79 protein-coding genes and 2 tRNA genes (2 of these 81 running past the window's edge) are annotated in these 53,837 nt (G+C 42.7%); 9 read left to right on the top strand and 72 right to left on the bottom strand.

What is annotated here, in order from left to right; genetic code table 11:
- The 5 genes from OIM59_RS09195 to OIM59_RS09175 all read right to left on the bottom strand — a co-directional run.
- Positions 1–136 carry the 5' end (the start) of a hypothetical protein gene (locus tag OIM59_RS09195; RefSeq protein WP_303896355.1) on the bottom strand. 365 nt of this gene lie to the left of the window's left edge, so 136 of the gene's 501 nt are visible here — the first part of the coding sequence; it begins with the start codon at positions 134–136; the stop codon falls past the left edge of the window.
- The gene (locus OIM59_RS09190) at positions 133–624 is read right to left on the bottom strand and encodes an N-acetylmuramoyl-L-alanine amidase (RefSeq protein ID WP_303896354.1); all 492 of its coding nucleotides are present in this window, start codon (positions 622–624) and stop codon (positions 133–135) included. Before OIM59_RS09190 ends, OIM59_RS09195 begins: the two co-directional genes overlap by 4 nt.
- 87 nt (positions 625–711) lie before the next feature.
- A complete protein-coding gene (locus OIM59_RS09185; RefSeq protein WP_303896353.1) occupies positions 712–1,203 on the bottom strand; it encodes a hypothetical protein in 492 nt (163 codons plus the stop codon).
- Positions 1,200–1,604 (bottom strand): hypothetical protein, encoded by a 405-nt coding sequence (locus OIM59_RS09180; RefSeq protein WP_303896351.1) that lies wholly within the window; start codon positions 1,602–1,604, stop codon positions 1,200–1,202. Before OIM59_RS09180 ends, OIM59_RS09185 begins: the two co-directional genes overlap by 4 nt.
- Positions 1,605–1,815: 211 nt before the next feature.
- The gene (locus tag OIM59_RS09175; protein ID WP_303896349.1) at positions 1,816–3,021 is read right to left on the bottom strand and encodes a site-specific integrase; all 1,206 of its coding nucleotides are present in this window, start codon (positions 3,019–3,021) and stop codon (positions 1,816–1,818) included.
- Between the two features lie 50 nt (positions 3,022–3,071).
- On the opposite strand from OIM59_RS09175, the gene OIM59_RS09170 reads away from it, so the two are divergent.
- Positions 3,072–3,497, top strand: coding sequence for a hypothetical protein (locus tag OIM59_RS09170; RefSeq protein WP_303896347.1), 426 nt, complete (start codon positions 3,072–3,074; stop codon positions 3,495–3,497).
- Between the two features lie 10 nt (positions 3,498–3,507).
- Here the strand turns inward: OIM59_RS09170 and OIM59_RS09165 are convergent, their stop codons facing one another.
- Together OIM59_RS09165 and OIM59_RS09160 are read right to left on the bottom strand one after the other, a co-directional pair.
- Entirely contained in the window at positions 3,508–3,966 is a 459-nt protein-coding gene (locus OIM59_RS09165; RefSeq protein ID WP_303896345.1) for a hypothetical protein, read from the bottom strand.
- A gap of 379 nt (positions 3,967–4,345) precedes the next feature.
- Positions 4,346–4,675: a pyocin knob domain-containing protein gene (locus OIM59_RS09160; RefSeq protein WP_303896343.1), complete on the bottom strand. Its 330-nt coding sequence runs from the start codon at positions 4,673–4,675 to the stop codon at positions 4,346–4,348.
- Between the two features lie 27 nt (positions 4,676–4,702).
- Here OIM59_RS09160 and OIM59_RS09155 point away from each other — a divergent pair, with 27 nt between their 5' ends.
- Positions 4,703–5,110: a hypothetical protein gene (locus OIM59_RS09155; RefSeq protein ID WP_303896341.1), complete on the top strand. Its 408-nt coding sequence runs from the start codon at positions 4,703–4,705 to the stop codon at positions 5,108–5,110.
- Positions 5,111–5,150: 40 nt separating this feature from the next.
- Here the strand turns inward: OIM59_RS09155 and OIM59_RS09150 are convergent, their stop codons facing one another.
- Positions 5,151–5,384 (bottom strand): hypothetical protein, encoded by a 234-nt coding sequence (locus OIM59_RS09150; RefSeq protein WP_303896339.1) that lies wholly within the window; start codon positions 5,382–5,384, stop codon positions 5,151–5,153.
- 48 nt (positions 5,385–5,432) lie between these two features.
- Here OIM59_RS09150 and OIM59_RS09145 point away from each other — a divergent pair, with 48 nt between their 5' ends.
- Positions 5,433–5,846 carry a hypothetical protein gene (locus OIM59_RS09145; protein ID WP_303896338.1) on the top strand — a complete coding sequence of 138 codons (414 nt, stop codon included), beginning with the start codon at positions 5,433–5,435 and terminating at the stop codon, positions 5,844–5,846.
- 15 nt (positions 5,847–5,861) lie between these two features.
- On the opposite strand, the gene OIM59_RS09140 is transcribed toward OIM59_RS09145, so the two are convergent.
- The 37 genes from OIM59_RS09140 to OIM59_RS08960 all read right to left on the bottom strand — a co-directional run bounded on the left by OIM59_RS09140 (position 5,862) and on the right by OIM59_RS08960 (position 34,158).
- On the bottom strand, positions 5,862–6,239 hold the full coding sequence (locus OIM59_RS09140; RefSeq protein ID WP_303896337.1) for a hypothetical protein: 378 nt from the start codon (positions 6,237–6,239) through the stop codon (positions 5,862–5,864).
- Positions 6,240–6,680: 441 nt separating this feature from the next.
- Positions 6,681–7,124 (bottom strand): hypothetical protein, encoded by a 444-nt coding sequence (locus tag OIM59_RS09135; protein WP_303896336.1) that lies wholly within the window; start codon positions 7,122–7,124, stop codon positions 6,681–6,683.
- Between the two features lie 19 nt (positions 7,125–7,143).
- A complete protein-coding gene (locus OIM59_RS09130) occupies positions 7,144–7,557 on the bottom strand; it encodes a hypothetical protein (RefSeq protein ID WP_303896335.1) in 414 nt (137 codons plus the stop codon).
- A gap of 309 nt (positions 7,558–7,866) precedes the next feature.
- Complete coding sequence (locus OIM59_RS09125) at positions 7,867–8,343, bottom strand: hypothetical protein (RefSeq protein ID WP_303896333.1); 477 nt, start codon at positions 8,341–8,343, stop codon at positions 7,867–7,869.
- Positions 8,344–8,372: 29 nt separating this feature from the next.
- Positions 8,373–9,230: a hypothetical protein gene (locus OIM59_RS09120; RefSeq protein WP_303896331.1), complete on the bottom strand. Its 858-nt coding sequence runs from the start codon at positions 9,228–9,230 to the stop codon at positions 8,373–8,375.
- A gap of 2 nt (positions 9,231–9,232) precedes the next feature.
- Positions 9,233–10,288 carry a hypothetical protein gene (locus OIM59_RS09115; RefSeq protein WP_303896330.1) on the bottom strand — a complete coding sequence of 352 codons (1,056 nt, stop codon included), beginning with the start codon at positions 10,286–10,288 and terminating at the stop codon, positions 9,233–9,235.
- A gap of 2 nt (positions 10,289–10,290) precedes the next feature.
- A complete protein-coding gene (locus OIM59_RS09110) occupies positions 10,291–10,632 on the bottom strand; it encodes a hypothetical protein (RefSeq protein WP_303896329.1) in 342 nt (113 codons plus the stop codon).
- 10 nt (positions 10,633–10,642) lie between these two features.
- Entirely contained in the window at positions 10,643–11,800 is a 1,158-nt protein-coding gene (locus OIM59_RS09105; protein WP_303896327.1) for a hypothetical protein, read from the bottom strand.
- Positions 11,784–11,990 carry a hypothetical protein gene (locus OIM59_RS09100; RefSeq protein ID WP_303896326.1) on the bottom strand — a complete coding sequence of 69 codons (207 nt, stop codon included), beginning with the start codon at positions 11,988–11,990 and terminating at the stop codon, positions 11,784–11,786. Before OIM59_RS09100 ends, OIM59_RS09105 begins: the two co-directional genes overlap by 17 nt.
- Positions 11,991–12,007: 17 nt before the next feature.
- On the bottom strand, positions 12,008–14,923 hold the full coding sequence (locus OIM59_RS09095) for a hypothetical protein (RefSeq protein WP_303896325.1): 2,916 nt from the start codon (positions 14,921–14,923) through the stop codon (positions 12,008–12,010).
- 77 nt (positions 14,924–15,000) lie between these two features.
- On the bottom strand, positions 15,001–15,423 hold the full coding sequence (locus OIM59_RS09090; protein ID WP_303896324.1) for a hypothetical protein: 423 nt from the start codon (positions 15,421–15,423) through the stop codon (positions 15,001–15,003).
- The gene (locus OIM59_RS09085) at positions 15,420–19,970 is read right to left on the bottom strand and encodes a tape measure protein (protein WP_303896323.1); all 4,551 of its coding nucleotides are present in this window, start codon (positions 19,968–19,970) and stop codon (positions 15,420–15,422) included. Before OIM59_RS09085 ends, OIM59_RS09090 begins: the two co-directional genes overlap by 4 nt.
- A 2-nt stretch (positions 19,971–19,972) precedes the next feature.
- Positions 19,973–20,134 carry a hypothetical protein gene (locus OIM59_RS09080; protein WP_181979077.1) on the bottom strand — a complete coding sequence of 54 codons (162 nt, stop codon included), beginning with the start codon at positions 20,132–20,134 and terminating at the stop codon, positions 19,973–19,975.
- 35 nt (positions 20,135–20,169) lie between these two features.
- Complete coding sequence (locus tag OIM59_RS09075; RefSeq protein WP_303896313.1) at positions 20,170–20,553, bottom strand: hypothetical protein; 384 nt, start codon at positions 20,551–20,553, stop codon at positions 20,170–20,172.
- Positions 20,554–20,634: 81 nt separating this feature from the next.
- The gene (locus OIM59_RS09070) at positions 20,635–21,186 is read right to left on the bottom strand and encodes a hypothetical protein (protein ID WP_303896311.1); all 552 of its coding nucleotides are present in this window, start codon (positions 21,184–21,186) and stop codon (positions 20,635–20,637) included.
- A 1-nt stretch (position 21,187) separates the two neighbouring features.
- The gene (locus OIM59_RS09065) at positions 21,188–21,580 is read right to left on the bottom strand and encodes a hypothetical protein (RefSeq protein ID WP_303896309.1); all 393 of its coding nucleotides are present in this window, start codon (positions 21,578–21,580) and stop codon (positions 21,188–21,190) included.
- On the bottom strand, positions 21,577–22,086 hold the full coding sequence (locus tag OIM59_RS09060; RefSeq protein WP_303896307.1) for a DUF2829 domain-containing protein: 510 nt from the start codon (positions 22,084–22,086) through the stop codon (positions 21,577–21,579). Before OIM59_RS09060 ends, OIM59_RS09065 begins: the two co-directional genes overlap by 4 nt.
- Positions 22,083–22,379 (bottom strand): HK97 gp10 family phage protein, encoded by a 297-nt coding sequence (locus OIM59_RS09055; RefSeq protein WP_303896306.1) that lies wholly within the window; start codon positions 22,377–22,379, stop codon positions 22,083–22,085. Before OIM59_RS09055 ends, OIM59_RS09060 begins: the two co-directional genes overlap by 4 nt.
- Positions 22,370–22,693: a hypothetical protein gene (locus OIM59_RS09050; RefSeq protein WP_303896304.1), complete on the bottom strand. Its 324-nt coding sequence runs from the start codon at positions 22,691–22,693 to the stop codon at positions 22,370–22,372. The genes OIM59_RS09055 and OIM59_RS09050 overlap by 10 nt, the downstream gene beginning before the upstream one ends.
- Entirely contained in the window at positions 22,690–23,004 is a 315-nt protein-coding gene (locus tag OIM59_RS09045; RefSeq protein ID WP_303896302.1) for a DUF6706 family protein, read from the bottom strand. Before OIM59_RS09045 ends, OIM59_RS09050 begins: the two co-directional genes overlap by 4 nt.
- Positions 23,001–24,083 carry a major capsid protein gene (locus tag OIM59_RS09040; protein WP_303896300.1) on the bottom strand — a complete coding sequence of 361 codons (1,083 nt, stop codon included), beginning with the start codon at positions 24,081–24,083 and terminating at the stop codon, positions 23,001–23,003. Before OIM59_RS09040 ends, OIM59_RS09045 begins: the two co-directional genes overlap by 4 nt.
- Before the next feature lie 18 nt (positions 24,084–24,101).
- Positions 24,102–24,998 carry a head fiber protein gene (locus OIM59_RS09035; RefSeq protein ID WP_303896298.1) on the bottom strand — a complete coding sequence of 299 codons (897 nt, stop codon included), beginning with the start codon at positions 24,996–24,998 and terminating at the stop codon, positions 24,102–24,104.
- 3 nt (positions 24,999–25,001) lie between these two features.
- On the bottom strand, positions 25,002–25,658 hold the full coding sequence (locus OIM59_RS09030; protein WP_303896296.1) for a hypothetical protein: 657 nt from the start codon (positions 25,656–25,658) through the stop codon (positions 25,002–25,004).
- Between the two features lie 154 nt (positions 25,659–25,812).
- On the bottom strand, positions 25,813–26,217 hold the full coding sequence (locus tag OIM59_RS09025) for a hypothetical protein (protein WP_303896295.1): 405 nt from the start codon (positions 26,215–26,217) through the stop codon (positions 25,813–25,815).
- A 2-nt stretch (positions 26,218–26,219) separates the two neighbouring features.
- On the bottom strand, positions 26,220–26,612 hold the full coding sequence (locus OIM59_RS09020) for an antitoxin HicB (protein WP_303896293.1): 393 nt from the start codon (positions 26,610–26,612) through the stop codon (positions 26,220–26,222).
- A gap of 39 nt (positions 26,613–26,651) precedes the next feature.
- The gene (locus tag OIM59_RS09015; RefSeq protein WP_270711614.1) at positions 26,652–26,840 is read right to left on the bottom strand and encodes a type II toxin-antitoxin system HicA family toxin; all 189 of its coding nucleotides are present in this window, start codon (positions 26,838–26,840) and stop codon (positions 26,652–26,654) included.
- A gap of 189 nt (positions 26,841–27,029) precedes the next feature.
- Entirely contained in the window at positions 27,030–28,541 is a 1,512-nt protein-coding gene (locus OIM59_RS09010; RefSeq protein WP_303896290.1) for a phage portal protein, read from the bottom strand.
- A 10-nt stretch (positions 28,542–28,551) separates the two neighbouring features.
- Positions 28,552–29,820 (bottom strand): PBSX family phage terminase large subunit, encoded by a 1,269-nt coding sequence (locus OIM59_RS09005; RefSeq protein WP_303896288.1) that lies wholly within the window; start codon positions 29,818–29,820, stop codon positions 28,552–28,554.
- Positions 29,817–30,326 carry a hypothetical protein gene (locus OIM59_RS09000; protein WP_303896285.1) on the bottom strand — a complete coding sequence of 170 codons (510 nt, stop codon included), beginning with the start codon at positions 30,324–30,326 and terminating at the stop codon, positions 29,817–29,819. The genes OIM59_RS09005 and OIM59_RS09000 overlap by 4 nt, the downstream gene beginning before the upstream one ends.
- A 268-nt stretch (positions 30,327–30,594) precedes the next feature.
- Positions 30,595–31,335, bottom strand: a complete 741-nt coding sequence (locus tag OIM59_RS08995; RefSeq protein WP_303896283.1) for a ParB/RepB/Spo0J family partition protein — start codon at positions 31,333–31,335, stop codon at positions 30,595–30,597.
- A 2-nt stretch (positions 31,336–31,337) separates the two neighbouring features.
- Complete coding sequence (locus OIM59_RS08990) at positions 31,338–32,009, bottom strand: phosphoadenosine phosphosulfate reductase family protein (RefSeq protein WP_303896282.1); 672 nt, start codon at positions 32,007–32,009, stop codon at positions 31,338–31,340.
- Positions 32,010–32,191: 182 nt separating this feature from the next.
- Complete coding sequence (locus tag OIM59_RS08985) at positions 32,192–32,551, bottom strand: ASCH domain-containing protein (protein ID WP_303896280.1); 360 nt, start codon at positions 32,549–32,551, stop codon at positions 32,192–32,194.
- Between the two features lie 24 nt (positions 32,552–32,575).
- Positions 32,576–32,648 (bottom strand) — tRNA-Val (locus OIM59_RS08980).
- A gap of 68 nt (positions 32,649–32,716) precedes the next feature.
- Complete coding sequence (locus tag OIM59_RS08975; RefSeq protein ID WP_303896279.1) at positions 32,717–32,929, bottom strand: DUF3873 family protein; 213 nt, start codon at positions 32,927–32,929, stop codon at positions 32,717–32,719.
- A 12-nt stretch (positions 32,930–32,941) separates the two neighbouring features.
- Positions 32,942–33,145 (bottom strand): hypothetical protein, encoded by a 204-nt coding sequence (locus OIM59_RS08970; protein ID WP_303896277.1) that lies wholly within the window; start codon positions 33,143–33,145, stop codon positions 32,942–32,944.
- Between the two features lie 38 nt (positions 33,146–33,183).
- Positions 33,184–33,825 carry a DUF3560 domain-containing protein gene (locus OIM59_RS08965; RefSeq protein ID WP_303896274.1) on the bottom strand — a complete coding sequence of 214 codons (642 nt, stop codon included), beginning with the start codon at positions 33,823–33,825 and terminating at the stop codon, positions 33,184–33,186.
- A 45-nt stretch (positions 33,826–33,870) separates the two neighbouring features.
- A complete protein-coding gene (locus OIM59_RS08960; RefSeq protein WP_303896272.1) occupies positions 33,871–34,158 on the bottom strand; it encodes a hypothetical protein in 288 nt (95 codons plus the stop codon).
- 190 nt (positions 34,159–34,348) lie between these two features.
- Between OIM59_RS08960 and OIM59_RS08955 the strand changes: the two genes are divergently transcribed.
- From OIM59_RS08955 to OIM59_RS08940, 4 genes are read left to right on the top strand one after another with little or no spacing between them, the layout of a single operon-like run.
- Complete coding sequence (locus OIM59_RS08955; protein WP_303896270.1) at positions 34,349–34,603, top strand: helix-turn-helix domain-containing protein; 255 nt, start codon at positions 34,349–34,351, stop codon at positions 34,601–34,603.
- 3 nt (positions 34,604–34,606) lie between these two features.
- Entirely contained in the window at positions 34,607–35,440 is an 834-nt protein-coding gene (locus OIM59_RS08950) for an AbiJ-NTD4 domain-containing protein (RefSeq protein WP_303896268.1), read from the top strand.
- Positions 35,437–36,288, top strand: a complete 852-nt coding sequence (locus OIM59_RS08945; RefSeq protein WP_303896266.1) for a putative phage abortive infection protein — start codon at positions 35,437–35,439, stop codon at positions 36,286–36,288. Before OIM59_RS08950 ends, OIM59_RS08945 begins: the two co-directional genes overlap by 4 nt.
- A gap of 5 nt (positions 36,289–36,293) precedes the next feature.
- On the top strand, positions 36,294–36,989 hold the full coding sequence (locus tag OIM59_RS08940) for a hypothetical protein (protein ID WP_303896264.1): 696 nt from the start codon (positions 36,294–36,296) through the stop codon (positions 36,987–36,989).
- 27 nt (positions 36,990–37,016) lie between these two features.
- Here OIM59_RS08940 and OIM59_RS08935 read toward each other — a convergent pair whose 3' ends face one another.
- The 5 genes from OIM59_RS08935 to OIM59_RS08915 form a co-directional block, all read right to left on the bottom strand.
- A complete protein-coding gene (locus OIM59_RS08935) occupies positions 37,017–37,454 on the bottom strand; it encodes a hypothetical protein (protein ID WP_303896262.1) in 438 nt (145 codons plus the stop codon).
- A gap of 311 nt (positions 37,455–37,765) precedes the next feature.
- Entirely contained in the window at positions 37,766–38,488 is a 723-nt protein-coding gene (gene istB / locus OIM59_RS08930; RefSeq protein ID WP_225982541.1) for an IS21-like element helper ATPase IstB, read from the bottom strand.
- A 6-nt stretch (positions 38,489–38,494) separates the two neighbouring features.
- A complete protein-coding gene (gene istA / locus OIM59_RS08925) occupies positions 38,495–40,102 on the bottom strand; it encodes an IS21 family transposase (RefSeq protein WP_299167691.1) in 1,608 nt (535 codons plus the stop codon).
- A 318-nt stretch (positions 40,103–40,420) separates the two neighbouring features.
- Positions 40,421–40,693, bottom strand: a complete 273-nt coding sequence (locus OIM59_RS08920) for a hypothetical protein (protein WP_303896258.1) — start codon at positions 40,691–40,693, stop codon at positions 40,421–40,423.
- A gap of 2 nt (positions 40,694–40,695) precedes the next feature.
- Complete coding sequence (locus OIM59_RS08915; protein ID WP_303896256.1) at positions 40,696–41,286, bottom strand: hypothetical protein; 591 nt, start codon at positions 41,284–41,286, stop codon at positions 40,696–40,698.
- Between the two features lie 79 nt (positions 41,287–41,365).
- On the opposite strand from OIM59_RS08915, the gene OIM59_RS08910 reads away from it, so the two are divergent.
- Together OIM59_RS08910 and OIM59_RS08905 are read left to right on the top strand one after the other, a co-directional pair.
- The gene (locus OIM59_RS08910) at positions 41,366–41,659 is read left to right on the top strand and encodes a hypothetical protein (protein ID WP_303896254.1); all 294 of its coding nucleotides are present in this window, start codon (positions 41,366–41,368) and stop codon (positions 41,657–41,659) included.
- A 99-nt stretch (positions 41,660–41,758) separates the two neighbouring features.
- Entirely contained in the window at positions 41,759–42,226 is a 468-nt protein-coding gene (locus OIM59_RS08905) for a hypothetical protein (RefSeq protein WP_303896252.1), read from the top strand.
- Here OIM59_RS08905 and OIM59_RS08900 read toward each other — a convergent pair.
- The 22 genes from OIM59_RS08900 to OIM59_RS08795 form a co-directional block, all read right to left on the bottom strand.
- On the bottom strand, positions 42,168–42,599 hold the full coding sequence (locus tag OIM59_RS08900; RefSeq protein WP_303896251.1) for an ASCH domain-containing protein: 432 nt from the start codon (positions 42,597–42,599) through the stop codon (positions 42,168–42,170). The genes OIM59_RS08905 and OIM59_RS08900 overlap by 59 nt on opposite strands.
- Entirely contained in the window at positions 42,596–42,952 is a 357-nt protein-coding gene (locus OIM59_RS08895; protein WP_303896248.1) for a hypothetical protein, read from the bottom strand. The genes OIM59_RS08900 and OIM59_RS08895 overlap by 4 nt, the downstream gene beginning before the upstream one ends.
- A gap of 3 nt (positions 42,953–42,955) precedes the next feature.
- Entirely contained in the window at positions 42,956–43,204 is a 249-nt protein-coding gene (locus OIM59_RS08890) for a hypothetical protein (protein ID WP_147350741.1), read from the bottom strand.
- Positions 43,205–43,280: 76 nt separating this feature from the next.
- Positions 43,281–43,688, bottom strand: coding sequence for a hypothetical protein (locus OIM59_RS08885; protein WP_303896246.1), 408 nt, complete (start codon positions 43,686–43,688; stop codon positions 43,281–43,283).
- A gap of 3 nt (positions 43,689–43,691) precedes the next feature.
- Entirely contained in the window at positions 43,692–44,402 is a 711-nt protein-coding gene (locus tag OIM59_RS08880) for a DNA methyltransferase (RefSeq protein WP_303896244.1), read from the bottom strand.
- Between the two features lie 31 nt (positions 44,403–44,433).
- Positions 44,434–46,110, bottom strand: coding sequence for a DNA cytosine methyltransferase (locus tag OIM59_RS08875; protein WP_303896243.1), 1,677 nt, complete (start codon positions 46,108–46,110; stop codon positions 44,434–44,436).
- Position 46,111: 1 nt separating this feature from the next.
- A complete protein-coding gene (locus OIM59_RS08870) occupies positions 46,112–46,345 on the bottom strand; it encodes a hypothetical protein (RefSeq protein WP_303896242.1) in 234 nt (77 codons plus the stop codon).
- Positions 46,342–46,788, bottom strand: coding sequence for a hypothetical protein (locus OIM59_RS08865; protein ID WP_303896240.1), 447 nt, complete (start codon positions 46,786–46,788; stop codon positions 46,342–46,344). Before OIM59_RS08865 ends, OIM59_RS08870 begins: the two co-directional genes overlap by 4 nt.
- Entirely contained in the window at positions 46,785–46,970 is a 186-nt protein-coding gene (locus OIM59_RS08860; RefSeq protein ID WP_072542824.1) for a hypothetical protein, read from the bottom strand. Before OIM59_RS08860 ends, OIM59_RS08865 begins: the two co-directional genes overlap by 4 nt.
- Positions 46,967–47,551, bottom strand: a complete 585-nt coding sequence (locus tag OIM59_RS08855; protein ID WP_303896238.1) for a hypothetical protein — start codon at positions 47,549–47,551, stop codon at positions 46,967–46,969. Before OIM59_RS08855 ends, OIM59_RS08860 begins: the two co-directional genes overlap by 4 nt.
- A gap of 3 nt (positions 47,552–47,554) precedes the next feature.
- Positions 47,555–48,106, bottom strand: coding sequence for a hypothetical protein (locus tag OIM59_RS08850; protein WP_303896236.1), 552 nt, complete (start codon positions 48,104–48,106; stop codon positions 47,555–47,557).
- Between the two features lie 295 nt (positions 48,107–48,401).
- Complete coding sequence (locus OIM59_RS08845; RefSeq protein WP_303896235.1) at positions 48,402–49,574, bottom strand: DEAD/DEAH box helicase; 1,173 nt, start codon at positions 49,572–49,574, stop codon at positions 48,402–48,404.
- Entirely contained in the window at positions 49,571–50,047 is a 477-nt protein-coding gene (locus OIM59_RS08840) for a recombination protein NinG (RefSeq protein ID WP_303896234.1), read from the bottom strand. The genes OIM59_RS08845 and OIM59_RS08840 overlap by 4 nt, the downstream gene beginning before the upstream one ends.
- Positions 50,048–50,066: 19 nt before the next feature.
- Positions 50,067–50,177: transfer RNA gene (locus tag OIM59_RS08835), tRNA-OTHER, on the bottom strand.
- 26 nt (positions 50,178–50,203) lie between these two features.
- Entirely contained in the window at positions 50,204–51,031 is an 828-nt protein-coding gene (locus tag OIM59_RS08830; RefSeq protein ID WP_303896232.1) for an RNA polymerase subunit sigma, read from the bottom strand.
- Entirely contained in the window at positions 51,028–51,465 is a 438-nt protein-coding gene (locus OIM59_RS08825) for a hypothetical protein (RefSeq protein WP_303896230.1), read from the bottom strand. The genes OIM59_RS08830 and OIM59_RS08825 overlap by 4 nt, the downstream gene beginning before the upstream one ends.
- Positions 51,466–51,468: 3 nt before the next feature.
- Positions 51,469–51,633, bottom strand: coding sequence for a hypothetical protein (locus OIM59_RS08820; protein WP_303896228.1), 165 nt, complete (start codon positions 51,631–51,633; stop codon positions 51,469–51,471).
- Between the two features lie 30 nt (positions 51,634–51,663).
- The gene (locus OIM59_RS08815) at positions 51,664–51,906 is read right to left on the bottom strand and encodes a DUF3127 domain-containing protein (protein ID WP_303896226.1); all 243 of its coding nucleotides are present in this window, start codon (positions 51,904–51,906) and stop codon (positions 51,664–51,666) included.
- Positions 51,899–52,669, bottom strand: coding sequence for an HNH endonuclease (locus tag OIM59_RS08810; protein WP_303896224.1), 771 nt, complete (start codon positions 52,667–52,669; stop codon positions 51,899–51,901). The genes OIM59_RS08815 and OIM59_RS08810 overlap by 8 nt, the downstream gene beginning before the upstream one ends.
- The gene (locus OIM59_RS08805; RefSeq protein WP_204477139.1) at positions 52,650–53,585 is read right to left on the bottom strand and encodes an ATP-binding protein; all 936 of its coding nucleotides are present in this window, start codon (positions 53,583–53,585) and stop codon (positions 52,650–52,652) included. The genes OIM59_RS08810 and OIM59_RS08805 overlap by 20 nt, the downstream gene beginning before the upstream one ends.
- Positions 53,586–53,611: 26 nt before the next feature.
- Positions 53,612–53,818, bottom strand: a complete 207-nt coding sequence (locus OIM59_RS08800) for a hypothetical protein (RefSeq protein WP_072543996.1) — start codon at positions 53,816–53,818, stop codon at positions 53,612–53,614.
- Positions 53,819–53,825: 7 nt separating this feature from the next.
- Positions 53,826–53,837: the 3' portion of a hypothetical protein gene (locus OIM59_RS08795; RefSeq protein WP_303896220.1), read on the bottom strand. Its footprint extends 231 nt past the window's final position; 12 of the gene's 243 nt are visible here — the last part of the coding sequence; its start codon lies off the right edge, out of view; its stop codon occupies positions 53,826–53,828.

The raw sequence follows: 53,837 nt of genomic DNA, 5'->3' as shown, positions 1-53,837 counted from the left end.
CCACGACAACGCTGTCGGCCTTACTCTCTACGGGTACGTACTTTGTCCGGCACGAAAAGAAAACAAGCAAGCACATGAAGGGAGCCAGCATGATGAACCGACCCACCTTGTCTATTATGTAATTATAGAGTTTCATGGCTTCACAACAATTTCAGGGATAAAAGGATATTCTGCACGCACATCGAAGCAAGGGCACATCTTCGTCCATTCTTCCGGTTCCACTATTCCGTCGCCGTCCAAGTCTGGCGATGTGTCACGATGGCCAAGAATCTCTACAATCTGGTACTTTGAGCACAACTCTTTAATCAGTTTGGCCAACGCTTTCTTCTGGGCTGGGGTTCGGGTGTCGGCTGCCTTACCGTTTACATCCAACCCTCCCACATAGCAGATACCGATGCTGTGTTTATTGTAGCTTACCCCGCTGAAGCCTTTGCTGTTACAGTGCGCCCCGTCTATTGTCAGACTCCGGCCAACTTCCACCGTGCCATCAAGACGGATGACGTAGTTATACCCAATACATTGGAAACCACGAGCTACATGCATCTGATTAATCTCTTTTTTACCGATATCCTGCACGGCTTTCGTGGCCGAGCAATGAATAACAATCGAATCTATTTTGTTCATATCATTTCAATTTCTATATTTGTGAAAGTCCTACCGTGAGGTAAGATGGTTAATAAACGTGTTATGGAGTGCGGTGGCACTCCTTTTTTATTTCTTCTCCTTAGTCACTTCTTCAATGATTTCTCCTGCTGCCGCGTACTTCTTCTTGATATAGCCGACCAGCAGCCGCTTAATGGAAACCTTGTTCTTGATTCCATGAATTTCACATACATGTTCCATGATTGAGTCAAATTCAAATACAATAGCTATTCCAAGTCCGCACATTGACGATACCGTATAGGAACAAATACCTACAGGCTGGAGAATAGCAACACCAAAACCGAATCCCAGCACCAGATACGAATTATATTCGATGAACTTACACATCGTCCGGCGTCCAGCCCTGCTAAACCTGAAATCTTCACCTCGTTTGACCACGCTGTCAATGATACCCAGGACAAAATCAGCTATAATCATGGCTACAATGAAGACCAGCATCCAGCGAAGCTCAAAGACAACGCTTCTTATCTCTCCTACAAAGGAGTAAGCCCCGGCAACCAGAATATGCGGGGCTATGACGGTTATAAAGTTCTGCATCATTCCTTAGTTACCTTACCACCGAACAACTTGGCCAGCCATTCGCTTGTTACAACCGACACGATTCCAGTCGATGCCAGGGCTACGAACAACGCATCAATCACCACAACCCAGATACTTGCGTCTGCCGGAGGAAAGCCGAGATTCATCCACCAACTAAAGAAGGTAACAACTACGCCGACAACCGCCGTCACCCACATTGAAACCCACTTATTCATAGGATTGGATAACTTCGAAGCGATAAATCCTACTACGGCAGGAACCACGACCGTAACAAGTCCGGTGAAACTGCCAAATCCGGTCAGGAACTCCGGAACGGAAGGTTCTACACTAACGGAAGTTTCCGCAAAAACACTCACTACGCACATCAACAGTGCGACACACATGAATACAAATCTTTTCATTTTACTATGATTTTAAATTAAACAAAAACGCCCACAAGCGCATCCCAGGATGGAACACGCTGATGGGCGTTATCTCATAAGTCACACACAAATCTACTCATTTACCTTCCTTTTCCAACGAAGGAAAATAAGTTAAAAACGAACAAAGAATAAAAGGTTTCAAAAAGGATGACAAGGCGTGTCAGTAGAATCTGGGTAGAGTATAAGAAATCTACCCAAACTCTACCGGGCCGCAAAATTTGGTTGAAAATCGAGCTGTTTTTTTTCGTGTTTTTACAGCCTTCAAATCCCGAAGAATTGTTGATGAAAGAACCTCCGAATAAATCTCAGTCGTTTTGACCGAAGTGTGGCCTAAAAGCTTTTGCACGGTAGTAATCGGAACCCCTTGATGGATGAGTAGGGTCGCACATGTATGACGGGCCGTGTGGTAGGTTATGTGCTTCTTTATACGTGCCATTCCGGCTATCTGTGCGAGGTATTTGTTCACATCCGAATTACATCCAAGGCTGGCAAATTCTTCTATGTTGTAGCGGTCCAGAATAGCCAATGCCTTTCCATCGAATAGAAGATGCAGCGGGAGCCGTAGTTCTATTCCGGTTTTGATTGACTTGAAATGCAGCCACTTTTTACCATTAACCTTGATATAATTTTCCGGGGACAGCTGGCAGAAGTCGGAGAAGCGCAACCCTACGTAGCAACAGAATAGGAATGCATCAAGCACGTGACGTAGCTTCTTGTCATGCACTTCCAGGTTCTCCAGCTTACGCAACTCGTCAGGTGTCAGGAACTCGTGTCGGCCCTTCTCCTGCTTGATTTTGAATTTCCTGAACGGGTAAGCATCTGCGTGAATGTATCCCTGATTGATAGCCTCATTGACCAACGTACGGAGTTGTCTTAGATGTTTAGCAACGGTATTAACCCCATTCCCCTTTTCCCGTAAATATGCCTCAAAATCCTTCAGGAATGTGTATGTGATGTCTTTAAAGTCAAGCCCAGGTCTGAATTCTTGCAGTACATTAATCGTCGTAATCAGGTTGTCTTTCGTGCTTTGACGTCTGTCTGAGTGCTTTACGTATTCTTTGGCGAAGACGGGGAACGTGACAGAAACAGGGGTATCTTTCTTTATCGCGTCCTTCAATAGTGACAGTGTGGGCGAGATTCCTCTCTTCCAGAAAGACAATTCTATGGCCTGCAAGTGAAGGACATACTCAAACAACATAGCGTTCAGGTCGTTAGCTTGCGGATGGTTGCATACCTGCGCTGTCTGCTTGTCCCAGTGCTCCGGACGTAAGTAAATGTTTGTTTTGAAGTATATTTTACGCTGATTGAGGGATGCTTCGACTTGTACTAGAGCTGTTCCTTGCTTGTTGAGTTGTTTCTTTCGATTATAGACAAGGCGGTATCTTATTTTTTCCATTTTTGCGCCCGAAGATACGTTGTTTGTGTTGTTTCCACAAATTTGTATTTGTGGGAGGACTACTGCCAGAAGTGATTCTTACGAAAAAAGGAGTTGTTGGTAAAAACACCTTAGAATCAAAAAGTTTGCCAGTTGGGAATAATGATATTCTTTATCAACTCACCAATAATGATGATACCATCGGACATACAATATCTGCATTAATTATTGGATATTGTACTAAGGCTTTTATATTGACAATCAATTCAACAATAAAAGATTATTCAGATTTGGAGATAAAGAAAATTAGTGGTGATGTCAGTTTCTTGGAATTCTATTGTGATGGTACTGCGATTTACTTTAAAAAGAAATCCACTGTTACTGGAATTTGCAGTCTCACGCTCATAACCAATAATGCAGGCCCTTACTTTAAACCACTATTTACACCAGCATTGTCAAATAATACAGAAGGAATGAATCTTTTAAAAATCTCATAATAGGAGGCATTTAGCCTCCTATTATGTTTATCTGTAGTTTATTGAACGAATCATCCAATATTATTTTCTCCCTAACACATTCATAAGGGCTCGTTATAAAAAAAGTATCAATCTCAGAACTTGCTGTAATAGGAGCAACTAAATATAAATGGAATTTGCCATTTTCTTCTTTAGAATACAACTCTAAAAGCCCTTCACTATTATCTCCATGTGATAAGATTTTTGCCCCACCTTTCAGTGTTATATCTGTCGTTTCAAAATAGGCAAAGCCATTAAATGCAAGTTTATTCCCTGACGGTATGTATCCGAAAAAAGAAATAGATTGCCTAATCCATTTTCCTAAACTATCAGCAATCCGTATAGCGTTATATTCTCTCCCAATATTAATTTTTTGTGGTATATTTCTATATGCAGAAGAAGATAATATTCCTTTGTTATTAAATGTTGCAATAGGTAGTAGTTCTCCCACGGGTCCCTCGTGGGAGGACTACTGCCGATATCGGATTTCGAGCATAACGGACTAATGAATGCAGGTAGGGCATTTTTTATAAATCAAGAAGATATAAAACTTGACAATAATAAGTATAATGACCTGAATTCTTTACACGTAAATTTAAAACAAGGTTTATTCTTTTTTCGATGTAACACCAATATACCGAATACACCTTCTGATAGCATAGGATTTATAATTCATATGCAACGTTCAAATGGAGATGACCAATCAGCTTCACAATTTGTCGTACAAGAGTATATTTGTACAAAAGGATATTACAGAAGATATCTTAATTACAAGACAAACAAATTGGAATGGACTGAATGGAATTTAATAGGAGGCATTTAACCTCCTATTATAATGATTTCCAACTCTGCCATGCGTTGTTCCAGTATATTCTTTTAAATGTGGCTCCGTTTTGCGAAGTTATTGTCTGAATCTGGTATCCTGTTCCAACACCTATTGTTTGTCCAAAATAACGTCTAATTTCGATTAAAAATGAATCACTGCCAACACTGTCAGGAGCGTTTTTTAAACCTGTAGTTTCTGATGTTTTAATCCAAACACCTTGGCTTAATGTGTTTAAATCGGTATTTGCAGGAATATTTCCATTGTAAGGCATAGATTCTTTCGCAGGCATTAATCCTTTAAAATTTGGAGTTGATTCCGGCAGTAGTCCTCCCACGGGCCCCTCGTGGGAGAACTACTGCCCGTGGCAACAAAAACATCTAAAGGACTAATGCCGGAGAATTTTTACATGAATATGACGTATAGTTTATCTCAAAATAGTGTCTATAAGATAGGGAATGTAAAGAGTTATATATATCAAGAGTTAACATTCAATAGCTATACGGCAGGTAAAATTGGAGAAGGTCGTATATTATGCTCTAGGCAAAATCCTGCCAGCGAGCCATCGGTTAGTGTAGTTTCAAATAGTCAAGATAGAATTTCTGTTGCATATATTCTAAACGCGGATAAATCTATGGATATATATGTATCTGTAAAAGGTGTAAATATAACTTTATGGCCGTCTCACCCCAAAAATCCTTATAGTTTAGATATCGTTCTTGAAACAGTCAATTCAATCCCGGATGGTGCTGTACTATTCGAAGATGTATAGCATTATTAATATCCTCGTTGGAGGCGTATAGCCTCCTATTTTAGTCATATATCCATGCTCCCCAATTTCCTGCATTACGCGTCCTAATAGCTCTATCACCTTTAAGGTTTATAACCTCAACAAGTTGATAAGTATTTTTTACTACAATAGATTTTATAATCCAGAAATTATCTGGAATATCAGGCTTGTTCAATATAGATTGGCCATTCATTATCAGGCAGTAACCGCTGAGAATTATTTCATCGAAATCTGTCGTTAATAGATTGTTTTCCATGTATGGATATAATTTTCCACTAGATAACAGTCCTCCCACGAGGGGCCCGTGGGAGGACTATTGCCGGCATTTGGACCTGGTGTGAATAAAGGCCTATGCACGTCAGATAATGGAGGTAATTATTCCGTTCGTATATTCAAAACAGGTAATAAACAGGTAAAACTGATTGGAACAAAAGATACGTCAAACCTTGTCTCATTTGCATTGTATTTAACCGGGAATTCTACATGTGCTTTAGCTTTAGTAACATTCTTAGGAAATAAATTAACCCTACAAAGTGTCAAGTCTGGCAATGGAACTTGGAATTTATCTATAAAGAATAATACCGTATATGTGACTTCAACATATAGCTCTGCAATCCTCAATACACGCATTATCCCTTTAAATTTTGATGAATCCTTAATCTACTCTGTTGAGTCTAATGATGACCTGACAAGTCCAGATTTTGAGGTAGAAGTATAGGGGAGTTTAATACCCCTATACCTCTATTTTTACAGCATCCGACGGAATTTCTTTATATACCATCTTCATCTCAAGAGCTGTATTAAAAGTTGAAAAATTATTGACTGTCAACATCATTGCATTTCCTATTTTATTCTTTGCATAGATTCCCCAATTACCAGACTGTTCTTTCCTATAGTAAAAATCACATTGATCAATGTTTCCCACAACAATCTTATTTGCTTTCATGACATCTCGTTCACTTCCAATAATCAGACGATAGTATGAACCTTTTCGATAAGAATGATTGAAGATAATGTCAAAATTTGAATACCCTAAAACTTCTGCTATAAGGATACTTACACCCAAACTGTCTGATAAACTGATGGATTGTGGCACATTAGTTTTTTGCATAAGGCCATTTTTGCTTGCAGATGCCACTCCAATAAGTTCTCCCACGAGGGGCCGTGGGAGGACTTATAGGAACAGTAACGCCACAAAAGGATGGGTTAGTATCTAAAAGTAGTCATTTAGTTGTTCGAGGTGAAATAACATCTGTAGATGATTTTAATAACCTGCTAGATGAGGGAAGGTATTACCTACGGAATGTAACTAAAGATACCCCTAATAGCCCCGGTCATACATTTGCTATATTTGATGTCAGCAAGACTACTTCAAATCAATATACGCAAATATCGTATCCTACAGATGGTTCAGCGGCAAAGGTTAGATTTAGAAGCAGGTCGTCAGTAGGTAATTGGAGTAGTTGGGTTGATATGTAAACTTTCTCACTAGCGGACGTGAATAAACCGTATTTGTGTGGAACAGCTATGTAACACAGCTGCTCCACGCAAATTATTCAATGGAATTATAACTATCATCATATTCGTATGCTGTATTAAAGTCTAAACTCTGTATTTCACCGAAATGTTCTACTTTGATAAAACAATTATTACCGCTTCCACCTATTGAACGAGCATAGATATAAATAGTATTATTATAATCCTTTCTGTAAAGCTTGATATTAGATGGCAGAAATAAATAATTTAAATTTACGGAGAATACAGCAGTTCCTTTACTATCTGCAATATTGATTATACAATCTATCGCCTGAGACTCATAAAATCCGACAATACGAATAGCCCCTCTTTTATAAGAACCATTACAGGAACCTAACAAAACGCATTTTTGAACATTTACAGAATTTAATTGCACTTCTTTTCGTTTGTTTACATTATAGATAGAGGAAGGCATTAATCCATTTTTTGCTTCTGTTACAGTTCCAATAAGTCCTCCCACGGGCCCCTCGTGGGAGATACTATTTTTCGATAATTATTGGTTCATTGCTTCCAATAATACTTGGGTCTTCATTGGTGCATTTGACTAGCGAGCCACTTACATAGGATTCATAACTTTCATCTTTAAGTTTAACATAAACACTACTACCAATTAAATATATATTTATACTTTCGGAAGAACCTGCTATTAGTTGAGCTTTAACAACTGGACTATTATTGCGATATGAAAATATAATGTCAATTTCTCCCCAAACACTAGCCGCAGTGTTGAAATATATAATTTTACAAAATTCAGTATTCCATAGTCCTATTGCTGATAAATCAATAATTTTAACCGCATAGCTACCGCTTATTTTTTGGTATAAAAAAGCCTTGTCTTTAGCAGACAATAACCCGTTTTTGTCAGTTGTTGCTGTCCCAATAAGTCCTCCCACGGGTCCCTCGTGGGAGGACTACTGGGGATAAACCCCTCATGGTTACGATGGAAGGGAATTTTAGAGACAGACGTCGATGTTAATACTATCATAGAACCAGGAATCTATCAAATATTATCATCACACACAGGCAATAACAAACCTCCGATTTTCGGACTTCTTGAAGTTTATGGTGATGAAAAAGGGGCTAATATCACGGTGCAGCGTGTAACTTCTTTTACGACGAATACTTCCGTACAAAGGGTTAAATCATCTGCAAATAGCTGGACACAATGGGAATAAATCTCATAATAGGAGGCATATAGCCTCCTATTGTATTTCAATCAAACCTTCAGTAAAAGGTGTATTTTTCATTGTAAGATTAAAACTATTAGTGGTAATAGCAACTTTAATTCCCCCATTAAAAGAAGTTCTTCTGTTCACATATAATTTTGAAATTCCATCTGTATAAAATCCAATCAATTCTGGTTGTTGATTTAATAAATAATGCACCTTATAATTAAATCCGCTAGACGACGAGTAGTTAACTATTATTCGAGCAATAAAAAAAACCGAAGATGCAGAACCATTTACCTCGATACATGCAAAACATCCTTTAGGTATATCGGCTATTTCGTAATAATCATTAGATGTGTTATTAGGGATTGTTTTTACTTGTGTATTTTTATAAGAATCAGCACTCATAAGTCCTTTCTTATTCATCGTAGCTTCCGGCAGTAGTCCTCCCACAACTGATATAATCTCCGAATTCTGTATCGCATCTTTTAATGATTTTTTCTGTATCATAATTGTTAAATTTTAAAATTAATAAATCGTTAATTAGATATCTGCGCATCGTCTAAATATCCTTCACTATCTGAATCTCCAGGATAGATATTCCAGTACGTTCTACCGCTCTCACCAAATCCAACAACTGTAAATTTGGTCCCCTGAATATTATATAAGCTTATCACTCTACCCATTTTTTCAAACCTATTTCCTTTAACACAAAAGTATACTGTGCTATCCTCGCCGATAAAATCATAAGGATATGGTGAACGTGTCATCAATGGTATTATCATTTCAAATGAACGTACTACCCCGTTCTCTAATTTAGGGAATATCCTGTTGTAACAATTACTGTTTGTAATCAGGTAATTATTATACACATCCCCCTCTTTCGCATCAGACAATTGTAATTGCATGCTTTTGCAGGAGAGGTCTCCAGCAAAATAACCAGACAAAGCCTCAATATGCCCTCTTAGCCAATCGATGAATATATTAGGACGGAAAGCATCCAGGTTGTTCGGATTGAAATACTGGTAAGCATTGCTTTGTGCCCCATTCCGGATACCATATTGGCTGAACATATAGTCACCGAGGAATATAGCTGAACCAAGTTTTGCATAGTCCGAAAAGAGCATCTCAACGATTAATGCCTTATATTTATCCATCAGTCTCCAGGTTGCATCAGAGCCATATTGGGCATAATCTTCTTTTGGCGTCCGTCCGATACTGCTACCCAGCCATGTGCCTTCTTTATACATCGCATAATACTGTCCATCCTGTTCGACAAATGGGCCAGCAGCTTCCGTACACACATAGCTGGTATTAGGGTCGTATCGTCCGGCTGGATACGAAATAAAACGTATCTTGCGGACAAACTTTACCTCTGTGGTCTTTCTTGCAATCATAGTTATTCCTTTGTTGTGATTACTACTGCGACATTACCGGATGCCTGCTGACACATATCTTCAGTAACTGTACCCGTTGCCGAGGCGGTTTCAGCGGTACCTGGATTAAGGATTACGCCGGCTGCATCCATGAATGTGAAGAAAAACGTCATATCCTTGAACTTCGTCGTCTGGCCGCGCTTTACAAGTATCGGGCTATAGACAACTGTCCCATCCGAACCCTCCTCGATAGTCTCATCCTCCGGATTGGGGTTCGGAATGATATCAAGCGGGTCTGAAGCATCTGTAACCGTCTGGACGTCGGAGCCGATTAAGGTACCATTCTGATAGATTTCGACCTTGAACTGTCCGACAGAATCCACCATATCGTTTGTCACAGTCAGATTCTTAGCTGTCTGTCCTGAAATCACTTTCCATACACCTGAAACAAGACTGTACCATTTGTAGGTCAATCCGGAAGTAAGCTCATCATTACCTATTCTGGCTACACCCTGAAGGATACAGCTGTCGTTGTTTGTGGACAGTGTAAAATATTTGTTGTCGCCAGCTTGAATCGTCACACGGATAGCGTTTGATGTGCCTTCCGTAATCGGGATACCATACACAGTCTGTATCTTATCGGAGGTATTACCTGCGGCCACCGTAGCTTCAGACTTTATCGTACATGGAGCTGCACCCGCGGCTTTGACAAGGTTCTTCAGAATCTGCAATCCATAATAGTTTCTTGTCCCCTTCTGATAAGGGAGTGACTTAAAATGACCGGTCTCTCCATTAAATGTATTGGTAGACACGTTATTACTGCCGAATGTCAGTTCCGTGTCATTGAAAAACCATTTTACGAGATTGGGTATGACAAGACCTTCTGCCACCCTCGAGGATGTAATGATATTGCTTAACGTAGGGAGAAGGGTAGAAAAGTCAGGGGTGATGTTTGTCGGGTTCTGCGGGTCACCCTGATATTCCTGGTATAAATCTCCTTTATCGCACTGTAACATAGGCATATATACACCAGACTTGCGCTGATATACAACCTGTCCGACTTTACTCGCTAAACTCATAATTATTCTGTTTTATCAGTTACAACACTATCTGTTTCTTTCTCTCCGTTTTCCTCTACGGCAGGAATCGTATCCGGAATATCATCCCCGGAAGCATCCTGATAATATTCGGGAATGGTTACTTCTGCGGGTTCAGCTGTACCATCAATCTCTCCTCTTGCATCATTACCACACATTGCCACTCCGCCGACAAATGCCGCACGGTCAAATATGGTTTCTCCTGGAATCACATTCAGATCTGCCTGCCAAAGCAGGATATTGCCGTCAGCCGTCTTGTTTCTGTTCTCTACAGGTGCGCCAATCTTGTCTGCCACCTTCTTCGTCACCTTAATGTAATAAGCCATAATCGTATTTTTAATTGTTAATCCTGTCAAAAAGTATATTGCCTTCAGTATCCGTCAATACGGAATTGTCCTTATCATCAATCAATATTGCTTGTGCCCCACGGTCTTCAATCTGCAAGTCAAGCAGCATGCCCTCCACAAATCTGATTGAAGGATTAGCACCTTCAGCCACCTGGCTGTATGAGCTTGAACCGGGATTCTTGCCCATCCAGATGAACTTGAACCATTCTTCCGGATTCTGAATTACGCCTTTCGAATCACGCACATATCCCTGCGGATAAATATAGCTTGTACCAGCCGGACATCCGGTAACTACCCCCTTGAAGTCACATTCAAGACGCGGTATGTATCTTACGATACGCGTGCTGGCAATCTGGTCGAATGTATCTGGAGAAGAAGGTAAGGAACCTGTCTCACGGTATGCAGCCTTGCATATATAAGCCTGCTCATCGCCGATGAAATCACGATCTATGACAAGCACGTTTCTGTTGACTGACACTACCTCCCAGTCATTATCACCATTACCATCCACAATCTGTTCCAACGCACCTGTAGAGAGGACCCTGTACCACCAGAATTTTACACGCTCATCGTCCGTAATGTCGCGGTTCCCGGCCATCAAACGAGCTGTTATTGTCTGTTGCAATACGTCACGAACCGGATACCACTGAACCGTATCTGGAGAGTCAAGAGAGAGAACCGGCTGCGGAGAACTTGAGTCGGACACAATAATAACCTTGCTGGCAGTGTACTTCAGAACCTGATTAGTACGTGCATCCACATATTCAGCAGAAAATTCAAGAGTGATGGGATTCGCTATACTCGAATTTTTCTTGACCTGTATCTGCCCCTTGTTCTCTCCTGTCTGTGTGATGACATAATCAGTACCGCTGCTAATCAGTTTCTGTACACCGCCGATGCGCTCATACCACTTCATGTTTGTAAGTTCTGAGTTTATCGCCTTTGCAGCCGACGTGGAATCAACGTCTACCGCCGCACAGCGAGGGAACAGAGTAAGCGGGGTAAGCGTGTAGTCGGGGGTAAAAGACTTATCCATGGCCGAATAGAACTGTCTGTCCGGAACGCTTGTTACCACCTGCATACTTATGCTTGCCTGTAAAGGGCGGTAGTTGATGTTAAGACTTTTCTTTTTACTTGCTAATTTCATATACTTTTCTTTGATTAAGTTCTGCAATCTGCAAGATTTCATCAGCAATCACACCCTGATTGGCCAATAACTCTACTGCACGCTTAATATTATAACTAATGTCCTCTGCAGTCTCAACAAATCTTGTTTTCTCGGTGTTACCACATCTGAAAACAATTCCATAGACTTTAAAAAATTTCACTTGTTTCATATTTTATTAATTTTATATCAAAAACTTTTTTCAATCTCGGCTTTTTGTACATCCTGTCCATCTCTTAACAAGGCTGTAGCTTTAAATGAGCAAAGTCCTTTCTGCGTAAACTCAATCCCTAAATCATCGAGAGTGATAGTTAGTGTTTTCCCTGCATCAGCTCTCTTGATTGCCCAGGCGTTATCCTCTGCAACATTGCCTGTATCACGCGTCCATGTCACATCTGAATCTAAGATGTGCTCCGTCACATCACCATTGTACAGTTTACCAGACAGGGTTATAGTTCTTATGACAGTATCCTCCACCAATTCCGTGTCATCTATTACCCATCCGTTATCAGCTTCTATATCTATCGTAAATTCAGGATTACCTTCTATCATTGCCCATCCGGTACTGGCATAGCGAGGTTCGTCAGTTGTTCCGGTGACAAGGCATTTCCAGCGACAGCCGTAATGCCAGACAGTATCTACCGTATCTTGGCCAGCCGTGTAAGGACTCTCGCTCTGAGCCACTTCCAGTGACCAGAACCCACGGTCGTTCAGCTGTACGACAACCACACCCCGATAGTCTATCCGCATCAAGTCCTGAATAGCGATACCACGGCAATACACATAACTTTGCCGGTAGTTGATTGGGAGGTTATCAAACAGTTCCAATCGCTTTAACTTACCGATGATGATGCTGTAGTTGGATTCCTCGAGTATAGGTCTCGTCACGCCATCCAGCATACAGATACATCCCTCATAGCTGGATATATACCAGAATCCCTGACGCTCTTCGTCTACCGCATTACCACGACGGGTAATTACCATTCCGACAGCGGGAGGATAGTTCTTACCGCCCGGGACCTCTTCATCCGGATAGAGCACGACATTCAGTTTGTTTTCTGCCTGCATCACGTTGAGGACGCGGAACCAGCTGTCATAATACTCTCCTGTAGAGTTCAGATTATTCACTGAGCCGTAACTTACGTCCTGTTCCTTGAATGCCGTAATATCATTATCCCAGCGGCGACGAAGATACAGGTCATACGTGCCGTCTTCAAGAAGTTCAATTCGTTCGATTGTTCCGGCTTCGGAGTATGTCACATTCCCTTCCTGCGCAAACCAGCGGTTATATATCAGTTCTTTTACTATCATTGCGCTGCGAACTTCCAGCTTCTCAAACTGCCCGCGACCGTCCGGGAATATTCCGGCTCCCTTTCCGGCAATCATGCTGTCAATGAACTCGCCGAATTTCAGAAGGAAGTTTGTCTGGTCAGGCTGGTCCTTACGTAGAAATGTTCTCAACGTTCTTAATGCAGAGAATACATTGCTGTCACTAGGGGTAGTTGAATCATTCACCCTGATAACATATACTCCATTACCATTCCCGTTATAACTCTGTCCTTTGTAGGTAAGTGAGTCAACTTTATCCTCGATATCTCCGATACGTGAGTAGGGCATACTCTCACCGATGGTATAGACCGGGCTGTCCCAAGGGATGTCCAAATTCATTTCCCATCCCAAGACGCGTGAGATACGCCCGCTTTCAAAATAGGTGTCATCTACCAGATTGATACGTTGACCGAACTCGAATGTGCGGGAAACCAAACCTTCTTTTACCCATGAACTTCTGAGGGTAGTAGGGTAGGTGCCGTCATCCTTCTTCACTTTGTCGGCGTACTTCTGTGCCTTTTCCTTCAGTTCCTGCTCGGCTTCTGGGATATACTGGTCGGAAACCAGCTGGATGTCAAATCCGGAAAGAATATATTCGTCACCATTAGCAGGATACATCATATCATCGGGTAGGGGACGGCCATAGTCTTCATTCCGGACAATCTCCCATAGCTGCTCTCCGCGAGTCTCATCCTTAGGTGTGGGATTGAAGATAACGCCGAACTCCATGCCGTTCAGCTTGCCGGACTGGAATCTGATTTTCAGTTCTTGACCTTCGATAATATACTCTTCCTTGAACTCCAATCCGGTATCCTTGTAGCGGTAATAGGTGACGGTCTCTTTCGTGCCACCCTCGTTCTCCACCTCCTCAGTGCGTGTGTGAACGTCGGAAAGGGTCCCAACACGACGGGGATAAACATCATCGAAAACGACCACGTCCTCGATAGCTTCTTCCTGAGACATTCCTTCGTATGCGTCAATATAGGGAGTATCGGCCGGAAGCATAAGCCGTTTCTGGACTACACCATTCACCACGGCCTGCTCATCGGTTGGCCGGTAGTTCGTAGGGATATTCTTTGTTGAGCCAAACGCATAGATGCGGGTGGCATAAGTTCCCTGGCTTTCGCTGCGGGTGATGGCCGACGCTTCGACACCACGCTCGATTTTAACGGCATCTCCGAACTCATTTCGCCCAAAATGAATCACGTTGTCCGTTATCCAGCAATCGCAGTTCCACTTATCCTCGCCCGCCATAGAAAATAAGGCATCCAACAGGTTCATGTTGTCGTAAGTCATCGCCACTGCCTTATTCTCTACAGAATCGTCTATGCTGAATGTAAAGTCTGTTCCTTTATAGGTATATCCTAAAGCCTTTAGATTACGAAGAAACACACCAAGCTGTACATCAAGGGATGCAGTAAGCGACCATGACGCTTCGCTGCCTGCATGCTCCGGCGTGTACTTGAAAACCTTGTTCTTCCACTTCCAGTAGTAGGCGTTCATCTGAAGCTCATAGTCATAGCCGCCAGTTGAAGTGTTGTAAGTCGGCTTCTGAAGGTCAGTTATCTCATAAATTTTCGCCAGCTTTCCGCCGAGTGATTCATCCAATACGCCGGATAGGTCCACGTAGTCACCCAGCTTGAAAGGAATGGGAGAGGGTACCGAAAATGGGAGGATGATATAGTCCTCTTTCATCAGCGTAAACTTTCCCTTTGCCCCCTTGTTGATGGAGGTGGAAAACCTTGTCTTTCCGGATATGTCCTTGATTTCAATCATACCTCCAAAGTTCATAAATAGAAAATGGAAGCCCTAAAAATCAGGACTCCCATTTGAAACAATAACGGGAATGTTCGTTATTCGCTTCTGTCCATAGGATTCGGTTCTTCAAATTTACTTGAAATCTTGCCAAAACAGCGGTCCAGACTCAATCCATAAGAAACACTTTTACCCAGGTAAATCAGCTTGTAAACCTCATTTCCGAGTACCGGAACCTTTATATTCACTGCTCCTTTCTCCAGCTCTTTCTGAAAGGCTTTCTTCTTGATTCGGTAATCACTTTCCGAACTGCCTTCAATGGTGAACTGAAGAGTGATTTCGCGCGAATCCACTTTTGCGTTGTCTGTTATCACACGTTTGCCATGTTCCAGACGGCTTTCGTTCTCAATGTAGTCTTTCATTTCGTTGAACCCGTCGATGGCATCGAGGAAACTGTCTCCCATACGGGCGCCCCATGTTTCCAGTGCGTCTTTCCCATTGATAAATAAATCTCCTGTCATAGTCTTGCTGTATTACGTTTCACTTCGGCGATGTCAGTCTTTATATCTTTCAGGTATTTGGCTGAATCTTCTGTATTCTCTCTGATTTGCTGCAACTCCAGATAGGAATTGGCCAGAATGGTACGTGTTTCGTCGGCGATGTTGTACATTCCGGTAGCTTGTGCTGTTAAAGCACTGATGGAACCTCGCAGTTCCGTGATGGCCACCGTCTGTTGCTGCTCTGCTGCCTCTATTCGGAGATTGGACTCATACACGGCAGTGAACCGTCCGCTTAGTTCCCCGGCATCCTCGTGCGTCATTTCCGTACCGAATCCTCGGCTGGATGCCGACTGTTGCTCGGAAGAAGAACCTTCCCATCCCATAGCCTGCATGATGGCGTTCCGCTCAGCTAAGGCATCACTGACCATCTGGTCCCATTGTGATTTGAGATTGCTTTGTTCGGAGCTGGACAAAGTACCGTCCGTCATCGAGTTTGCAAAATTCTTGTACCATTCTTTCAATCGGTTTGCATAGGTATCTGACATCATGCTTTCCACCACAGCCTGCTGCATCATCTTCTCGAAATTTTCGGCGAAGTCTTCCGCATCCGATTCCATATCAAGTAGTTTGTCCTTGAATTCATCCCGGATAGTGTCAAACGAGGTGTCGGTCAGCTTTTCGCGGTAAGTGTCCTCCAGTTCATCGAGCTGCTTCCAGTATTCAATGTAGCTGTCCATATACTGCGAAGCGTTCTGATATCCATCGTCGGCGTATTGCTTGATTTTTGAGTAGAGGTCAGTGGCGTTGTTGGATACGTTGTACATCTGCTCACTGGTCAGGTTCCAGAAATCACCGGCATTTTTAACTGATACTCCTGCTGCATCACTGACACGTTTCCAGTCCTCGGCAGACATAGCGTCGTTGATTTTCTTATTACTTGAATGTGTACCACCGATTCCTAAGAAACCATTGCTGTATGCGGCGGCGGAACGTTGCATCATCTCTTTTGTATTGGACATCTGCTCCTCGATATTCTTCTTCTGTTGCTCGTAAAGTCCAGTTGCATCGGCAACAGCACTTTCGTCCATCTTCTCAGCCAGATTATCGAGAGAGGCTTTCAAATCTTGATTGGATATTGTCAGTTTTTCCAAATCGTTTTTCAAATAAGGGTCACTTTTCTTATTTCCGATAAGTCCAAAGGTCAATGTGTCCCATATTCCCCCAACGGCCCTAAAGACACTACCGAAAAGATTGTCAATAAACCCATCAAGCCCCTGCGTTCCGATGGCATCTAAAAGAGAAAATGCGGCTCCAATGATTCCACCAATCTTACTTCCTGCTTCTGTAAAAACATCAACAACATCACTGGCCAGACTTCCGATTTCAGAAAGGGACATCTCTGAGTTTGAACCAAGCTGGGTAATTACATTCGACAAAGCGATAAGGTTGCTTGTTGTTTTGTCCGTTGACTTCTGCACATTGGTCTGAGCGTTCTGCTGTCTCTTCTGGGCATCGTTCAGCTTTTTTGTAGCAGCTTCCTTCTGTGCATCTGTTCCGCTTCTCATGGCTTCGTTGTATTCCTCCTGGGCTTGTGACAGTTCTTCCTGAGCCTTGGCCAGTTCGCTTAACTGTTCGGGTAGGTCGGCCAGCAATCCGCCTTTGTCGATGAGGGTTGACTGGATGTTGTTCAACGCCTCGTCAATGACCTTCTTTTGGTCAACGGCCATGTTCTTGTATTCATCCGAGTTCTTGAAGTCTCTAAGCTGCTGCTTTACTTTATTCAAGGACTCTTTGGAGACCTTTTCCAAATCACCGAACACAAGTTCCCAGTTAATACCCTGTTTCAGTTTTTCAAGATCAAGGGAGGAGAGTGCCTTTTCCATTTCTTTCTGGAGTATGTCCTTGTCTCCCTGAGTAGTGGCCTCTGATATTTTACGGTTGTACTCATCGGTGATAGCCTGTCTTTTTTGCATGAACGTGCCGTAGTTTTTCAGGTAGCGTTCGTTGGCCTCGATTGCAGCCTGATTTTCGGTATCCGTAATTGCGGCCAGACCTTTTTCACGTGACTGCATGGCATTAGACGCACGATTCCCTAATACTTCCCGCTGTTCAGACGTAAGCTTTCCACCTTGTGCATCTTCCCATTTTTTGCGTTGCTTCTTAATTTCGTCGATTTCTTTCTGGTAATCCAGCTCAATCTGTCTACGCTTCTTTTCAGAACCTTCTTCCATCAGGTTGATTTCATCCTGCTGATTAGCTCTTATGAGTTGTAGAAGTTCATCGGAAAGATTTTGCTGGCTATCTACTACCTTCTTGTTTCCTGATTTATGGCTGACACCGGTAAGTGTCTCCAAGGTCTTTTCTGCACTCTGCAACTCTTGTTCCTTTGCCTTAATAGCAGATTCTACAGTCTTACCAGCCTCTGCCTGCAATTTCCCGCTACGAAGGTCGGCTATCTCTTTTTTGAGTGTATTGATACGCTTTGTGGCATTTTCTACTTCTTTGGATATTGTAGATTGTGGGGATTCTTTTTTTTCGGATAAAGACGATTCTTCAATCTCTTTTTCCAAAGCATTAATAGCAGAAATAGTTTCATCTAATGCTTCCTTTGCCTTATTTGCTTTTTTTTCTGCACTGCTTCTTTCTTGTGCTGTATACAGCTGTAATCTCGCTCCAGATTCGCCATAAAACTCTCCAAGTGGATTTTCTTTCTTTACTCTCTCAAAGTTTTCTTGACTTGATTTATAGTCTTTTTCTTGAACACGTTTCTTTCTGTATAACTCCTCCAGCTCTTCCTGAGCAGCTTTCATCCGTATCTGCTTTTCCAGTTGCGTCAGATAGGATTTAATGGCCTCGGTGTTGTTATTTATTAATTTACCCTCTTCATCAAGACTGGCATTGTAAGATGGGATGATGGCCTGCAAATCAGACAAGGCTTTCTTCTTCTGGTCAAGGGACGAAGTTTCACTTTTCAATACGCCGGACAACCTGTCAACCGTTGCTGCCTGCTTGGAAAATTCCTCATCGGCCTTTTTGTTCACCGAATTAAGCGTCTCCTGTGCTACAGTGGCTTCATTGGTTCTCTTGGTGTACATATAAATAGCCGTACCGATTCCTACCAGCGTTGCCAACAAGGTGACATATACATTGGATTTTGAAGCGACATTGAAAGCCTGCTGTGCAGCGGTGGCCAGTCCCAATTCCTTTCTGTACATACCTATCAGACGGATACTTTCAACGAACCCGACCGCCTTCTGCGCTACGGCTGCGGTAATCAACGCGGCCTTGTACGTTCCGTAAGCTGCAATCAGTCCGCCCATAATAGACAATACATCATCAAGACTTTCCACCAAGTCCTCGGCTGTACCGATGCCAAACTCAAAAACTTCCTTATACTTGTTCCCGAACTCATTCATTTTCTGGAAGAGGGTATCTTCGATATTCGACAGTCGCTGGGGCCACGTTCCGGCGGAACTTTCCATAAGGTTGGCAAACTTTCCTCCCTCGGATGTCATGTTTTTGAAGGCCTGTTCAACTTCCTTAAATCCGACCTTCCCTTCCTTCACAAGTTCACCTACCTGGTCTTTGGAAACTCCTAATACCTTGGCCAGTTCTTCGTAGATTGGAATACCTCGTCCGGCGAACTGACGGATATCTACAGTCATGGCCCGTCCTTGTGTTCTCAATGTTCCATACAGATAAATAAGCTGTCCGATAGGAATCTGCAATCCGGAAGCCACATCTCCAAGCATGGAAAGTTCATTCACGACATTATCGGCCGAGGAACCGTATGCCAGAAGCTGTTTTGCTCCGGTCGCTACATCGTCAAGATTGAATGGTGTTTTGGCCGCGAACTGGACAATATCGGCGATGAGCTGGTCCGCTTTTGATTTGTCCTGAAGGATGGTTGAAAGAGCTACCTGTAACTGCTGCATCTTTCCGGTTGCTTCAATCACATCGGAGCCGAATTTCTTTATTGCCACCAATCCACCGATTTCAACGGCTGTACGCTTTAAAGAATCCGTCAGGGATTTTACTATCTCATCAGCGTTGTTAGTCCCACTGGAAAAATCCTTGTACTCTCTTGTAAGTTTCCTCACTTCGAGCCTGTTTCTGGCCTGCTGGTCCTGTAATTCGCCAAGGGAATATCTCTGCTCGTTCAAGGCTGCTTTAGCTCGGTTCAGTTCAGCTAATTTAGCTTTTGAATTAGGAGAATACTTACCCATCTTTGAATATTCATCAGACAGCCGTCTGACATCATCCTGCGTATCACGGATGATTTTCCTTTGTTTGATGATTTCCTCTGTCAGTTCATCGGAGGCCTTTGACGCGGAATTGAGTTTTTTCTTAAGGTCATTCTCCATCACAGCACCAGCCTTGGCCGCTTCTGTCACCAGCCCCATCATCTGTTGGCGAGCAGATGCCAGTTGAGTTTCCAAAGCCTTGGCGGCTGCGGGGGATTTGTTCACGTCCATCTTTTTGAGTTGGGCTTCCAGCTTCTCACATTCCTTCCTCAGACGGATAACCTCATCATAATCTGAACTGACTTTAAAATATAGTGTAGCCATATCTATTTCTTGTTCCTTCTTCTGCGCGAAGCCATGTCCTTACCCTTTACCTTTGTAACCTTGGTCCCGGTAACGGTATGGAGCTTGTCACGCTGCATTAATACTAAATTCCTGTATGGTATCTCATAGACCACTTCCCGGTATGACAGATGCAGATTTTCCATGAACGACGCTATCTGTCCCAATAGAGTATCATTTCCTACAACCTCGGTTTCGCTGCCAGCAGGCTTACGTTCCTCGCCAAGCTGACAGCTTTGAGAAAAACCTTTGAATCAATCATAGAGAGTGCTTCGTCCAATGCGTTCACATTCTCTTCGTATGTTCCTTTTGCCAGTTCTTCGCTCAAACTTTCGTCACCAGCTATCAGCCAGGAGAGAGCCTTGCTGTAAGCCTCGCTTTCTCCCAAGGAGAGCAGAACGTCTTTCAAATTATCTGCTTCTTGTACGTCTGACAGATGGGAGATTGCCCCGGCCAGTTTTTGGACAGTAGGAGGGTAGACCGTGTAGGCTATCCCGGCGACAAACACCGTCCTGAAATCACTTCCGATAATGGATTCTGATACTATTTTCGCTCCTTGATTCATTCTGATAAAATAAAAATTAAGGGGTGAAGCCATAAAGCCCACCCCTGTTATGGAATTCAATCTCTACCTATTGGATAGGCATTAAGCACCTGCTGTTACTTCAGATGAGTCAAACCAGTATTCCGAAGAAATTGCCGAATTTTTCGGCTCTAACTCCACAGCACTGACGGGAAGTCCGATAGCCTTATCGGTAGTAGCTTCGCGGGCCCCGATGTCAGCACGTGGAATGACGCAATACTGGTCGTCTTCGGTCAGGGAAACAATCAGTTTTTCGATGTTCACCTTACCTCTTGCACGTTTCCAACCCTTGTCGGTGTTGATAACATCACCTCCCATGAGGTCTTTCTTCGTCGGATAGTCGTATTCACCAATCGTAAAGTTGACAGTCACATCGCCCATCTCCTTATCACTGCGATAAGTCTGGCCAGTAAGCTGGTTCTTGTAGTTCGTTCGGCTCGCTTCCGCTTCTTCGAGCGTCCACGTATCCTGGTGGATATTCTTTACCTCTTTCAAGGTTTCGCCCTGCAAAAGAGTGTACAAAGCCTTTCCGGTCAAATCTTCTGCTATAGCACTTGTTTCGCCATACCAAAGTTTCTTGATGTTTGTGGCGGTGATTTTCTTTGCTTCTGCCATATTATTTCACATTTAAAACTTCAAATAAAATTCTTACATTCACATAATGACACTTTAAGGCTGTGTCCTCCTCTGTTCCGATTGTGTCGATGGAATAATGATAGGTAGTACCGTCGTAACGTCCGGTTACGCCGTCAAACAGCTTCTGGGCCTGTTTCTCCAACTCGTTCAGCCGGATGGTGTTGGCTTCGCCTTCTTTCAGGTCTGGAACGCAAAGGTTCACCTCTACGAAAGACTTCTTCCAGTACGTTCCTGGCTGTTGTTTCTTTGCGTGAATGACAATCCTTTCGGATTTCAATTCGCCTGTCAGCTTCTTGCCATGGGGAACGATTTCAATACCGAAAGGCTGGCAATCACGGTAAAGTATGTTCGCTATGTCGGTGGTTACTATCATTGTACAATCTCCCAATCTTCTGCAAATACATCACTGATGGATGGCACCCACGAGTCTGCACGTCCGGTATTCTCGTTGTAGATAAGGCACTGGCTTGTGTAGTCAATGAAGCCCTTTCCCTTCAGAATAAGGTCTTTGGCTGATTGTGGAAGCGACTGCATTTTTGGAATGACATCGCTATCAATATGCGCCGGAACTTGCTTTACGACAAACAATCCTTTTCCGTTCCATCCTGTTCTTCGGATAGCACCTCCTTGCTTTAGCACTTCGATTGCGTCTCCAAACGTCATGTTTTTGCGTTCATCATCAACCTGTCGATATGCTTCTTCAAATGTTTTTGCAGGTGTCCAGCCCTCGCGACCATCTTCATTTACAAGATATCCTGGTTCATTTCCTCCGTGCATTTCTCCGTCAAAAACATACGGATTGCGTCCTGTTATTGCAATATACTCGCCTAATGTCATAGGCATTGCTTCTACTTGTTTTGTTCCAATGTATTTCCTCATTTTATTTCCTCCTTCAATCGTTTCTCAGCAAACAGGACTGCGCCAGTCAGGACTTCGTAGCCTTTAGATTCCACGAACGAGGCGTATTCAGCTTCATTCCTTAACTCCAATCCATTATCCTGAACTGAATACTTGTTTGACTTACGGAGCGTTCCGGTCCGGTTCTGATAACTACCGTTCTTTACAGCATAATCGACAGCTTCCTTTCCGACCTTATCCTCAACGGCTTTCACTTCGGCATAACCTTGGTCGAAAAAGCTATCAACGTCCGAGAAATCAAACTTTACAGCCATATTTCTGAGTAACCAAAATAATTCGTATTCTTTACCATGTAAACCTTGCCAGTTCCCCGGATATTCTCACCGTCCATACATCTGATTTCATCACCAGCCTTCAGAGAGATTTTCTTCTCACAAACTACGTGATAGTTCGGTCGGTACACCTCGCCGTTCTCCGAAGTAAACTCCTTGGTGGAGTTATCATCACACCGGCACTTGCACACGTCCTGCCAGCTTTCCCCACCGGTACCGGGAATGGGCCGTCCAAACTCGTCTGCGTCCATTGGAGTGATGACTTTAACCTGTAATGTATGCGGAGCGAATATCATAGGAATCTGACTTTAGGTTTATCTGACAGAGTGTCTTCAAGACCGTACTTCTTGCACAAGAAAGAATAATATTCCTTCAATCCCTGAGTATTCCAGGACATAGAGAAACCGTTCTCGCTGATGGAAGTGGCACGGAGTAATAGAGAGGGGATGAACTTCGCCATTGCCACCGACACAAGTCCGATGTTTGACGGGCCCATCTCATCCTCTCCGCTTATCCCTGAAGACAGACTTATCTCCAAAAGGTCAGCATCCGACAAGTTAATGCCGAAGGTCTGAAACTTCTGTGATATGTAGTCGTTTACTGTCATGCGTTCATGGTTGTCAAATCGAAGTTCACAATCAGGTTCGGATTTGTAATCTGCGGAATCCACTCAGCCGTGTATTCCAGATAACGTCCGTTCTTGTCCTTGTAACCGGAGATAAGCATATCACCATCTGCCTTGTTGTAATTACGTCCCGGTACGCCATCCACGGCTTCATACGGAGTGTGGAAGCGCATGTAACCAACCTTATCCTGCGGAAGCAAGGTGATACGGTCGTCTGAGTAAATCTGCACGTTCTTTCCGGTCTGGTCTTTCACGTAATCTTCCTTAATCTCAATGGCCGGAAGTCCGATGCCGGTAAAGACTGAGGAAGCCAGTTGAGAGGTAATCAATCCAGTTGACATATACATTTCGTTACTGGTAAGCTGCATCTTGAACTTATCGCCAAATTCAGCTGAGCCGATAATATTCTTCACGAAAGTTCCACGTGACATAATCATCTTCTGGAAATTACCGTAGTCCGCTTTAAGTGCATTAATCTGCTGCTGCAAATAGGTAATGAAGTTCGTCTTCGCACCAGCTTCTGGCTTAATAAACTTGAACGGCAATTCAATGTTGAGAAGGTCAACACCTCCGGCATTGTCGTCCTTGTTCTTGACTGTTGCTGCTCCTGTCATCAAGAGTGAACCTACGATAATATCCATACGTTTATGAGCTGCCAAAAGCACCTGACGGTAATCGTCGTAAATGAAGTTCACGATTTCCTGCATGGCTGCTACCTGGTCGGCAGGTTTAGCTGCATTGTACTTGTCAATCAAGTCCTGCAAATCAGACAAACGGTCAATGGAAATCTGGTAAGCATCACCAAGATAAGCGATTTCCCCATAACCTGAACCGATGTTTCGGCGTTCACGGATAGGCTTCTCTCCGTAGCGTGAGTTGATGGAACCGGCCATCACGCCAGTAACCTGACCTATGTAGTCCTTGAACACACGGGTAGTCGTTCTTCGGAAATCGAGGTACTGCTGCCAGTAGATTGTATCCTTACGGGTCTGAAGGACGCGCTGGATGACGGCGTTAACGATGTTGGGGTCGTTAAACAGAGTATGAATAGTTAGCATCATATATTAGTCCTCCTTTCTTTATTTGCTTGCGATAATACCTGCAGCTCTCAATGATGCTAGAAGAGCATTAATTTTATCCTTCTCATCACCACCTGCTGCATCATCAACTTTTGCACCCTGCTTTACCAATCCCAAAGTACTTGAGTTAGCTGCCTGATAGGTAGTATTATTGTCTGTCCAAGGTACTTCTACATACGCCTTTCCACCTTCCAATGCTACTGGATATTTCTTTCCGCTTTGAGAGAATCCCAACTGAATACCTCCCATCACAGAATCAGAAGCTTCTGGCAGTTCATACGAAACACCATCCGGGGATTGCACGCCTGCAGCGTTGAACTGGAAATGCGGCATGTTAGCCTTATCAATGTCAGAGAAAGGCATAGCCAACTTAGTAGGCTCAATCTCGAATGCGCGCATCAAAAGAGCAACTAATACAATGCCTTCTTCTACTTGTACTCTTCCGTACAAAGCTGAGTTAGCAACTACCTTTGGAGTAGTACCGCTTACAACTGTAGCTTCATAGAGTACAGTACCAGCTTCCACTGTTTCGCCAAAGTCGGCAGCCAACGTCAACTTATCGAAAGCTTTGTTTGATTTGTCAATACTGTTGATGGTAGCTCCATGAGAACCATTACCCAGATGCATACCCACATAAGCCAAAGAGTTTTTCTTGATTTTCAATGTGGTATTGGAACCGGTGGTAAACTTTTCATAGACTTCTACACGGATAGCCACCTGAGCGGTCTTCTTCACCAAGTCGGCGGCAATCGGTGTAAAGGATGGAAGAAACGAACCAGCGACAAGGTTGGCCGTATCCAGCTTGTAAGGGCCTCTACGTCTTACACCGGTAGAAACGTCATATCGTTCCTCGATGGATGGTTCAGGCTCAATGTTGTACTTAAATCCTGCTGACATAAATTACTTTTTTTGTTGTTCGACAATAGATTTTGTGTCCGCCTCAATCATTTTGGCGAACTCACTCGCTTCTTTCTCCTGCTTCTGTTCGGCAGTCTCAGGAGCTTTGGAAAACTGAAAACCATTGTTAGACATATCCTGCTTCATGTCCTTGAAATAGGTATCCAAGTCCGTGTTCTCAGGAATGTTGCGGTCTTTCAGCATAAATTCTGGAATACCGTACTTCTTCGCCACTGCTGAAATCTGAGAATTGCGCTGCGCCTGCGCTTCATTTTCCTCCATTTTGGCCAGTTTTTCGGCAAACGGCTTGATTCCAGCGGCAATGCCATCGGCAATCATCTTTGCGATGTCCGTTTCCTGCGGCTTAGGAGGGTCGTTTGGTTTCGGTGGTTCTGGTTTCGGATTCTCGATTGGTCTCCCGTCTTTCAGTCCATGCTTCTTCTCGTAGTTTGAAACAGCGGATGTCTGTGCCTGTCCTGCACGGAAATCACCATAGTTTTGCATCACGTCCTGAAAAGAGATACCCTCAACGATGGAGGTCACCTTCGTTTCGTCCGTTACACCCTCTGCCTTTTTGGTGGCGATACGGGTAAGAGTGGCAGTGTCCACCCCAGCGAATTTCTGTTGCAGTCCTGCCAAGATTTGTTCAAAAATTGTCATACCGTATGAGTTTGATTAATAATTTCATACGGTAAATTTACTTATAGAGAAAGGGAAGGGGAAATTTTAAGGGTAACGATACGAAACAATTAAGAGAATGTTCGTTTTTAGGCAAAAAGAAAGCGTGACTACCAGAGTAATCACGCTGATTTATTTATAATATAATATTTAATTCATTTCCTGTTAAATCGTAATAAAGATTTTGGAGTTCATGAACATATGAAATTATACGAGTAGAACGCATCACTTTAAAACCTAAATCACCTTCCCCATCAATTAAAAACATTAACACTCTACCATCTATAAAGCCTATAGCTAAATTGTTTTTTAAATCCAATGCATAATACCGATTTTTTACATATTCAAAACCAGAGTTAACAAGAATATCTTCTGTTAATTGTATAGGTTCTACTAATGTTTTGTAACAAGGATTTCCTCTTTGTTTTTCCAGCGATACATAATTTTCCTGAATCGAAAAAACTTTTTTTTGAGTTTTATTACCATTTGAATCTACTTTATAAACCCAATTTCCTAAACGAAGCTCTTTTGTATTTATCATAATCACAACAAATTTATAGCTGCCAGCTCCTCTGTCAGTTCATTAATGCCTTTCTGAATCTTCTCCAACTGCTGTTTACGGGGTTTATGTACTCCAGCCGCATAATGCCACAACTGGCGCTCATTGATTCCGGTTATCCGGCTCAATGCCGCTTTGGTAAAGATACTGCTGTAATAATTGATGAAGGTGGCCGCGTCTATTTTGAACTTCAAGGTGAACTCTCCTTTGAGAACCTCACAAGGGTTCAGGTTGTCCTCCAGATACAAGCCTATGGCTTCCTTCATGTTCTCCTCAATTTCTCTTATGTTATTACCGACAGTAATAACCGGAGCACCTTCAATGTAAGCACTGAGATTATTCCCAGCATGTTCGACAATCACTTCTACAGTTCTCATATTGACCTCCATTTTATAATTTAAGAAAAGAGGCCGGGGCTATTTTAGCCCCGCTTGCCTCATAATGCTGTAATAAGTGCCTTTCTCAACGCCTTTCTTTCCATGATTCGGAACGACTACCGTTATTCCATCTTTCTCAAACTTCATGTGGCTGCCCTTCTGGCTCTTTAGAATGAAGCCGTTGTCAAGCAACATAGTTACAACCTCTTTAACTGATTTGTAACTCATAGCGTTTCTGACTTTATTACTTTGCAAATATAGTAAAATAACGAATAATGGCAAAGAAAATCTATTCATGTTTTTACTATAACAGAAAATAGCGATACCTCGAAAGATACCGCTATTCAATTAGTCAATATTTTAGATTTTCATTCGTCTGTTTTGTATATTGCCCGTAATTTTTCTGACTGAATTATCCTATTCTTCAGATTTGTTACTGGAACTTTTGAGAGAGGAAAGCTGTCTCTGTTTCTCAATGTCGTTCTTCTGCTTCTCTGCCTGTTCTTCCTTGATGGCTTCAATCTCGTCCATAACAGCATCAACGTTTCCTACAAAGGTGATGGCTCGTTTCTGTGACCAAATTTCTCCGTCCTTGGCCTTGATGGCGGTGTCTATCTTGTCTTTGAGGTTCTCCAGCTTATATGGCTGCATCTGCACATCCACGTCGATGGTCTCAGAGGCCGCTTCGAGTGTTGAATTCACGGAACCCAATGCGGAAACAAGAAAATTCACACGCCGTTGCATGAACTCGCCGACTGTTTCATTTAGGTTTTCTACATTCAGGTGGGTAGACATAAACACATAGTCAAAACTCACACCGGATACGGCGTTTCCTGTACCTTTCAGGGAGTCAAAAGAGATTCTGGGTGTATTGGTCAGTCCGTATATCTGGCTCAGCAAGGTTTCCACCTCGAACTTGACGGTATCTGGCACCTGAGACCAAGTAAGGTACTGGGCATTTGCTCCCTGCCCGGTCAGCTCGACCACACGGTTCTTGAACTCACCGGAGAAATTCTCCACGTTACCAAAAAGCATGAGGATAGGGAAGAAGTGGTAGTCGATACAGTCCGCATAACTTGACAGGAGTTTCTCCAGTCTTACACGGAGACTCTTTATCTTTTCACAGTATGCTTCCGGACGGTACATATAAATCACAGGCATCTTCTTGAACCCATGAGCAAATGAACCTTTGTCTGACCAGCTGCTCGTCAGCTCCCACTGGTAAACCATATCCTTGGTAATGGTCATGAAACAGGTTATCTCCACGTCATTCAGGTCTTTCTTCTTGTATTCACGGGACAGGGCCACCAAATCCCCCTGGTCATTGAAGAAAGGGTAGAGCTTGTCGCCACGGAACGGGGACCAGATGGCACTCTTCAGACGGTATTCAGGCTTTGACTTGCCGAAGATTCCTGAAATCTTGCGCTTGAGCTTGGCCCAGAAACCATCATCCCTAACCACATACCAGTATTCGGCCACTTCCTGCTCGGCCAGCCATGCCCGGACGACCTTCTTGTTCTGGTATTTCAATTTGTTCTTCTTGAATACCTGCTTCAAGGCAGAAAGAAGGCTTTCCTCCGACTGGTCCGGCTGGCAATCAAGAACCGGTTCCGTCCCCACGGTGAAGGCCGTCTGAATGTTCACGATGTCCTGCTCGATAGGAAGTGCAATCCGGTTCGGGTCAACTTCCTTCTTTACCGCCGGCTCGATATATTCTTTCCCGTTTGTCGGGTCTGTAATCCGTTTTTCAGGCTGGGTAGTGATTTTGATTTTAGGGTATTTCTCTTCATCTATCACTATCTCGTGCTTGTTCGGATTCCAGTCGTTGTAAAGAGCGTGAGCGTTTGGTTGCTCGGTCTTTCGTCCCTTCTTCAGATAGTAGATTTTTCTCTCTACTTCCGGCATAGCTAAAATTTCTTCTAAAGTCATATTTCAAAGTTTAATGTCCAAATATTCCTGAAACATCTTTCGGTTTCATAATCCTTCCCAGAAGTTCTCCCAGCACATAATAGCGTGCAGCGTCAATACCGTGGTTATCATGATCTTCCGGCTCGTTGATGTAGTTTCCGTCCTTATCCTTTGCCCAGACATAATTTCTGTACTCCCTCTGCAGGTTGTAGGAGCGTCTGGTGATAAAGATTTCCATCCCTTGCATCTTGTCAAGACCTGCATTGACAGAACCTTGTCCTTTCTCTACTGGATAAATCTTGATACCTCCATTGTGGATTTCCTGAATGAGTCGTGGGTCTGCACTGTCGGCAATCACTCTGAGATTCCAAGGTCGCAAAGTCTTTATGATGTCTCCCGAAAGCAGTCCGGTTCTATAATCCAATTCATCCAGATACAGTGCATTGTCTATGATTCCACATCGGATAGCCGCTGTGGGGTCATTGGTATAACCAAAATCCAGCCCGATAGCCACCTTCTTGCACCACATGGGGAACTCATCCACGATACCCCATTTCTTGAACACAGCACCTTCGGCCACGTCTGCCCATCGGCCGATAACCACATGGGCGTACTTCTCCGGATTCTTCTCCTTCATTTCCTTGACTTCTCTCAGGAACTCAGGAGAAAGATTCTCAATATTATCGAAGTAAGTCGTATGAATGTGGAGAACATTCGGATGAGTTGATATTTGAACCTGGACACCGTCAATCTCCACCAGCCGATGGGTATTTTCGATGTATTTCTTATAGATGAAATGATTGGAGTCACAGGGATTCATGATAATGATAATCCGGTTCTGGATTCCCTTTTTACGGATGGAGAGCATAATCTTGTCGAACTCTTCCTCACTGGTCCATTCCTCCGCCTCATCACAAACAAAGGTGGTGATACCCTGAATGGATTTCAGCTTGGCCGTCTGATTCCCGGAAGAAGTCTTTATACCCCGGAACATGATACGGCTGCCGGTCATCCGGTTTACGATATCCGTCTTGGTGGTCTTGAAATACTTCGTGGTTCCGTCCAGTTCTATCTTTTCCATCATTTCCGGAATAATAGACATGCCGGCAGATACCATCGTGTAACGGGTGTATAGAATCTGGTGGACAATCTTCTCCACCGGAGTCTGCTCAAAGGTCAGTCGTTCGATGAAGGTGGAAGCGTTGAAACTCTTTCCCGATCCACGGCCACCGGTGATGAGAATGATGAACTTCTCCCTGTCTGTGTATAACGGATGATATATCGTCTGGGGAACAATCATTTCAGCTTGTCTTTAATCCATGAGTCAATAGAAATTCCGTGGTCAATGTCCTTTGGAATATCGGCTTCCTCGTCCTGCCGGCGTTCAACCTTCCTCCATTCTTCGTCATGGTGATACAGCCAGACGGACATGGCCTGAAGGTTGGGAGCCAGTTCGCTTTCACTTACCTGAAGTTCTTCTTCGCCGGTCAGATTCCCGTCCTGGTCTTTCAGCTTCCTGACTACAGTACTCTTGGTCTTGATACCGCCCAAAGCCATCGCAAGGAACTTCGCACGCACAGCGGCCGTGATGGTCGCACGCCCGCGCGCTAATACTTCGCATAATTCAGAGTGCTCATTCTTCTTCTCGCAGAATGTCTGGGGGCATAACCCTAAAGCAAAAGCGATTTCTCTGTCTGTGAATCCCTTCTTGGCATACATCTCCACCTGAGAGAGAAACTCCTCACTCTTGTAGTCAAATTTCGGCTTTCGTCCTGTATGTTTGCTTTTTTGAGATTCACTTTTCATAACCAAATCATCCGTTATTGTTACCCATATAAATGCGGCGAGAAACAGGCTTGTTGCCATAGATATCAATTCCTCTCTTTGAGAAATAACTGTCTATTCTCGCTGCATATCTTTCCATTATAGACCTCGTTCTGTCTCTTATACTTCTTTGCCTGTCTGTACCAAGCCCGTATTGCCTTCCAGCGTTGTACATTATTCGTCTTGACTGTTGATACAGCTGGCTATATGTTTTCCTTCTAACTCGGCATACCTCCTATATTTTAGATTCTCATTCAATTCTTTCTATCTGCTCATCGAATACCTCTCCCTTGATAAACTTGGAGTAGGGGTCGTAACCAAATCTCTCGCAGAAGGCCGCTTTGGCCTCAAACGTATCGAAAGAAAGCATCAAGTAAGCATCCATGTCCTGTGCCTGCTTCTGAACGGCATCCTTTACCTGCTGCTTGACTTCCTTCATGTGGGCCACCTTCTCGGCTCTTTCCATCTGCCTGGCGGCTTTCTCGGCTTCTTTCTGTTCAGTTACCGGTGCCATCATATCCTCCAAAGCTTCCGCGATGGAACTTTCTTCTTCTGTCTGTAGGAGGAAATCACAGCCAATAATATTCAGGTCGGCAGCCGTTAGTCCCGCATCCTGATAATCAATGTCCGGAACTAATCGGGCCAAAGCGTCATAGTCCCATGAACCCTGTGCGTTTGGATTGTTCATCAGGATATTCAACTCTTTCTCCTGCTTTTCGTCTACATCAATCACATCTACACGGAGTCTATAATCGTTCTCAGGATACTTCTGAAGCTCGTCCATCACGCTAAGGCGCTGGTGGCCGGACACGACAGTAAGTCCGGTCCGCTTGTTGACTACTATTCCGCCGACAAGTCCGAACTTCTTGATACCCCGCTTCAACGTCTTTCTGGCTTCCTCAGAAAGCTTGCGGGGATTATAATCAGCGAAGTGAATGGCGGAACGGTTAAGTTCCACCGATTCACTCTTTATGTACTTGTTCAGTTCCATACCTATTGCTTTCGTTTATGTTCCCAAAGTATTCTCTCAGCCATTGGGAACACCTTGTAAATTCTCTGTAAATCCTGCGTGTAGTTCTTTTCTAGCCATAACATGCAATCCAGATTGAATCCAACACCAGAACTGGCCTTCAGCGAATACCTGACAGGCTCCGGCAGCCCGTTCTGCTTCATGTATGACAGGATGTCTTTCTGCGTCCAGTCTGCTAAAGGGTAGCACATACCGTTGTTCTCGTATCCGTTGGATTCATAGCCTTTCAGCATAAGACGGCGGTTCATGCCGTCGGCCTTCTTCATGCCCAAGAACGTATAGTAAAGTCCGTATCTTAGCTGCATGGCCTTCACCACATCTGCCAGTTTTAAAAGTTTCACTTTCGGGTTTGGCACGCAATACAAACCACCACGAAGAATGTAGGTAAGGTTCCAGTGAGGCACCTGAACAAACTCTATCCTCGGATATTTGGCTTTTACCCATCCAATCCATCTTTCGATGTGCTCTAAACCTTTGACAAAGTACATGAACACGCAGACTATCCTTTCAAACTTCGGATAAATCATGTCCAGTAAGACCAAAGAATCCTTACCCAAGGACAGAAACAGCAAAACCCCGTCAGTCTTCTGTCTGACGAGGTCAATATAGCTGTATGTCCTTTCTTGCAGTGTCATTATCCGCCACTCATACCAAGTCCTGTGCGGACGTTATAATACTGCTGGCGACGGGTGATATATCTACCACCCTGAGAGGTTCTACCTGTATTCGGGTCTGTCAATCCAGTACGGCCCCCACGGTAGTTGCTCGTTGAAAATGTACTTCTGTTTGTTCTGACTCAACAACAAGTTTTAAAGGGTTAAACATGCTTTTCCATCACTCGGCCAAGGTCATAAACGACCTGTGCGGCCAGGTATATCTCACCTTGATAGGTGTATTCTATAAGATTGTGATTCTCATCTTCAAACAGTTCTATCTTTGCACCTTTGACTTCTACCAGTGCGCTGGCCCTGTCTTTATTGTAGCCTACAAAGAACTGGATTGCATCGTAACGCTTAGGCTGCAAAACACCGTCTTTCTCGACACAATACCCGTCAGCGTCAAGCTGGCAGTATTTCTTCTGGGTTGTAGGTCTGATTTCTCTGAATTCTTGTGTTTTCTTGCCCGACAAGATTTCGTCAAAGAACTTCTGTTTGATGATAAGCGTAAGTATTTCCATAATCGTGTAACTTTTAAATGTTAGTTGCGGGTGATGGATTCGAACCACCGGCCTTCACCAAGTCAAAGTGACGAGCTGCCCACTGCTCTAACCCGCGATGGTATCTATACAAAGATACCCCATTATGAAGACAATTTTGAAGAACAATTCAACGCATACGAAACATTATGCTAAATGTTTGCTTTTTAGCCATGCATCACGTTTTTCCCTACACTTTTCCAGTGTTGGGGCACAGCAAGAAAACAACTCACCTGAATCTGTTTTGTAATCGTACTGATACATTTTTACTCTTTTACCTCTTAATTTGGTAGTATAAGTGCAATAGTTCTCGCTACCGGGTTGACATATACTGCAACCATTTACGTTTATTGATTTCATATCTATCCTAAATTATCCGTTTACAACTTCTGGTATTTTATAGTAGTCACTCTTTGACGCTCTGCCTTCGGTCAACCAGCCTATACCTACCCAGCATTTTATTTCACCATCATGAATCACTCTATAACCTGCATCCACAACCACTTTGGGCGGATTTACGCTCATTTTTATGCTTCTTACATCTGATGCTTTAACCGTTAACTTTTCTCTTTTCATAACCATCTTAAATAGTGGTAGCCCGAAGGCTACCGGGTTTATAACCAAAGTTTCTTTGCCAAATCAAAATTCTTTTGAGCTTCGTTTACCGCTTTCTTTGCATACGTCAAAGAGTATGAGTGCTCACGTGGATATTTGCCGGATTTCAGCCCCTCATGATACTCTTTAGCTGCTGCTAACTTATGCTCATAATAGTCCACGCTTTCAGGCATTGAAAGATTTATGGTGTCAGCCTTGTTTGCCCAATACTTGGCTATTCTTTCATGTTCTTTGACTTTCTCGTCAAACTCTACGCTCTTTCCCATATTATTCCAGGCATCTTCAATGGCTTTTCTGTGTCGTCTTTCGCTATGATGGCCGATTTTAATAGGTTCACCTAGCGAGAGAAAATCACTGTCTTTGTTTGATGCTTTGAAGTATTCTTCACTCTTTCGTTCTGCAATGGCGGCCCAATCCAATCGGCGTTCTGCTTTTCGCTTTGCCCATTCTTGAACGTTAAAGCCATCAGCACGAACGATCGAATAATAGTAGAAGCCATCACGTTCAAATATCAGATTAAACACTATACTTTCATTTTCTTTGCCGTATTTGGTGGTTACAAGAATGGCATCACCTTTTTCATGCTTTTCATCACATTTTGCAAGAAATACGTTCGGACAAAATTTGTAATATGTATTCATAATCGTGTGTGGGATTATGCAGGGCATAAGCCCTGCTGGTTAAACTTACTTGTGTGATTCTCTAAAATCAAGTTCTACAATTTTGTGGTACTTGTTTATGTCATACAGACCAGTAGCGCACCCCATACCTGATGCAAGTCTTACGGCTTCTTCTAACGCCATCATCACATCTGCACTTGCATCTATAGCTTCATTCTTAGCTTTCTCATACTCACGTGCATTAACTGTTGTTTCTTGAACCTTTTCAGCTTCTTGCACTCTTTTGAGAGATTCATTGATAATTCTGATTTGAGCCTTGATTTCTTTAATGTATTCACTGCTAATAGTATTCATAATCGTATGTGTTTAAATTGTTATTCAAATTATATTTTGATTTTCTGATTGCAAATATCAAACTTTATTTTGAATAAACAAAACTTTTAGAAGAAATTTTTCAAATTATTTTTTGATATTATTCTTTGATATATCTACCTATAATTTGAAAAATGTTTCTATATTTGCATCAAACTATAATTTGAATAATATGCTACGAGTACAAGAAATCTGTAAGGAGCAGGGAATAACCATGCAGGATTTAGCAAAGAAGATGGGAGTTACTTACCAGGCGTTATATGCAGCCGTTTCCGGCAATCCTACTATCGGGAAATTGAGAGATATAGCTAAGGCTCTAGGAGTTAATGTTGTCGATTTGTTTAATGAAGAAAGGGAAGACAATAGTTTTATAACATGCCCTCATTGTGGAAAGAAAATAAAAATAAAAATTGAGAAAGGAGAATAAACTATGGCACTATTTTCTGAAAGATATGGTTACACCAAACCATCAGATGTAATTATTAGGGAAAGAATTACACCGGAGATAAAAAATGCGATTCTAACATGTTATGATATTTTAAAAGAAAGACTAAATAGCGTTGATTGTCTTTTTATATATCTCAACTTAGATGAATATATTTGGACAAATTTCCTAAATATGCGTAAATCTGAGTGGACTATTTACATTGATATAATATCTAAATACATAAAAAACGAACGAAATGAATGGTTTAAAAAACTAGACCTTATTGAAATTTGTATTAAATACCTATATTTTAATGGTAAAAAAGATTCAGGAATTTCTATTTCATCCGATATTTTTGTTGGCGAATTGAACCGTAATTTTAGACGTTTAAATTTTGCATATAGGATTGTAAACAAGGAAATTGTAGAAATCACATCAGAAGAAGAAATTAAAGAAATAGAAACTGCATTAAGTACAAGTAAGGATAATATCAAGATACATTTAAATAATGCGTTGGAATTGTATTCTAAAAAGCCAGTGGCTGATTATAGAAATTCCATAAAGGAATCCATATCTGCAGTTGAAGCTATCTCCCGAAATATAACTGGGGAAAATGTACTTAACTTTAAAAAGATGGAGGAAAAAGGAGTCGTTGTCCCTACCGTTTTGAGGAAAGCGTTTGAATGTCTTTATGGATACACCAATGACAAAACTACAGGTATTCGTCATGCACTGATGGATGATACCAATGCTCCTCAGGCAGAAGAAGCATTATTCATGCTTGTGTCTTGTAGTGCTTTTATCAATTACCTAAATAAAAAATCAAATAGTATATGAAAAACAAAACTTTTACCAAAGATTTTTGGATATACTTAGTGGGTTTTCTAATAATCATCGGTGGAATATGTTACCTACCTACATATTTTACAGAATCTGAACGTTATTATTTCTATAAAGAAACTGGTACCATCGGTGATACTATTGGAGGAACAATGGGACCATTCGTCGCGATAGCAGCGGCTATACTTACTTTTCTTGCTTTTTGGGTACAATTTAAAGCTAATGAGCAGCAAAGAAAAGATATTGCATTAGAACGATTTGAAAGTAACTTATTTCAGCTTATTCAAATCCAAGAAGATATAACTAATAACTTGCAATTCTTGGCTTATGACAATAGTAATTTATTGAATAAAGTAAAAATATCAGGCAGACAAATATTCAAAGCTTTATATGAAGAAAAAGACACTCCTTTGTGGGGAATCAAAGATGATATTAAAGAAAAAGGAATAATTTCATATGAAGAAGATAAAGATATTGGGATCTTAGACCATTATTTTAGACACCTATATCGAGTATTTAAATTTATTGACGAAGCTCCAATTTTTACAAATGACAAAAATAAAAAATATGATTATGCATGCATTATGAGAGCTAGTCTATCACAATATGAACTTATTATGTTATTTTACAATTGCCTATCAAGTAATGGCAGAGAAAAGTTTAAACCTCTAATTGAAAAATATGCAATATTCAATAATCTTCGAGTTGAATTATTGGCAACAGATAGAGAGAAAGAATTATATGTTTCAAAATTTCAAGATGATTATGCTTTTTCTAAAGATGAAAATAGAGATATGAGTAATGAATATAAAAAGGGAGCATTTGTATTTAATGAAAATGAATAATAATTATGGAAGGAGAAATAACTAAAACATTGATTGAATCACAATATCCACTTTGGAAAATTATTCTTTTGTTTATTCTGATACAGCTAATTATCATCCTATGTTCTGAATGGATAAAGAAATTAATAGAGAAACAAGCAATAAGTGGAATTACAAATAAAATAAAGGACATCGAAACAAAATTCATCAATCAGACAGAAGTTCTTAAAAGTCAATTATCTCTACTTACTAATGTAAAATCTGAAATATATTCTACTGAAAGGAATGCAATAATAAATTCCAACGAAAAATTATACCAATGGCTTTCTCATATCATGCGGCTTCCAACCTTAGATGACAACGATGATATTGATAGATATATCAAGAAAATGGATGATTTATACCAAGAAGAACAATCCAGCGAAGCGTTATTAGAATTGTTTATAGACGATAAATCAATTATTGACAACATTCATAAAATATCTGGGTATATTTATAATCTCCATATTAAAAAACAAATTATTTTATTCAAATTAAAGAAGCAAAATTCCAATCCGGAGTTAAGCGAAAGTAGTTTAAAGGAACTTGAAGATAACACCCGAGATAAATTATCAAAACTAATAGATAAATACGAGGAAATCTCTCCTCTTGTTCACGAACTAAGATTAGACTTCAAGAATTACATTTATTCAAAATGTTTAAACATGAAGCCGGAGGCATAAAGCTCCGGCTTTTCACTAAAATGACAACTACTTGATTAGTCCTTTGACCTTCAACCTTTCTAAAATCTGATTGTAAAGATACTCTATATCCTGCCTGAAATCCTTATACTGCTGGTAGATAAAGGAAACATCGGCGATATTGTTTGAAATTACACACGGGGACACATCCGGGAACACGCCGGAAATTTCTGCCCGGATACCGTTCGGCAGCCGTCCGCCGGCCAGCACGCTGGGAGCGAACAGGAACAAGATGATAAAGAGGAACTTCTTCCGCTGGGTGACGCTCTCAGGATTGGGCGGACAGTCCATCCCGGCCAACAGTTCCTTGAACCAGTCATAAATCTCAGGGATGAGAGAAAAATCGGTCAGGATGGGGGAGGATAGTTCCTGCTCACGCTCCGATAATCTTGATTTTTGTTCACGTATTGATTTCAACTCCACGATTGATGAAAATTCTTTTGTCATAGCTCGATAGTTTTAGAATGAATTAGTATATTTGCATCATAATCGTGTGTGGGAGTTGGCTTCTAATCGTGTGGGCTGGCTCCCTTTTTTGTTTTATGCCAAGTGGTATGCGTTCAGGATGGAGAAAGTGTAGATGATGATTGTAACCAGACTATCCAGGAATATCGCCCATGCTCCCAATTTTTGAATCCGGCTGAAACTCATGGCCAAGACAACGAGGAAACATACCTGCATATTCCGGCGGATACCCGTTCAGCATTTCCGGTGATATCCGTTCAGTCCCCAGTTAGTATTCAGTATTGTTGGCAAAGTTAATACTTCTTTCTTAGGCTCTCTCCTTTAAGGTCAAATTTTATTGCCTTATGCACGATTCTGTCCAGACAGGCTTCCGCAATGAGCTCGCTTTGGAACACATCATACCAGTCTGCGACGGGAAGCTGGCTGGCCAGGATGAGTGCTTTCCGGTTGTACCGGTCATCTATGATCTGTTCAAAGTCATGCTGTATCTGGCCGTCCAACTTGACCATCCCAAAGTCATCGATAATCAGCAGGTCATGTGCGTTCAGTTTGCGGAAGAAGTTCGTCTCCCGTCCTTCCAGATGTGCAAGCTTCAGGTTTTCGATGAGCATGTTCATCGTGAAGTACAGTACCTTCCGGCCGTTCCTGCATGCCCTGTCACCCAAGGCGCAGGCGAAGTAGGACTTTCCGGTTCCTGCCGGTCCGGTAATGATGACCGTCATTCCGCCCGTGATGTAATTTCCGGTTGCAAGGTCGGCTGCAGAGCAGGCCTGTATTCCCCTTGCCGTGTCCGTTTCAAGTTCTTCCATCGAGGCTCTCAGACGGAAGCCGGCATTCTTTATAAGACGCTGGATGCGGTTGTTCCCTCTTGTGTCACGTTCGTACTGGAGCATGATCTGCATGCCTTCACGCAGGGTAAGCTTGTCCAACTGATGTGTTTCTTCCAGGGAGCTCCAGCAGCTTGCCATTCCCGGAAGCTTCAGCTCGTGCAGTGTTCTTTCTGTTTCGTTGCTCATAATCATTTATTGTTGTTGGTTTATGTCATTTCCTGTAAAATAGTCTTTTCCACGCATGTTCCCGTGGTTTGACGGTGTAGGCGCATGGAAGATTACCGTCTCGTCTGCGGATGCATTCATGCCGTTACGTCTGAGTATGGCTTCAAACTTGCTGTAGGAGTAAATACCGTACTCCATGCACTGACGGCAGGTAAGGTCAAACGTGGCAAGGTCATACTTCCTTCTGAGGCTGACTATGGAGTTGCACAGCTTGTAATACACCTCTTCAGGCTGTGTGGTACGTTTGGGGTCAAAGATTCTTTTTACATATTCATGGCAGTCAGGTGATATATCTTTTGCTTTCTCCACATAATAGGCTGCCGAACGCTCCATAATCACCCTGCAGCTGGATGCGAGATGTTCCCTGACTGTGGTATAGCCGTATGTATGGCTGCGGATATGTGAGGCCACCAGTTTCTGCTCCACATAGACCTTGACCCATGAACGCGTAAAGACTATTCTTGCCTGTTTTCCCACATGGATATAGGGGACGGAGTAAAAATGGGTCACCTTGTCCTGTCTCAGCTCCACATGGCAGTTTGCCTGTACTTTCAGATCGGCATACAGGCGCATCTCATAGGGTCCCGGTTTCAAGGGTTTCAGCAGCTCCTTCTCCATGGCATGAAAACGCTCCTCACGGCTGTAGGGACGCTTCTGCATACGGGTCTGGTTGTGCCTTTCCATCAGCTTCCATACGGCACGGTTCAGTTCCAGGAGTGAATGGAAGGTACGGTTACGCAATCTGGCATAGATACGGTTGTATGTAATCCTTACGGAGTCCTCTACCAGAGCCTTCTGTGTCGGCGATGCCGGGTCGCATGGCAGCACTACAAAATGGTAGTAGTTGCCCATGTCCTCAAGAGCCTTGTTCAGCTTCGGCTCATGCCGGTCATTGCTGATTACAGCCGATTTGAGATTGTCAGGAGTCAGTATGGGAGGAACACCGCCCAGATGTTCCAGGCACATTCTTATGGCATACAGGAAGTCCTCCGTCTTCTGCGAAGGTACACATATCACATAGGTATATTCGCTGTAAGGCATGCAGGCGACAAACACCTCCACCTTGATAATTTCTCCGGTTTCGGCATCCACATAGCTGAGCTTGTCACCGGCAAAGTCCACCATGAGCTTTTCACCCGGTTTGTAGGTGTTGGCAAGTACGGCCGTAACATCCTTCTTCGCAACGAGATTCTGCTTCAGATGGTAATAGAACTGTGATTTTCCGTAACCGTCGGGATGAGTCGCACGGTATTCATCGAACAGGACCTGACGGCTTACATGGGATTTGGGATCCGTCAGCAGTTCCCTGTATCTGGGGAGCAGGATCAGGAACTCTTCCATTCTACTGTCCGTATATGCCGGTGAACCGGCATGGAACATCCTTTCCAACTCGGGATCGTCAATCTCAAGGAGGTCGCTGATGTTCCATCCGTTGGCTTTTACTGTATTCACATAACCGTTGACGGTTTCCTTGTCAATCGGTAACTTGCGGCTTACACCGCGGTTGGATTCTCCGGCCTGCTTGAGCTGGAGTACTTGTTTTATCAGACTCATATCCTTTGTTGTTCCTGCCATGACTGTGCTGTTTCTTGTTAGCTTACCAGCACAAAGGAAACTGAAACCGGGGAAAGAATGAACGGATATGCTCCGGAAACGAAGATATACGCTCACAATTCCATGCACGGCTGAACGGATATACTCCGGAAAATCTGAAAGCATACGTCTAAAGTGAACGGGTATGCTCCGGAAAAAGGGTGCTAAAACGTGCAATTCTCGGAGGTGAACGGATATGCTCCGGAAAAATTGAGATTTTAATGTCTGGTTATCCATCTTTTCATCCTTTTAGGGGATGAACGGATATAAAATTGTGCTTTTAAAGGCTATTTTTATGCTTTATAGGCTGCCGGAAAGTGAACGGGTATGCTCCGGAATATGTAAACATACCCACTGGCTTGAAAACAATCCTATACCCAAAAGCAAAAGCCCGAGGGTATCCATGAACAATGCAACATGAAGCCACGGATGCGCCATCAGATACCATCTTTTTGATGTCTTATCCAGCTTCTGGAATACTTTCACATGTCGGTACAGGGATTTACATCTAAACAACTTCGCAAGCTCATACAGGGCTTGCAGAATGATTAAGGCGTAGAATACGTGTTTCATGGTCAGTAGCTTTTATCTCCGTGTTTGTACGGACGAAGTTCATTGTACTTCATCTTCTGCTCGATGTGCCAAAGTAAATCAAATCCCATAATTTCAGCCTTACAGAACAGTTCTTGCAAAACACCTATAAACAGATAGCCTATCGGATAGTTATCCTTATTGTATCTTACTATTGGGCGAATCACATCATAGACCCATTCTGTGAATGTCAATTTACTCCTTTCCTCCTTATACTCTTTTCTATGATGAAAAGGAAATGGTACACTTGCCAGGCTTATTCCTCTCAGTCCGGCCAAATCCAGCAAACGGATGCAAGCGTCGGAAAGTTCTTCCTCGACAGTTCCTTTGATAAATGCCTCAAATTCTTCCACGAATCTACTTATCCTGGTTTCTTCGGTTAATGGAATACTATTCCCTTGCCATTCTTTGAACATTGCAACTTTCGCATGTTTTCCTTTCCTATCTGCTTCTACCGCTTCCATCAGCTCGGATATGACCAGACAGAGGAAATGTTCATCACTCAGGTTTTCTTCGTGCCAACCGTGGGCTACTGCGCACTGGTAGGCTTTATCTCTCAATTTGTTTAAATTCATAATTTTATATGTTTATGACATTTTGACATCGGTTCTCTGGCACACATATTGTATGCCCATAATAAAGATTTGATTATATATGAATGATTTTGGTTTTGAAATAGGTTCTGGATTATCAGGAAATTCTGATTACATGAAAACTCAGGATGAGAAGAAAAGACGTACCCTCATGGAAGAGCAATACAACTTTCTTCAAATTCAGAAATCAGAAATCCTCGCCCAACAGAAATATCGTGAGTTGCATCAGAAGGAAATCCTTGCTCAACAAAAATACCGTGAAGAGCAACGTAAAGGAGGCAATTTCGAGAAATGGCTTCTAATTTTTAATACTCTTATAGCCATTGCATCATTATTGGTATCTCTATTAAAATAAAATACCCGATAAACTCTATAAGATACAGATAATGGTATCAATAGAATTTGTTATATATTTCATTTTTATATAATTTTGAGGGATTAATAACATATTCAAATGGAATCAATTGCACAATTTTTGTCTTCTTTAAAAGAAAATGAGAAAGCAATATTAGTAACTATCATTGCAAATGCTTTAACTATATATCTGCTATGTTTTGCCGGAATAGAAGAGTTTAATACATATTTATGGTATCAACAACTTGTAATTCCATGTTCACTTTCTATCATTTACACTACATCATTTTATTTTACTATCATTATTTTATTTGGTATTTTCTCCATGTTTAAAGGGAGTAAAGGAATTTGTTCTTTTCTGATGGAAAATAATTATAAGTGGTATTTTTGTATTTTTTCGTTATGTAACATTTCAACATTAATAGAAATCACATTAACATTAACAGATAAATCTCATGAATTTTCTATTTCCCAAATTATGATGGGAACAGCTTTTGCATTATTAGGAATTACTCTATTGATGGCATTGTATGCAATATTTGGAGATAAGAATACTCCCAAAAACTAAGTTTCCCTTTCACATTCATAATCGGCTTGTCAAACAGAACTGCATCCTTCAGCACCCAGTTCCAGCAACCTTTCTCAGCCCAGACAGACGGATGGTTCTGTACACAATCGGATATAACCATGCTGCCGATGATGGCACCAAAAGGATAACGACTCCAATCCGTTCCGGATTTTGATATTTCAGAAAGGAATTTATTTACTATCTCTGATATTTCCGACGAACTATCCCAAAAGTCAGCAGACTTTTTACTTGCATGTATCAGCACCCTTTGACCGATGTACTTCTGAGGGCACTTCCAAGTCCTGTTCTCGATGTCTTTGATACCGTGAGCGATTAAGTTCGCCCACGGCTGTTTGATGGATATTGCTTTCATTTTTTTGTTTTCTTTAGTTCAGCAATCAAAGAATCAGCAAACTCAACAGCATTTACAGCCATAAGACCGTACTTTTGAGTTAACATTTTAGGGTCTATCATGTGAAGCATAGCTTCCTTTGCTATTTCGTATCTGCGCTGTTCCCAATCCGTATTTTCCCAATCAGTAATGGTAAGATATATAGCAGGAACGTAAGACATAACACCATCTAATTCACAAAGATAACACATACCGTATGGTGCATTAAGAACGCCTTCAGCATCTGTCTCCATACCTTTGATGATGGTTACTTCTGTACCCTTTTCTATTTCAGTTTTATCAAAATCCCATGATACTTTTAGTTTAGCTTTCATGCTTTAGTCCTCCAATAAATCCAATATCCGACAAAGAGCACCTTCAAGAACAGACACCCTGTCCTCCATGTCATTTCTGTAATCTTCATATTCTTGGTCCTCATAGAGCGTCTCACACCCTTCATGTTTTGATGTTGAATACTCCAATGATGTATGACATATATCTGCAACATCACCAAGAAATTCATTTACAGGCTTATCACCTAACATGGTTTCAACAGTTGTTTCAATTTTCACTTTTACTTGTTTCATAGCTTCTCCTTTCCACCTATCCAAGCAGGATATACATCACTGCAAGGAACAGGTAATACAATTTAGTTTTCATTGATTATTCAAATTTTAGTTCAAGTTGGCTACTCGGTTCTTTATAACCCGGATTGTCAAACATGAAAGCCTTCCGTAAAACTTCCGCAATCTTTTCACGAATAGCCTTTGATACATGATTCTTGTCCGATTCGCTGTTGATAAGCAAGCATCTTTCAAGGCTGCCATTGATAGGTTTCTCGTCGAGGAACAAGCTGTATTCTGTGAATATCCGGTTCTGACATTTCCCATCAGCCATTTCTTCATCAGTCTGGTACCTTTCAAATACGGTGTCTTGAATTGTTCTCAGGCACCTTTGTCCTCTCTCACTTCTGCATCCCAGCATTTCGTTCTCGAACATGACAGACAAAGCACGCTTCTTACGGACATTGCCTATTCTGGCCCATCCATAATAGACTTTTAGCTTTCCCATGACTTAAAATAGATTTTGTTGTACAATAATTCCTTCAGACGTTTTAATCTCTCCAAAGCATTCTCTCCGAAATCTTTTCTCTTGTTCATCGAAATATTCCTTATCTATTTCGGTACCATAGAAATCGAACCCCATCCGATAAGCTGCTATTCTGGAACTTCCACTTCCGAGGTGCGTGTCCAGTATTTTGTTACCTGTTTTAGCAAATTTTTCAAGAATCCATTGATAGAGTTTGATAGGTTTCTGGGTAGGATGGATTTTTGATTCTTTATTGTTTCCGCCTGTATTTGATAAATGAATGATAGATGCCGGACAATCAAAAGAAGTCCAAGCAAGCTCAAACTGGGAAAAATTCTTCCAAGGCTGCATTTTATCCCAGCACAATATCCCACGTGTAGGTGGTAGAGGAAAATAGTTGCCTCCCCATATCACTTGATTATGGCTTACCCTGAACAGTTCCTCGAAATACTCTTTTGAGGGAGGATGATAATCCCAATCGCATTGCATTGTATTCAATGCTCGGTTCTTAAGTTTTCCGGCTCCTTGGTTAAAGCGTTTCCTTTTCAGTCTTTGAGCTATACTTTCACCATTGTATCCTCCATGCCTACGGTTCATGTTGCTACCCATCGACATGTTCGGGGCATTTATTCCGTATGGAGGGTCGACCACTGCCAGCTCAAAGAACTTATCTGGTATGTTCCGCATGTATTCCATACAGTCCATGTTATGTACCTCACTAACCATTTTATGCAACTTTTCTTTTTCTTATAATCTCCTTACAGATGGCCTCACAAAGCACGCGTGCCATGTTCACCTCTACTGCGTTGCCGATAAACTTCTTCTGGTCTGACTGGGGACCAATCAATACATAGTCTTCAGGGAAACCCATTATCTTCTTGAGTTCTGCTATCCGAAGCATACGCATTTTTATGTCAATGATGCCATACAAAGCCATGAACTCCTTAATTTTGACGGTCATAGGACTGTCATCAGGTGTGACCTGTATACCGATACCTCCTTCAACCTCTACCAGATAAGGCGGCATTTTGTCCATGCGGGCTATTAACGTGAAACATGGGTTGTTCACTGAGCCTCCTGCACTGGCAAATTGCGGATTCATAAGGTAATGCCATTTGCGGTTGGCTGTGATTACTTGCGAAGGCTGCTCTATGCTGCTTCCAATATTCGAGAAAGCTGTGTTCATTATCCACGGCTTGCAGCTTACCATATTGAACTTAGGCACCGTGGTTACTGTACCAACCGGTTGCTCAATGGATGTCGGTTTCCCGGTACCGTACTGGTTATCTATGAAAACAGAATTTACCAATGCCAACCTGTCTTTAGTCGTAATCGTCGGGGCTGGAAGTTCTACCGAATGGTTGTGGCCGTTTCCGTAGTAGGCCGACACGAAAGCGTGGTGGTCTTTACAGGTGATAGTTCCGGCAGGTCCTTCCACAGATATGTTCTTACTATCCGGCTGTCCGCTGAATTGCTTTGAAAGAAAGTTCACCTTGGCCAATGCAAGCCGTCCTTGTGTTGCCACAACCGGGCATGGCTCGTCAACGCTTGGTGCCTGGTATTTACCTTTCCGATTCATAGAGTTGTACTTCACTAAGAATGCCTCCTTACCTCCGGCCACAAATTTAATCAGACCGGCATAAATACGTTCAAGCGTCTTCTCTGCCAATGGTTTCTTCCTGGCGAATATACTTTTACCTTCGTCCGTAAAGTCCAGAACATCCTTTACCGGATTCCACTTTTCAAGTCTTCCCATCATATCCGTTTTACCATCCTTACAGTGTGTAGCATCCGGGAATACTATAGGAAGACCACTCTTAGCAAAAATTCCGAAAAATCTCTTACGAGTAGTATATGCTCCATAATTAGCCGCATTCAGTATTCTCCAGTCAAAGTCATATCCGTATTTCTTTACATTTCGTTTCCACTTCTCATAACAACGACCTTTATCTTTGCTTACAGGATGACCTTTTTCGTCCATGTCTCCCCAGCTCATAAATTCTTCCACATTTTCAATCTGAATATAGTCAGGATTTATGGCTTCAATGTATCGGAAAAGATGTTCGGCCAGCGTCCGGCTGTCTGCATCGCGCGGCTTTCCTCCTTTTGCCTTGCTGAAATTGGTACATTCCAGCGAAGCCCACAGAACAACCAATGCATCCGGATAAATCTTCTTCATCCGTTCCACATGGGCCACCAAGGGGGACAGTTCCAGAGTTCTGATGTCCTCCGTGAAGTGCAGCGCATCCGGATGGTTGGCCGCATGGCTGGCGATGGCGTTTGCATCGTGGTTTACACATGCTATCACTTTAGCGCACTGTTCATCTTCGTAGCGTGCGTTTTCTACTCCGGTACTGGTTCCACCGGCACCGCAGAAAAGGTCTATATAGAGTAACTTTATCATATCAGTTCCATCTTTGAGGTCGGTTGTTGATTCTCTCCAAGTACGCAGCTATCTTCTTTTCCACGTTCTCACCGTTGTGGACGAAGATTCGCGTCCGTGTCTTGTCACCGGGTACAGCCACATACTTTCCATGTTTCTCCAGTTCTCGATGCTGAGCTATTTTCAATTCGGTTCCAGAAGGGTTCTTCTCCAAATCCACCTTGCGTGGAATCATCGGGTCATTTTCTGTTATCATTTTGCAAGATATTTGTTGATTATGTTACTTACTACCAGTCCGGCTTCATCACACATCCCTGAAAAGTTGTCAGACAAAGAGGTGTTATTCTCTTCATCGGGTATCCGTACTATACTTCTCAGCTCTTTCAATACGCGCTTTACCTGAAAAACCACTTGGGCGTCTATCCCGTTTGATTCAAGTTCAGACTGGAACTCCAGTGCTGCCCCTTCAAGCAAATCGGAGTAGATGAACAGCTTGTGCATCTTACGAAGCATTTCTACCTTGAACTCTGGGGTATAGTCCTGAAGAAGTTCTCCCAAGGAATGTGGCTCCAGCTCTCTTTCAAGGGATTCAATTTTGTTCTTGATTTTCTGTGCTTTGGCAAAGTTCATGGATGAAATCAAGGAAATATACTTCTGTCTCAGTTCATTGAGTTTTCTTTCTGATTCTTGTCTTGTCATTTCTCTACTTTTCTGATGATTAAATACTTCGGCTCACCCTTACGGAGATTGTCAAGGGTCTCTTCGTCTACTTCCGCTTCGGTAAGCCTGTTTACGTTCATGTATTGTGGTAGACGGTATTTCTCGCGTAGCCTCCTGATCAGGTTCCAGTCCCGAGTTACCCAGCAGATTGTGATTTTCATTTTCTCAGGCTTTCACCGCTGAAGAGGACGGTTTTCGTTATAGCCCTCAGCCGGTCAATGGTTCTTTCTCCATATTTCTCTCTAAGCTCGTCTATCGTGAGGTTGGTAGTAAGAATGAGGAGTTTTCCCTTTTTCTCTGCCTCGTCCGCCAGCTCAGCGAAAGCAAGCCTTTTTTCTCCGTATTTCACGCTTAAATTCTCTGTCCCTATATCGTCCACGTAGATGATGTGTTTTTGCTTCACGGCGTCTAAATCTGCATTCATCTGCTGTGCATCGTAGCAGCTTACCACCTTGCGGCAGTAATGGTTAAGAACCAAAGGAAGAATCTTTCCGCAGATAAGGGTCTTTCCTCTTCCACAGTTGCCGAAACACAGAAGGCCGCGGCCTTCATTGCCGGCCAGCCAGCCTGCCACCTCCTCGTACTCCGGCAGCCATTGGGCGTTATTCCCAGTGAAATACCTGATGCCGGCCCATAGAACCTTCTTCGCCTCCGGAACTGATACCTGTACGACATTCGGGATAGGGGAGAAGCCCGTATCTTTGAGCCGTGCGATTGTCTGTTGAAAATTTATCTGTTCCATGTTTTACCATCCTTTCTTGTATTTTTCAGGTGAATTGTCTTTCAGAACTACTCCCAAATCGGTTTTTGAAGGAATTTTCTCACGACTGGCCCAGGTCGCCAGTCTTCTGGGAAGCTCCCAGGTCTTTTCCAGTTCATATCGCATACGGGTGCCGGATTTGTTAAGCTCACTCCAGTAATCGAAGAAAGCACGAATCATTTCCTTCGGGTACTGGCCGACATAAGGAACCAATAACTGGTAGAAAGAATCTTTTCGTGAGAGAGTAGCGGCTTTAGCCGCGTCTTTCTTTGCTACTACGTTAGTAGTAGTTTCTTTAATAATATTCTTCTCCTTTATTTGCTTTGTGTCACCCGTGTGTCGCTTTTCGGCCTCCTTTGGGGGCTGTGTCACTCGCTGTGTCGATACCTGTGTCATTAGTTGTGTCACTTGTGAACGTAAATCATTGATTTCTTGAATGATATTTGTGTCACTCATTGTGTCGTTGCTTGTGTCACTTGCTGTGTCAGTAGGATTTCCGTTGTAGTCATTGTATTTTACCAAGGTTATGATATTCATTCCTTGTTCTTTGGAAAGAGTTATCATGTTCTCTCTTCTCAGAAAGGCAAGAAAAGTCCGTACTCGTCTTTCAGACCAGTGCCAACGCTTTGATAAAAATCTTATGGATGCAGGATATTGTCCTCTTGTATAAGAGACTTCTCGACCTCCGATACTCTCCATACGGGGCGTTGCCTCAAATCGTGCTGACTGAATCAGGTCAAGCCACGCTTCGCAACTGCTAAAAGTCCGGGCTTCATTCCACATATCATTCGAGAAGAACTTGCGGCTTAGTTTTATATATCCTTCCATAATCTTAGAATCTTACGTTAGTCAACTGCCTGTTGTTAGAATACACGGCCCACTTGCCGTTACCACCATCCACCAAGCGTAAATCCTTGACTTCGCCAAATCGCTTTTTGTTTCCACAAAGGTCAACAATCCATCCAGCCTTCTTGCTCGGATGCGGACGGATGGCGCGGCCAACTATCTGGTACCATAAGGCCAGTGACATAGTAGGACGTGCCATGACAATCGTATCCAGTTCTGGGTAATCAAATCCAGTTGTTAGTACGCCGACATTGGCCACCACCGGAATTTCTCCGGCCTTGAACGCTTCAAGAATACGCTCACGCTCTTTCTTCGGCGTCTCACCCGAAACGATGGCCGTTCCGGGAATGGACCAGGTAAGGCGTTCAGCTTCTTTCAGAAACCTTGTGAATACCAATATGCCTTTTCTCTTTACCCCGCTTTTCGGGTTCATAAGCCTTTGCACAATGCTGACCAGAAACCCGTAGAAGTCGATACGCTCATACTCCTTTACGACAGACTTGTCCGTGTAGTCGGCTCCGGTCGTGTTCACCTTCAGGTTAAGTTCGTTCCATCCTAAAGGGTTCATTTCATAATAGTTCAGCTTTGACAGATAACCCATATCCAATAGAGTAGAGATTTGAACCTGATAAATCACCTCAGAGAACACGCATGGGCGTGTGCGTGTGATGAACTTCAACATGCTGCCGAAATCCCTGCTTGATGAAAGACGGTAAGGTGTGGCCGTCAATCCCAAAACTTTACATTTCAGCATCGAAAGAAATCTCTTGTACATTCCGTCTTTCGGGTTGACCAGATGGCACTCGTCGATGATGATATTCTGAAAATGCTGGAAAAGTTCCGGATGGTTGACTACGCTGCCGATAGTGGCGAATGTTATTCTTGAAATCTCTTTCCGCCCGAATGATGCAGAGTAAATGGAACAGTCCAGAATCCCATACGAGCAGAGCTTCAGATAGTTCTGTTCCAATATTTCCTTACTTGGCTGGAATACCAGCGTGTGCCCTTCGAGGCGGCTGGCGATATCGGCTATTACCAGACTCTTTCCGGCTCCCGTAGGCAGCACCATGATGGCATTGTTCTTCTTGGCTTTGTTGGCAAAGAAACTGACAGCCGCGTCACTGGCCTTTTGCTGGTAATCTCGTAATATGTAACTCATAAGCCTTTCTCCTTACTCAGTTTGTCTCCCAAAGCCTTGTAATACTTTGTGAGTTCGATTAACTCAATATCAGTCCATTTCTTTGCCTGTCCCGCTTTCCATGCCAGCTTGTCGAAACGCTGCTGTCCGATTTTGGCCTTCAGGTTCGCTTCGTAGCGTATCAGATGGTCGGCACTGAATCGGTTGCACGCCCGGCACTCGGCATGGGCGTTATCCTCATCAAAGCGTGTAGCCATGTGGCGGCGTGAATGGAAGTGTCCGCAATCTGCCTGTGCGTATGGCTTTATCTGACCGCATGAGATACAGCGGAAATATCCGTTCGGCATACAATCACGAAGCCGGATATAGCGGCTGAAAACTTTATCGAGTTTGGCCACTAAATCCGGCTTCTTCTTTACTTTGATACCTGCCTTGTCAAATAACGGCAAGGGACTTTCTTTCTTCTTTTTAGGTTTCTTGATGTAATACGGCATAATTCATAATTTTAGCTTGTGGTACCGGCAGGATTCGAACCTGCAAGGACTTACAAAGGCTTTAACATGGCCACTCTCAACCTTATGCCATCTCATTTTGAGACGCGTCTACCAATTCCGCCACGATACCAGATGCCCGTCTTTCCGGGCTGTCAGTCAATCGACATAGGCCATAGAGAACTCTCTGGAAATGAATCTACCAACTGGAATAGGTTTAGCTGATTCAATAGAGGTATGAATATCTTTCTTCTCATATTCATGCCCTTTTTCTTTGGCCTGTTTCTCATATTCTTCCTCTTTGTTTTTAAGCCAGTGAGAAATAAGCATCATAGCTCTATCTACATTGAAAGTGTGAACAACAAAGGTTTGCGTTCTTTCTTCTTCATCATCAAAGGTTACTTTGGTTTCAATCTGGTAGAACTTCTTTTCATTAGGCTTTGATTCTTCCTCTGTTTCTTCCGAGTCTGTTTCATCCAAATCTTCTTCTAAAGCACTATCAATTTTGCGTTCTTTCAAATTATCAGTAAGGATGATACATGAATCAAACTCTTTTGCCATTGTCAAAGTAAAGCTCGATTGATAGTTCAGTTCGATGTAATCTTTTAGAATGGCAATTACATTTTCCAGTCCGGTAGCATAAAGAAGAAACTTGTATTTTTTATCGTCAATTTGGGCTTGTGCGATATAAGGATACAGACATTTGTTCTCATTTTCAAAAGCCATTCGTTTCTGGTTGCTGACCTCTACTTCTTTAATACCATCAGCTTCCATACTGAAACGGATTTGCGCAAGAGTGTCTTGGTCTATCAATGTACCACGTGAAAAAAGGAGTTCATTCCTTTCGATAGTAGTTTTTTCATTAGTATCTACATCTATGAAATCTTCATTCCATGTTTTATACACGCTCTTTGCAAGATACATATTAAGCATCTTCGCTGGGTCAGATGTTATATACCGTTGTTCGGTTTTCCTTGTTTCTATCATATAAATTCTTTATTACGTTCGATTTCTTGTTGTGCGTAAATAAGCATCTGTTGTTCGTTGGCTGCCGGCAGATATACTCCAGCTACGGACGCAGACCAGTTACGGAAACGGTCAATGCTCAAAGTCATTTCACCTGTTGTAAGTTCTGCTGAACTTCTCAGGTAGGTAACTTCCTTTCCTTTCTTGTTGACCGTCTTTCTCTCAAACAAATCACGGTTGCATGTCCTTTTATAGAAGTCAATCTTTGCTTCTTCAAGGCTGCAACCGTACTCACTTCCGAAATACCCTAAAAGCAGATGCAAATAACTATTCTGTGCGAGCGTTCGGTTAGGAAGTTTCTTTCTTACTTCCACAACTGCATGTTCCCTGAAAAGCTTGTTCACATACTCTTTAAATTTAGGTATCTCATACTCATTTTTCAGATTGAATATCATAGGCTAAAAGGGGAGGTCATCTTTTGTATTCCCGTTAGCATCCACTTCCGGTGGAAACTTCTGCGGCATCGGTCCCGGCTGGATATCTGGTTGCTTCGCTGATGCAGGTTGGTGTACTGGGCGACGGGCTTCCAGTTTATAGCAGCGGATGGATACCATCCGTTTCACCTGTCCATCCTGATTCGTCCACTCTCTTCCCTACAGGGCAAAGGAAACCGTTATCACATCGCCTACAAGAAACTGGTCAAGTTCGGCACATTTGTCACCTGAAACTTCAAGCGGTAGGATGTTCTCGTACTGACTTCGTTCACCTGTATAGGGGTCGTGTGTCGTGGCATCAAGCAAAAATTCACGTTTCACAAACGGGTTTCCACCGTTTTTGGATGGGATTTCTTGGGGCTGGCCAATATAGACCAGCCGTCCGGTTACTTGGTTACTCATCTTCTGCAAAAATTTTCTTGTCGGTTATCAAATCTCTGTTGTCATTCAAGAACCGTATAAAGTCCTCACAATGATTTATAAGGATAGGTATATCCCGTGCCGGCACGAAAGTGTAGCTTTCTGTATAGGTTGCCCTAAAATCCGTAATATTATACTCAAACAACCTCACATCACTACCGTTCTCCATCAGACAATACGGATAAACCATGTGCTGCCAGTGGTCTTTGAATTTACCTACATAGTAACTTCCGGTAGTCTTTATATCGTGAACCGACAACGGCATCAGTTCATCTATATATCCATATAGAAGAACATTTCCGAAGCATGTAGGCAAAGTTGCTTCAACACGTTGCTGGGTCAAGGCCCCTTTGTAATAGTTTGCAAACTCGCGACAAAGTGAAAGGGGAAAGTCAAACTGTCGGTTGTTGTAAGTGGCTCGCAGTCCTACTATTGACTGTCTGCCATCAACCATATCAGACAGCAGTCTTTCCACATGTACCTTGTCTGACTTCCGGTTCTCAATCATACAGTCTATTACCTCATTGAAAGCCGTTCCCTTGTCGGCTGCTTCACTGTCGAAAGGGACACGGTTAATCGTGTCAATCAGGCTTTGGAACTGCTTTTGCCTGAACTCTTCAGGGGTATGTGGGGGATTCTCGCTGAATCCCCAATACCTTTCCCAAATGGCATCGCTTTTCAGATAGCTTGTGAAGGCATCGAGAAGCGTTGCATAAAACTTGAATTTAGGCTGCTTTGTCTGCATAGGTCTTGGTCTCTTTGTTGAATACCAGCCCAAGGGCTTTTACCTTGGCAGCAAACAGGTTTCTGGCCATACTCAAAGAACTGCCCACATGCTCGAACTCGTTAATACGGGAAGCGAACTCATTGGCTGACTGGGCGTCGGTGATGAATTCGATATTCTCTTTGATTTCGGCTATCACATGGTCGTACTTAGCAGCTTCTTCTTTCTTCACCTGAAGCATGTTCAGGTAAGGACGGATGACTTGGGTAGTGATGAAGTCGTTCTTGGCTGTCGGGTTGCCGTTCTTGTCGAGTATGTTAGGTACAAACATGATACCCGGCAGGTTACAGGTATTCTTTCCGTCGTTTCTTGATGTGGGGTCGAATGTGATTGTACGCTTCTGCACTCCATTCTCGTTTCGCATTTCAAGGTAGCCGAGCAAGTCAAGTTCTGTTACGATGGAATTATAGGATTTCTCTCGCAAAGCAGGGATGAATACCGTATCGTCACCTTCTTTCCGGGTATCACGGTGGGCCACAAACACCACGTTCTTATTCAATGATGAAAGCGTTCGTGTCATCCATGAAAACTCCGCATTGATACCGCCCCAATCCTTAATTTGTGGCTGGCGAGTTCCGCATTTATAGGAAATAATGAAGTCCATCATCTTGCCGATGGTATCCACTACGATTGTTTGGTAGGCAGAGAGGTCTTCTTGCAATACCTGTTGAACATCCTGCCATGAACTTACCTGTACGATGTCGATACCGTCCAAGTGGGCCATATTCACACGTTTTACACCATTATCAAAGTCGAGCAACAACGGTTTCGGTGCGCTCAAAGCTACTGTTGTCTTACCCATACCTGCCTGACCGTAAATCATCATCTTAACGGTGGAAGGAATTACTAACTCATTGGATTTCTTAATCAAACTCATATCGTAATAATTTAAAAGTTAATATATTAGTACATCAATTTCGCATGTTTTATCACATCCCATGCATTACAAGCCCATCGGCTGTGTGGCACCCCTTCTTTGGTCTTGTACCTTATCCTTCCGGATTCGCACAATTCTTTCAGCCTTTTCAGACCGCCTACTATTGACGCTGCTTCGTACTTTCCGAAAGACTTGTTGTTCAAGACGATTTTCAATACATCCTCGTTTATCATAAGCATTTTATTTTAAGCA

Source organism: Bacteroides mediterraneensis (assembly GCF_025993685.1).
Classification (GTDB): Bacteria; Bacteroidota; Bacteroidia; order Bacteroidales; family Bacteroidaceae; genus Phocaeicola; species Phocaeicola mediterraneensis_A.
This window is presented reverse-complemented; position numbering and strand designations above follow the sequence as displayed.

Bases quoted from the DNA above. Each gene is read 5' to 3' on its own strand.
- OIM59_RS09190 (WP_303896354.1), bottom strand. From the start codon at position 624: ATGAACAAAATAGATTCGATTGTTATTCATTGCTCGGCCACGAAAGCC.
- OIM59_RS09185 (WP_303896353.1), bottom strand. From the start codon at position 1,203: ATGATGCAGAACTTTATAACCGTCATAGCCCCGCATATTCTGGTTGCC.
- OIM59_RS09180 (WP_303896351.1), bottom strand. From the start codon at position 1,604: ATGAAAAGATTTGTATTCATGTGTGTCGCACTGTTGATGTGCGTAGTG.
- OIM59_RS09175 (WP_303896349.1), bottom strand. From the start codon at position 3,021: ATGGAAAAAATAAGATACCGCCTTGTCTATAATCGAAAGAAACAACTC.
- OIM59_RS09150 (WP_303896339.1), bottom strand. From the start codon at position 5,384: ATGGAAAACAATCTATTAACGACAGATTTCGATGAAATAATTCTCAGC.
- OIM59_RS09140 (WP_303896337.1), bottom strand. From the start codon at position 6,239: ATGCAAAAAACTAATGTGCCACAATCCATCAGTTTATCAGACAGTTTG.
- OIM59_RS09125 (WP_303896333.1), bottom strand. From the start codon at position 8,343: ATGATACAGAAAAAATCATTAAAAGATGCGATACAGAATTCGGAGATT.
- OIM59_RS09120 (WP_303896331.1), bottom strand. From the start codon at position 9,230: ATGATTGCAAGAAAGACCACAGAGGTAAAGTTTGTCCGCAAGATACGT.
- OIM59_RS09115 (WP_303896330.1), bottom strand. From the start codon at position 10,288: ATGAGTTTAGCGAGTAAAGTCGGACAGGTTGTATATCAGCGCAAGTCT.
- OIM59_RS09110 (WP_303896329.1), bottom strand. From the start codon at position 10,632: ATGGCTTATTACATTAAGGTGACGAAGAAGGTGGCAGACAAGATTGGC.
- OIM59_RS09105 (WP_303896327.1), bottom strand. From the start codon at position 11,800: ATGAAATTAGCAAGTAAAAAGAAAAGTCTTAACATCAACTACCGCCCT.
- OIM59_RS09100 (WP_303896326.1), bottom strand. From the start codon at position 11,990: ATGAAACAAGTGAAATTTTTTAAAGTCTATGGAATTGTTTTCAGATGT.
- OIM59_RS09095 (WP_303896325.1), bottom strand. From the start codon at position 14,923: ATGATTGAAATCAAGGACATATCCGGAAAGACAAGGTTTTCCACCTCC.
- OIM59_RS09090 (WP_303896324.1), bottom strand. From the start codon at position 15,423: ATGACAGGAGATTTATTTATCAATGGGAAAGACGCACTGGAAACATGG.
- OIM59_RS09085 (WP_303896323.1), bottom strand. From the start codon at position 19,970: ATGGCTACACTATATTTTAAAGTCAGTTCAGATTATGATGAGGTTATC.
- OIM59_RS09080 (WP_181979077.1), bottom strand. From the start codon at position 20,134: ATGGAAAATCTGCATCTGTCATACCGGGAAGTGGTCTATGAGATACCA.
- OIM59_RS09075 (WP_303896313.1), bottom strand. From the start codon at position 20,553: ATGAATCAAGGAGCGAAAATAGTATCAGAATCCATTATCGGAAGTGAT.
- OIM59_RS09070 (WP_303896311.1), bottom strand. From the start codon at position 21,186: ATGGCAGAAGCAAAGAAAATCACCGCCACAAACATCAAGAAACTTTGG.
- OIM59_RS09065 (WP_303896309.1), bottom strand. From the start codon at position 21,580: ATGATAGTAACCACCGACATAGCGAACATACTTTACCGTGATTGCCAG.
- OIM59_RS09060 (WP_303896307.1), bottom strand. From the start codon at position 22,086: ATGAGGAAATACATTGGAACAAAACAAGTAGAAGCAATGCCTATGACA.
- OIM59_RS09055 (WP_303896306.1), bottom strand. From the start codon at position 22,379: ATGGCTGTAAAGTTTGATTTCTCGGACGTTGATAGCTTTTTCGACCAA.
- OIM59_RS09050 (WP_303896304.1), bottom strand. From the start codon at position 22,693: ATGATATTCGCTCCGCATACATTACAGGTTAAAGTCATCACTCCAATG.
- OIM59_RS09045 (WP_303896302.1), bottom strand. From the start codon at position 23,004: ATGACAGTAAACGACTACATATCACAGAAGTTTCAGACCTTCGGCATT.
- OIM59_RS09040 (WP_303896300.1), bottom strand. From the start codon at position 24,083: ATGATGCTAACTATTCATACTCTGTTTAACGACCCCAACATCGTTAAC.
- OIM59_RS09035 (WP_303896298.1), bottom strand. From the start codon at position 24,998: ATGTCAGCAGGATTTAAGTACAACATTGAGCCTGAACCATCCATCGAG.
- OIM59_RS09030 (WP_303896296.1), bottom strand. From the start codon at position 25,658: ATGACAATTTTTGAACAAATCTTGGCAGGACTGCAACAGAAATTCGCT.
- OIM59_RS09025 (WP_303896295.1), bottom strand. From the start codon at position 26,217: ATGATAAATACAAAAGAGCTTCGTTTAGGAAATTGGGTTTATAAAGTA.
- OIM59_RS09020 (WP_303896293.1), bottom strand. From the start codon at position 26,612: ATGAGAACTGTAGAAGTGATTGTCGAACATGCTGGGAATAATCTCAGT.
- OIM59_RS09015 (WP_270711614.1), bottom strand. From the start codon at position 26,840: ATGAGTTACAAATCAGTTAAAGAGGTTGTAACTATGTTGCTTGACAAC.
- OIM59_RS09010 (WP_303896290.1), bottom strand. From the start codon at position 28,541: ATGACTTTAGAAGAAATTTTAGCTATGCCGGAAGTAGAGAGAAAAATC.
- OIM59_RS09005 (WP_303896288.1), bottom strand. From the start codon at position 29,820: ATGATTGTTCCCCAGACGATATATCATCCGTTATACACAGACAGGGAG.
- OIM59_RS09000 (WP_303896285.1), bottom strand. From the start codon at position 30,326: ATGAAAAGTGAATCTCAAAAAAGCAAACATACAGGACGAAAGCCGAAA.
- OIM59_RS08995 (WP_303896283.1), bottom strand. From the start codon at position 31,335: ATGGAACTGAACAAGTACATAAAGAGTGAATCGGTGGAACTTAACCGT.
- OIM59_RS08990 (WP_303896282.1), bottom strand. From the start codon at position 32,009: ATGACACTGCAAGAAAGGACATACAGCTATATTGACCTCGTCAGACAG.
- OIM59_RS08985 (WP_303896280.1), bottom strand. From the start codon at position 32,551: ATGGAAATACTTACGCTTATCATCAAACAGAAGTTCTTTGACGAAATC.
- OIM59_RS08975 (WP_303896279.1), bottom strand. From the start codon at position 32,929: ATGAAATCAATAAACGTAAATGGTTGCAGTATATGTCAACCCGGTAGC.
- OIM59_RS08970 (WP_303896277.1), bottom strand. From the start codon at position 33,145: ATGAAAAGAGAAAAGTTAACGGTTAAAGCATCAGATGTAAGAAGCATA.
- OIM59_RS08965 (WP_303896274.1), bottom strand. From the start codon at position 33,825: ATGAATACATATTACAAATTTTGTCCGAACGTATTTCTTGCAAAATGT.
- OIM59_RS08960 (WP_303896272.1), bottom strand. From the start codon at position 34,158: ATGAATACTATTAGCAGTGAATACATTAAAGAAATCAAGGCTCAAATC.
- OIM59_RS08955 (WP_303896270.1), top strand. From the start codon at position 34,349: ATGCTACGAGTACAAGAAATCTGTAAGGAGCAGGGAATAACCATGCAG.
- OIM59_RS08950 (WP_303896268.1), top strand. From the start codon at position 34,607: ATGGCACTATTTTCTGAAAGATATGGTTACACCAAACCATCAGATGTA.
- OIM59_RS08945 (WP_303896266.1), top strand. From the start codon at position 35,437: ATGAAAAACAAAACTTTTACCAAAGATTTTTGGATATACTTAGTGGGT.
- OIM59_RS08940 (WP_303896264.1), top strand. From the start codon at position 36,294: ATGGAAGGAGAAATAACTAAAACATTGATTGAATCACAATATCCACTT.
- OIM59_RS08935 (WP_303896262.1), bottom strand. From the start codon at position 37,454: ATGACAAAAGAATTTTCATCAATCGTGGAGTTGAAATCAATACGTGAA.
- istB (WP_225982541.1), bottom strand. From the start codon at position 38,488: ATGAGCAACGAAACAGAAAGAACACTGCACGAGCTGAAGCTTCCGGGA.
- istA (WP_299167691.1), bottom strand. From the start codon at position 40,102: ATGGCAGGAACAACAAAGGATATGAGTCTGATAAAACAAGTACTCCAG.
- OIM59_RS08920 (WP_303896258.1), bottom strand. From the start codon at position 40,693: ATGAAACACGTATTCTACGCCTTAATCATTCTGCAAGCCCTGTATGAG.
- OIM59_RS08915 (WP_303896256.1), bottom strand. From the start codon at position 41,286: ATGAATTTAAACAAATTGAGAGATAAAGCCTACCAGTGCGCAGTAGCC.
- OIM59_RS08910 (WP_303896254.1), top strand. From the start codon at position 41,366: ATGAATGATTTTGGTTTTGAAATAGGTTCTGGATTATCAGGAAATTCT.
- OIM59_RS08905 (WP_303896252.1), top strand. From the start codon at position 41,759: ATGGAATCAATTGCACAATTTTTGTCTTCTTTAAAAGAAAATGAGAAA.
- OIM59_RS08900 (WP_303896251.1), bottom strand. From the start codon at position 42,599: ATGAAAGCAATATCCATCAAACAGCCGTGGGCGAACTTAATCGCTCAC.
- OIM59_RS08895 (WP_303896248.1), bottom strand. From the start codon at position 42,952: ATGAAAGCTAAACTAAAAGTATCATGGGATTTTGATAAAACTGAAATA.
- OIM59_RS08890 (WP_147350741.1), bottom strand. From the start codon at position 43,204: ATGAAACAAGTAAAAGTGAAAATTGAAACAACTGTTGAAACCATGTTA.
- OIM59_RS08885 (WP_303896246.1), bottom strand. From the start codon at position 43,688: ATGGGAAAGCTAAAAGTCTATTATGGATGGGCCAGAATAGGCAATGTC.
- OIM59_RS08880 (WP_303896244.1), bottom strand. From the start codon at position 44,402: ATGGAATACATGCGGAACATACCAGATAAGTTCTTTGAGCTGGCAGTG.
- OIM59_RS08875 (WP_303896243.1), bottom strand. From the start codon at position 46,110: ATGATAAAGTTACTCTATATAGACCTTTTCTGCGGTGCCGGTGGAACC.
- OIM59_RS08870 (WP_303896242.1), bottom strand. From the start codon at position 46,345: ATGATAACAGAAAATGACCCGATGATTCCACGCAAGGTGGATTTGGAG.
- OIM59_RS08865 (WP_303896240.1), bottom strand. From the start codon at position 46,788: ATGACAAGACAAGAATCAGAAAGAAAACTCAATGAACTGAGACAGAAG.
- OIM59_RS08860 (WP_072542824.1), bottom strand. From the start codon at position 46,970: ATGAAAATCACAATCTGCTGGGTAACTCGGGACTGGAACCTGATCAGG.
- OIM59_RS08855 (WP_303896238.1), bottom strand. From the start codon at position 47,551: ATGGAACAGATAAATTTTCAACAGACAATCGCACGGCTCAAAGATACG.
- OIM59_RS08850 (WP_303896236.1), bottom strand. From the start codon at position 48,106: ATGAATATCATAACCTTGGTAAAATACAATGACTACAACGGAAATCCT.
- OIM59_RS08845 (WP_303896235.1), bottom strand. From the start codon at position 49,574: ATGAGTTACATATTACGAGATTACCAGCAAAAGGCCAGTGACGCGGCT.
- OIM59_RS08840 (WP_303896234.1), bottom strand. From the start codon at position 50,047: ATGCCGTATTACATCAAGAAACCTAAAAAGAAGAAAGAAAGTCCCTTG.
- OIM59_RS08830 (WP_303896232.1), bottom strand. From the start codon at position 51,031: ATGATAGAAACAAGGAAAACCGAACAACGGTATATAACATCTGACCCA.
- OIM59_RS08825 (WP_303896230.1), bottom strand. From the start codon at position 51,465: ATGATATTCAATCTGAAAAATGAGTATGAGATACCTAAATTTAAAGAG.
- OIM59_RS08815 (WP_303896226.1), bottom strand. From the start codon at position 51,906: ATGAGTAACCAAGTAACCGGACGGCTGGTCTATATTGGCCAGCCCCAA.
- OIM59_RS08810 (WP_303896224.1), bottom strand. From the start codon at position 52,669: ATGCAGACAAAGCAGCCTAAATTCAAGTTTTATGCAACGCTTCTCGAT.
- OIM59_RS08805 (WP_204477139.1), bottom strand. From the start codon at position 53,585: ATGAGTTTGATTAAGAAATCCAATGAGTTAGTAATTCCTTCCACCGTT.
- OIM59_RS08800 (WP_072543996.1), bottom strand. From the start codon at position 53,818: ATGATAAACGAGGATGTATTGAAAATCGTCTTGAACAACAAGTCTTTC.